This is a genomic window from Novosphingobium sp. BW1 (genome assembly GCF_008107685.1).
In the GTDB taxonomy this organism is placed as follows: Bacteria; Pseudomonadota; Alphaproteobacteria; order Sphingomonadales; family Sphingomonadaceae; genus Novosphingobium.
This window is the reverse complement of the sequence record NZ_VIRF01000043.1, coordinates 1-42,464: the sequence shown is the minus strand read 5'-3', so window position 1 is coordinate 42,464 and position 42,464 is coordinate 1. Positions and strand designations below refer to the sequence as shown.

Sequence of the window (42,464 nt, the reverse complement as noted above, 5' to 3'; positions counted from 1 at the left end):
CTTCACCGGCGTGCTGCGGCGCGAGGGTATCGCCATCAGCATGGACGGCCGCGGCGCCTGGCGCGACAATGTCGTGGTCGAGCGGCTGTGGCGCTCGGTGAAGTACGAGGAAGTCTACCTGCACGCCGACGCATGCGTCAGCGAAGCGCGCAGTTCGATCGGCCGATACCTGGGCTTCTACAACGCCCGGAGACCTCACTCGAGCCTCGGCGGACGTACGCCCGATCAAACCTACTTTGACAATCTGCCACAGGCCGTGGCAGCGTGAATTGGCCGCGACTTGCGGGGCGTCACTCCGGCCGGGCTACGCCCGACCTCCATGACGCCCCGCAGGCGCCAGCTTGAACAACCAAACCGCAGACGATCCACTTATCAAACGTCAAAGGCTGTTCAGACAAACCGAGCCACTTCTGAATACCCCATGGCCATCGACCTGACGACGCTGCCCTGGGCTCACGAGGACATCGAACTGTCCCGCCGCCTATTCGCACCGCAGGGTCTCCTTGGCGGCATCTGGAATACCGATCCGGCGGAGTTTTTTGACGGATAATCAATTTTTTCAAGGTCTGGAAAAGAGTTCCGAAGGCCATCGCCCTCAGGCTCAGCAAACTTTCGAGATCGTCGTTGCACGGCCAGCCTGGCCGGGTACGGGTGAACTCACCTTTCCATGAGGCTGTCGCGACGGGCTCTTTGCGACCTAGTCTAATGAGAATATGTGTGGCTTAAGAAGAAATTCAGCACCCTGCTCCTAACCGCGAAGGACCATGCGGCTCGCTACCATCACCAACTGGACCTATGGGGCTACAGTTCTCCTCACGATCGTGTCCGGAACCACGATGCTCCTCTCCTCCAGGGCGCAGGAGGACGAGCGTGTCGCCGTGGAGCGCCGCTTTGCCCTCGACCGCGCGACTGAGCGGCTCGCCGAAGACGTGTTTCGGCTGACCGATCACGCACGCCAGTACCTCAACACCGACGATGCCGCTTACCAGGTGCTCTACACCCGCGAGGCGGCAGATACCGACAAGCTGGAAGAACGGCTGCGCCGGATCGCCGAGGTCGGGGCCACCCCAGGAGAGCTCGCGGTCCTGCGCGAAGGCCTGCGCTGGGCAGATTCGCTGCGCGATGAACAGACAGAGGCGCTCGCCGCGCAGGCCGATGGCAACACGCCGCGCGCGCGCCAGATCCTGTTCGGGGCCGAATACCAACGTGAACTGGATCGCGCCATCACCATGGTCGAGCGCTTTCAGGAGCAGCTCGACCAACGCACCGAAATCAAGATCGCCGAGGCGACGCAAATCTCCCGCATCTGGCGCACGACCTCCGAGGTCATGCTGGCGATCACTGCCTTCCTGTTCCTGTGCGTCCTCTACTTCGTGTTCAAGCGACGAGTACTGCGCCCGGTCGTACGCCTCTCCGACGTCGTCAACCGCCTTGCGGCGCAGGATTACGGCGTGGAGCCACCTACGTGCGAGGATATCGATGAGATCGGCGACATGGCCCAGGCGATCCGCGTGTTCCGTGAGAACGGCATCGAACGCCAACGCCTCGAAGCCGTCCAGGAAACCGAACGTGCTTCGCGCGCGCTCCTCGCCCGCATGACCCAGCGCATGCAGGGCTGCGACTCGCTCGAGGCGCTGACCTACGTGGTCCGGCGCTTCGTTCCCGAAATCTTGCCCGGATTTGCGGGACGGCTTTATGTGCTCGATCCGGATAGCAATCGTCTGGAAGAAACCGGCAACTGGCTTGCCCCCCAGCACTCGGGCCACGCGTTCTCGACGCTGGACTGCTGGGCGCTTCGCCGTGGCTTGCCCCACCGCCCGGCGGGCGAGACCATCGACGTGCCCTGCTCGCACCTGGATCTGGATAGCGCCGACGAGCTTCCCGATACGCTCTGCCTGCCGCTAATTGCCCAGCGCCAGACGCTGGGATTGATCTACTTCGAATCGCGCAAGGCCCGCGGTGAGCAGCGCTTCCCGGAAAATTATCTCCACATGCTGAGCGAGAATATCGGCCTCGCACTGTCCAATCTGCGGCTGCGCGAGCGCCTCCAGGCCATGGCACTCACCGATTCGCTGACCGGGCTGTCCAACCGCCGCAATTTCGAAGAGCAGCTGCCCCTCGCGCTGGCCAAGGCCGAACGGGAAGCAAGCGCCCTTACCTTCCTGATGCTGGACATCGACCACTTCAAGCGCATCAACGATGGCTTTGGGCACGAGGCTGGCGATACGGTCCTGCGCGCCGTGGGCGCCACACTGCGCCAGGCCTTGCGCGAGGACACGCGGATCTTCCGATACGGCGGCGAAGAATTCCTTGTCATGCTGCCCGGCACCGACAGCGAGCAGGCGATGGAACGCGCCGAGGATCTGCGCGCGCGGATCGGCGCCCTCGAAATGATGCATCATGGAGAGCCGCTCGGCCCGGTCACCGTCTCGATCGGACTGGCGACCGCACCCGACCATTGCCCCACCGCCAAGCTTCTGCGCACCGCCGATGCGACGCTCTACCGGGCCAAGGACCTGGGCCGAAACCGCGTGGAGGCTGCCCTGCCCCGTAAGAACGGGCGCCGGGCGAGCTGATCCGCCCTGTCCGCATACGAAAACGCCTCTCCGACCATTCCGATCAAGGAGGCGTTTTCGCAGATCAGTCAGTCACGTGCGACCTAGTTGCTCGCGCCCGCCTCGCCCTCTTCCTCGACCACGACATCGGCGCCGCCACCGAGAGAGCGGTAGAGTTCAATCAGGTTGGTCGCTTCCAATAGCCGCGTATTCACGAGCTGCTGTTCAGCGGCATAGGCCGTGCGCTGGCTGTCGAGCGTCGTCAGGAACGAATCCACACCGCTGCGGAACCGTGCCTCGGCAAGGTTTGCCGAGACCTGCGCCGCCTTGGTCCGGCGCATCTGCGCCATGACCTGCGCGTTGATGCGGCCGCGCTGGGCAAGGGCATCGCTGACTTCGCGAAACGCGGTCTGGATCGCCTTCTCGTACGTGGCCACCGCAGCCTGCTTGGACGCCTTGGCGTACGCCAGGTTGCCCGACCGCGCGCCGCCATCAAACAGCGGCAAGCTGGCCGAAGGCGAGGCGTTGTAGGTGTAGCTGCCGTCCTTGAAGAGCCCGGACAGCGCGGTGCTGATCGTACCCAGGGTGCCCGTCAGCGAGATCGTCGGGAAGAAGGCCGCGCGCGCCGCGCCGATATTCGCATTCTCGGCAATCAGCTGATGCTCGGCCTGGAGTACGTCGGGACGCGCGAGAAGAACATCGGAGGACAGACCCACCGGAAGATCCTGGCGAACCATATCCTCGGTACCCAGCGTCGAAGGCAGTAGCTCGCGCGGAACGGTCGTCCCCACCAGCAGGTTGAGTGCGTTCTGGTCCTGCGCCAGCGCGGTCTCGAGCACGGCGATATCGTTGACCGCGCCCTCGTAGCTGGTTTCGGCCTGACGCACCTGCAGTTCGCTGCCGGTGCCGATCTCGAACTGCGCGCGGGTAAGGTCCAGCGTCTTCTCGAAGGCGTCCTTGGTCCGGCGGGCAAGCGCCAGCTGGTCGGCGTCGCTCGCCATCGTCAGCCAGGCGTTGGCGATTTCCGCGATCAGGCTGATGCGCGTGGAGCGCTGCGCTTCCTCGCTCGCGAAGTACTGTTCCTGCGCCGCGCGTGACTGGTTGCGCACGCGCCCGAACAGATCGAGTTCGAACGCCGAGATGCCAAGCGTACCCTGGTAGATCTCGATGTCCCCGGCATTCTGGGTCTGACCCGTCATCGCCGCGATGTTGTTGGTGTAGGTGCCCGTGCCGCCCGCGCTCAGCGTGGGGAAGAGCGCCGCGCGCTGGGTGGTGAACTGGGCGCGGGCCTGGAGGACATTGGCGGCTGCAATGCGCAGGTCCCGGTTCTCCTCCAGTCCCAGCGCAATGACCTGACGCAGACGTTCTTCAAGGAAGAAGTCCTGCCAGCCCGTACGCGACATGTCGGGGGCATCGCTGGCCGCAGGCGGGTACACCCCGCCCTGCGGCATCGCATGAGGAATGGCGCCGGTGGGCCGCTCATAGTCGGGTGCCATGTTGCACCCGGCCAGGAGCAGCGCGCCCGCCGCGATCGGTAGAATGCGTGTCTTCATTTCAGTTGCCCTCCGGGGCATGGCTGCCTGTGGCAGCGCCCTGGTTCGCTTCGTTGCCTTCATCCCGCGAGGCTTCGTTGTCGCGGCCATGTCCGAAGAGATGGCTGACGACCACGAAGAACATCGGCACGAAGAAGATCGCGAGGACCGTTGCGGTGAACATGCCGCCCACGACCGCGCGGCCGATGGCGTTCTGCCCGCCCGCCCCTGCGCCCGAGGAAATGGCGAGCGGGATCACGCCAATGCCAAAGGCCAGCGAGGTCATCAGGATCGGACGCAGACGCAGCCTGGCCGCCTCGACCGCCGCGCTGAAGGCATCCATGCCCGATTGCACGCGCTCCTCGGCGAACTCGATGATGAGGATCGCGTTCTTGGCCGAGACACCGATCGTGGTGATGATGCCCACCTGAAGGTAGATGTCGTTGTTGAGCCCGGTCAGCCAGGCAGCTCCCAGCGCGCCGAGCACGCCGAGCGGAACCACGAGGATCACCGCGATTGGCACCGACCAGCTTTCGTAGAGCGCGGCAAGGCACAGGAACACGACAGCCAGCGAGAGCGCGTAAAGTGCAGGCGCCTGGCCCGAACCCATGCGTTCCTCATACGAGAGACCGGTCCAGTCGAGGCTTGTGCCCGGAGGTAGCTGGGCGTGGAGTTCCTCCATCTTGGCCATGGCATCGCCTGTGCTGAGCCCTCCCGCTGGCGCGCCCTGAAGTTCCATCGCGGGCTGGCCGTTGTAGCGGGTAAGCATGGTCGGCGCGTTCTGCCAGGATACCTCCGAAAAAGTCGAGTAGGGGCTCATCTGCCCATCGGCACCGCGCACGTAGAAAGAATCGAGATCGTCAGGCGAATCGCGATATTCCTCCTGCGCTTGCAGGTAGACGCGCTTGGTGCGCCCACGGTCGAGGAAGTCGTTGACGTAAGCCCCGCCCCAGGCCGTCGAGATTTCCGAGTTGATGGCCCCCAGATCAAGACCCAGTGCGCTGGCCTTGTCCTGGTCGACCTCGACCTTGAGCTGTGGCGCATCGTCCAGGCTCACCGGCATGATCTGCATGATCGTCGGATCCGCCATGGCCGCGCCCATCAGCTGATTGCGCGCCGCCAGCAGCTTGTCGTGACCAATGCCATCGGTGTCGGTCAGCCAGACATCGAAACCGGCCGCATTGCCCAGTTCCGAAACAGCCGGCGGGATCAACGCGAAGATGGTCGCATCACGATACTTCGAAAGCGCGCCCATCGCACGGCCTACGATGGCCTGGGCCCCGTTCTCGCTGCCCGAACGCTCTTCCCAGTCCTTGAGACGCACGAAGGCGATCGCCGCGTTCTGGCCGCGTCCCATGAACGAGAATCCCGAGATCGTGAACACCGCCTGGACGTTGTCCTTCTCGTCCTCAAGGAAGTGGCGACGCACTTCCTTGAGCGCCTCTTCGGTGCGCGGAATGGTCGAGCCCGGGGGTGCCATGACCTGGGTCAGGACGATACCCTGGTCCTCGTCAGGCAGGAAGCCGCCGGGCAGACGCGCGAAGATCAGAGCCACGCCGCCTACGAGCAGCAGATAGACCAGACCCGAACGCTTCCAACTTCGTGCCGTGCGCTTGACGCCCTTTTCATAGCGGTCCGTACCGCGTTCGAAGGTTTCGTTGAACCAGCGGAAGAAGCGCGCAAGCAGGCCATTGCCTTCCAGTTTGGACGGATCGTGGGGTTTCAGGATCGTGGCGCACAGCGCCGGAGTGAGGATCAGCGCAACCAGCACTGAGAGCACCATCGAGGAGACGATGGTGAGCGAGAACTGGCGGAAGATCACGCCGGTGGAACCGCTCTGGAAGGCCATCGGCAGGAACACTGCCGAGAGCACCATGGCGATACCGATCAACGCGCCGCTGATCTCGTCCATCGACTTTCGTGCCGCGTCCTTGGGAGAGAGGTGCTCGGTCTGGATGAGACGCTCGACGTTCTCTACCACGACGATGGCGTCATCGACGAGGAGGCCGATTGCCAGCACCATGCCGAACAAGGTGAGCTGGTTGATGGTGTAGCCCATCCCCGCCATGATCCCGAAGGTGCCCAGGAGGACAACCGGAACCGCGATGGTCGGAATCAGGGTCGCGCGCCAGTTCTGCAGGAACAGGAACATGACGAGGAAGACCAGCACGACCGCCTCGACGAGCGTGTGGATGACCTGCTCGACCGAGAGGCGCACGAACGGCGTGGTGTCGTAGGGATAAACGACCTTCACGTCAGGCGGGAAGCCTTCGGAGATGCGGGACACTTCGTCCTTGACCGCCTCGACCGTGTCGAGCGCGTTCGCACCCGAGGCCAGGCGCACACCGAAGCCCGAGGCAGGCTTGCCGTTGTACTGGACATCGAAACCGTAGGTGTCCGAGCCCAGTTCGGTGCGTGCGACATCGCTCAGACGCACGACACCGCCGCCCGAGTTGGTCGCGAGACGGATGTTGTCAAATTCATCGGGCGAGGTCAGGCGCGACTGCACCGAGACGGTGGCGTTGAGCTGCTGCTCCTTGGAGGACGGCAGCTGACCGATCTGGCCTGCCGAAACCTGCGCGTTCTGAGCCTCGATAGCCGCGCGCACGTCACCCATGGTGAGATTGTAGCTGCGCAGCTTGAGCGGATCGACCCAGACACGCATCGCGTACTGGGTACCGAAGACCATGAGCTCACCCACGCCGTTGATGCGGCTGACCGGGTCCTGGACCTGACTGACGACATAGTCCGAGAGGTCGTTGGCGCTGTGGCTGCCGTCTTCGGAATAAAGACCGACAACGACCAAGAAGCTCGCCGCCGACTTGGCGACAGTCACACCCTGGCGCTGCACCGGCTCGGGAAGAAGCGACTGCGCGGCCTGCAGCTTGTTCTGCACCTGGACCTGCGCGATGTCGGGATCGGTGCCCTGCTCGAAAGTCAGCGTGATCGTCACCGCACCCGACGAGGACGACTGCGAGGAGAAGTAGCGCAGGTTATCGATGCCCTTGAGCTGCTGCTCGATGATCTGCGTGGTCGTCTGCTCCAGCGTGTCCGCATCCGCCCCCGGATAGGTTGCGTTGATGGTAACCGTGGGCGGCGCGATCTCGGGGAACTGCGAGACCGGAAGGCTCCGGATCGCGAGGATGCCGAACATCATCGCGACAATGGCGATGACCCATGCGAAGATGGGTCTGTCGATGAAATAGCGTGCCATGTGGGATCAACGCCCCTCGGACCGATTTTCAGCTTCGGTCGAGGGAGCCTCGACCTCCTTGCCTGAACGGCTGCCGACTTCGCCCGGCTTCATTGCCACGGGCTTGACGGTGCTTCCGGGACGCGCATTCTGCGAGCCTTCGACAACGATCTTCTCGCCCTCCTTGAGGCCGCCTGTGACCAGCCAGTTGGTACCCGCGGTGCGGTCGGTCTCGATCACACGCTGCGAAACCTTGCCGTCCTTGCCAACGATCAGGACCACCGGCTGCCCCTTCTCGTCGCGCTGCACCGCGCGCTGGGGGACCAGAAGGCCATCGGCCTTGGTGCCTTCCACGAAGCTCGCGCGCACGTACATGCCCGGGAGCAGAAGGCCCTGCTTGTTGGGGAATACCGCGCGGATGACCTGACTACCCGTGCTGGGATCCACGGTCACGTCGGTGAACTTGAGGCGCCCTTGGGCCGGATAGGTGCTGCCATCCTCAAGCCTGAGGTTAACCTCCGCGGCCGAGCCGTTGCCCGCCAGCTTCCCGGCCAGGATCTCCTGGCGCAGGCGCAGCACGTCAGCACTCGACTGCTGGATGTCGACGTAGATCGGGTCGAGGTGCTGGATCGTCGTCAGGGGCTCGGCCTGCGAGGCCGAAACAAGCGCGCCGGTGGTGTAGGTCGAACGCCCGATGCGCCCCGAGATCGGCGCGCGCACGGTGGTGCGGGCGAGATCGATCTGGGCGCTGCGCACCGCGGCTTCCTGGGCCTGGACGGTGGCCCGGGCCTGGGCGGCAGCGGCTTCGGCGTTCTCGGCCTCTTGCTTGGAAATCGCGTTGATCTTGACCAGCTCACCATAACGACGGGCCTGCGCCTCGGTCGCAGCAATCTGCGATCTGGCCTGGGCCAGCGCTGCGCGCGCGCTTGCCACCTGCGCCTCGTACGGCGCGGGGTCGATCTTGTAGAGCGCCTGGCCGGCGCGCACGTTGTCGCCTTCCTCGAAGAGACGGCGCAGGATGAGCCCGTTGACCTGCGGACGCACGTCCGAGGTCTCGTAGGCGCTGGTGCGCCCAGGGAGCTCTGCCTGGAGGTCGACCGTCTCGGTGCGCACGACCATCACGCCGACTTCCGGCGGCTGCGGCTCAGCCTGTTGCGACCCGCCGCCGCACGCCGAGACGAGCAGCCCGAGGATAGGTATCAACTTCTTCATGGTTCGCACCCGATAACGATGATATGCATTGTGTGAGTGATCGTTCACTCACTATTGCGGGGCCCACTACTGCAATGCAGCAAAAAGCACAAGCGACGCACGGGATAAAAATGATGGAAGACACCGCCAACCAACGGACAGCGCGCTGCGACGAGCGCCGCAGCAAGTTGATTGCAACGGCGCGCCGACTGTTCGCGAACCAGGGGTTTCACCTGACCGGCGTGTCGCAGATAGCACGCGAATCGGGCATTGCCGTGGGGCAGATCTATCGCGACTTCGCGAGCAAGGAAGCCGTCATTGCCGCCATCTGCGAGGAAAGCCTGCAGGTCTGGCTCGAGGAAGAGACGCTGAACCGGGCCATCGCCGAAGATGACAAGGTCACCATCACAGACTGGATCACGCATCTCCTCGAAGAGGAATGCGAGTTCGAGGAAAGGCGCATGCTGATGGAGATCATGGCCGAGGCGGGGCGCAGCGAGAGCATCGCCCAGATCAACGCCTGCATCCTCGGGCGCTTTCGCCCGCAGCTCAACCGCGCCCTCACCTCGATTGCACCGCATCTGGACGAGAGCGCACGTACTCTCATCATCAACCTGGTTCAGGTCCTGAGTTGGGGTATCGCCGCAGGCGAACAGCTCGACCCGGCAATGGATCGCGCGGCCTTGCGCACCTACGTGACGACGCTGGTATGGCGCGAAATCGGGATCGACTAGCCCTGCGCAGAAGCGTGTCCAGAGCGGTTTCTGATCGGATCAACTCGGGGCAATCGCTCCAGACTCTTGGTTTCTCGATCTTTTTTGATCAGATGTATCCATCTGATCGGTCAATGTCTGGGTCAGCCCGGCGGCCCGCAAGGACCTGCCCCGCCGAGAGGCAACGGGATCAGTTTACACGGCGACGGTGCTTGCCGCCGTAGCGCTTGCCACAATATTCATCGAGTTCGCGCATCTCGCGCGCGGCGGCACGAGCAATGGCCGCATCACAGGGAAGGTCCGCCGAACCGGACGCTTCTGCCCGAACCGCCTTTTCCGCCCGCGCATCCTCCATCCGCGATTCGACGCGTTCGCGCAGAACCTCGATATCGGCGCGTGAAAGAATGTTCTTTTCGCGCAGGTAACAGATCATCGTCTGCAAAAGGATCATGGCCTTGTCGCCGCTGTCGACTTCCGCGAAGTCCGTATCGACACAGGCCCCGCCTGAAGGCCCACCCTTTCCTTCGATCATTTCTGCACTCTCCGTCATGGTCGCGCACGTATTGTTCGTGCGTTTCATGCCGAGGTTACCGATTCTTCCGGAGATTTCCAGTGCATATCTATTCGCACAGTCACCTAACCACTCCGCCTCCTTCGTGAGGTTATTTTGCGGCGCCGCATCGGCGGCATTCCAGCCAACGCCGAGCCCTTGTAGAGCCGCACCAGCCGTCTCCTGACAGCCGTTCCGGAAGCGGGCCAGACGGTCGCGCTGCGCCTGGATATCAACGTAGGAGACCAGCGCATCGTTGACATCGTTGAGCGCCTCGACCACCGCCTTCCGGTAGACCAGCGCGACGTCGAGCCGTTTGCCAAGACCATTGGCGAAGCGCTCCTCGACCACCATCAAGGTCCGCTGCGCCGATTCCAGGCTGTCCTGCGCAATCGCCTCACGCGCCTGCACGCCGCGCAGCTCCATGTAGTGTCCGGCAAGTTCGCCGCCGATGGTTGCACTGGGGGGCTCGGGCCGTTCAGCCCACTACGGCGGTGCTTCGGCCACAGGACGGGTGTAGTCCGGAGCGACCGTGCAGGCCGAGAGCATGGCAAGCGAACCTACGGCCAGCACGAGCGCAGCGAAACGAGGCCGCATCACTCCACCGCCTCCTTGACACCGAGGTTGGCGGTCCGGGTCTCGCCCCCGATGATGTCGGCAAAGTGGATCTCAATGCGGGTCTCAACCGCCATACCCATGCGCAGGTGGCGGACTTCGGGCTGCCCAGCAAAGCGGATATCGACCGGCAGGCGCTGGACGATCCTGGTGAAGTTGCCAGTCGCGCTCTCCGGCTCCACGGCCGGGAACATGGCCGGGAACAGGGCGCAAGTCGCCGGGCGGGGGGAACTCTATCGACCACGCCATCAAGATCGATGTCGTTGGCATCGACGTGAATGCGCACGTCCGGCACGCCCCATTGCCGATTTGTTTCCGAACGGCGTGCAACAAGTTCCGCGTTCAAAAGTTGCCTCATGCAATCTCAATACGTAGACGATGGCCCTGATGAGCGATGATACCCCCCCCAATCCGAACGTCTCCGAGCTGACAGAACGCCCATCCGGGTTCCGCATGGCGGTCAATCCCCCCGTGTTCTTCACCTCTGCGGTCCTGATACTGGCCTTCGCGTTGGCGGCGGTCCTCGCCCCCAAGCGCGCGGAGCGGATCTTCACCCACGTCCAGGAATTTCTCGTCCAAAACTTTGGGTGGTTCTACATCCTGGCGGTGGCAGGCTTCCTCGTCTTCGTCATCTTCCTGATGCTCAGCCGCCACGGCAACATCAAGCTGGGGCCCGACGACAGCGAGCCGGAATACAGCTACCTGTCATGGTTCGCGATGCTCTTCAGCGCCGGCATGGGCATCGGCCTCGTCTTCTTCGGGGTCGCTGAACCGATCCAGCACTTCGCCTCGCCACCGAGCGGCGAGCCCGGCAGCATCGATGCGGCCCGGCGCGCCCTGGTGCTGACCTTCTTCCACTGGGGCGTGCATGCTTGGGCGGTCTACATTGTCGTCGGCCTGGCACTCGCTTACTTTTCGTTCCGTCGCGGGCTCCCCCTTACCATCCGTTCGGCGCTGTTCCCGCTGATCGGGCGCAAGATCAACGGGCCCATCGGCGATGCCATCGACATTTTCGCCGTGCTGGGCACCATGTTCGGTGTGGCGACCTCGCTCGGGCTCGGCGTGCTGCAGGTCAATGCCGGCTTCAACTACCTTTTCGGAATTCCCATCGACACGGCCGTGCAGCTGATCCTGATCGCAGGGATCACCGCGCTCGCCACGCTTTCGGTGGTCCTCGGCCTCGACAAGGGCGTGAAGCGGCTGTCCGAGTTGAACATCATCATGGCCGTGCTGCTTCTGGGCTTCGTGCTTTTTGCCGGTTCAACCGTGTTCCTGCTCCAGGCCTACGTCCAGAACATCGGCGCCTACCTTGGGGCACTCGTCTCGCGCACCTTCCGCATGTACGCCTACGAGCCCAACCCCTGGCTGGCGGACTGGACCCTGTTCTACTGGGGCTGGTGGATCGCCTGGTCGCCGTTCGTGGGTATGTTCATCGCGCGCATCTCGCGCGGGCGCACCATTCGCGAATTCGTGGGTGGCGTGCTGCTCGTCCCCGCGCTCTTCACGTTTCTGTGGATGACCGTCTTCGGCAACACTGCAATTTCACTCGACATGTCGGGCGTCGCCCCGATTGCCGAAACCGTGAAGAACAACATGCCCGTCGCTCTGTTCGAAACGCTGCAGGCCCTGCCGTTCGGCCTGATTACCTCGTTCATCGCGACCATCCTCATCGTCACCTTCTTCGTGACATCGGCGGACTCCGGCGCGCTCGTGATCGACATGATCACCTCGGGCGCGGCCGAGAACCCGCCCGTGTGGCAGCGCGTCTTCTGGGCGGTCTGCGCAGGCGGCATTGCTGCAGCTCTCCTGGTTGCGGGTGGCCTCGACGCGCTGCAGACCGCCGCGATCGCAAGCGCCCTGCCCTTCGCGATCATCATGGTCTTCATGTGCTATGGCCTGCTCAAGGCTCTGAACGGCGAACGGGAAGGCGAGACGAGCGACCTTTCGGCTTCGCTCACGCCCGCAGCGCCGCGCGCCGAAATCAACTGGCAGCAGCGCCTGGGCCACATTGCCGGTGTCTTCCACGAGGCCGAGATCGACGCCTTCCTCACCGACACCGTCGGGCCCGCGCTCGACGCCGTAGCGGACGAAATGCGCGACAACGGGCTCGTGCCCGAATTGGACGCCGACAAGGGCCACGTGCGCCTTGTCGTGGCGCATGGCGATCGCGGCGATTTCGTCTACCAGGTGCGCAGTCGCCCTTATCTCAAGCCCAGCTTCGTATGGGCCGAGACGCGCAAGTCGCACGATTCCGAACGCCGCCACTTCCGTGCGATGGCACAGGCCTCCGACGCCAGTGTCCCGCACGATGTCACCGGATTCAGCCGCGCACAGGTTATCGACGATCTCCTCACCCGTTACGGCCGTTTCCGGCACTTGCGCCGTATTTCGTGATCCCAGTCGTTGCGCGACCGGGTTGGTTCATCCGCCCCGGTAGTGCAGCGCCTTCACGAATTCGGAGAAGGCGAGCGCGGCCTTCATGAATGGAGAGATGGTGTTGAAGATGAGCTGGCCGCCCACGCGCACGTCGAGTGCCTGCCCCTGCTCCTCGAACACCCAGGCATAGCCCCCCCGTTGGAGGTGAAGCGGTAGTTGAGGCAGGGGTGATCGACCAGGTCACGTGGTGTCCTTGGCCTTGCATCTTTCGCGAAATAGGCAGGTGCGGCGACGAAGAGCATGCGCAGCGACCGCCTGAACCGCAGGTCCCTTGCAAGGTCGGGGGCGCCATCCCTAGGATAGGCCTCATGTACTTACATATTCATGGAAGTTTGGCTCTCATCGCCGCCACGCTCGCCGCGGCTCCTGCCTATGGTGCGCCCTCCGAGGCGGTGGAGAAGCCCTACCAACGCGACTATTCCGAAGCCGAGATCTGTGCGGTCTCGCAGCGCGCCGCCTTCACCGGCATTCTGGATCTTCGCGCAGCTGATGACGCCCTGCGCCGCCGCGTCGAATGCCGCGAAGGTCGCAAGGACGGCCTCGACCGCCAGTTCTATCCCACAGGCGTCCTGGCGGTGGAGCGCAGCTGGAGCGAGGGCGTGCTTGATGGCCTCTACCGCCACTGGTCGGACAAGGGCACCCTCCTCGAACGCTGGACCTATGGCCCGAGCGGGCTTGAGGGCGATTACTACGTCTTTCACGAAAACGGCCAACTTGCCTCCAAAGCGCATTGGCGAGAGGGCAAGCGCGACGGGCCCTACATCAACTACGCACGCGACGGGCGGCTTAAGGAATACGGCAACTACCGCAAGGGCCGCGCCGATGGCGACCAGGTGGAATACCGAGCCTCAGGCGCGGTCGGCCACAAGCACTACGCCATGGGGCGCCCCATAGGTCCGCAGCCACTGTGGAACAAGGACGGTACACTCCTGGCCCTTGCCGAATACGACGAGGCAGGCCGCTTCCTGCGCGGCGCGGCCTACAACATGGACGGCTCGATGCGGCGCGAAAGCCATCCCGTAGACATTCCCGAGCACGGCCGCGGTCTCGAGACCACCGAGTACAACGGCTGCGAAACGCGTACCGTCATCCAGAGCGGAACCGACGATCCCCGCCGCCTTGCCGAGATGGGTTATTCGCTAACGCCTGGTCTCTATCGTCTGGAGACGATCCGGCGCTGCGGCAAGCTGGTCGAACGGGTCGAGGCCTTCGATCACGAACTGCTCACTCCCGCCTTCCACGCAGAGCCGCCCGAGGACTGTCCTTAATCGACGTCCCCAAGCGTATGGGCAATGGCGGCCTTCGCCAACGGGGCCATGATCGCATAGCCCTCTGCTGTCGGGTGTACGCCGTCTGAAGAGAGCCCCTCGCCCATCGCCCCCTCGGGCGTCCCAAGCGCGCTCCAATAGTCGACGTAGGTGAACCCTTCGCGCGCGGCATAGCCCTTCAGCCAGACGTTGAGCGCGCGTACCTGCGGATCGGGGTGCTTGTCAGGCGCCCAGGGAAAGGCCTTCGCCGGGGGCACCGAGCCCAAGATCACCTTGATCCCATGCGCACGCGCAAGTTCGGCCATGGTCTCGATGTTGCCGGTGACCTGCTCCATCGTCGCGGCCCCGGTGTTCCCGGCGATGTCGTTGGTCGCGGCCAGGATATGGACCGCGCGGGGCTTTAGCTTGAGCACGTCTTCGCGGTAGCGCACCAGCATCTGCTGTGTCGTCTGGCCTGAAATACCCCGGTCCACCCGGCCGTTCGTCCAGAAATCCGGGTCAATGTTCTGCCAGTTGTCCGTGATTGAATCGCCCATGAATACGACCTCCACCGGGGTCTTCTTCGCCTTGAGCGCCTTGTTCGCCTCGGCGTAGCGGCACAGCTGGCCGAAGTCGCGCGTCAGCATATGGAGGTTCCAGACCTGCCAGCCTTCGCCATCGCTGGGCATGGGATGATGCGGGCACGGCTCCTCGACAATGCCGACCGGGTCCTGCGCATGGGGATCGCCGTCCACGCGCGTCTGCGCTTGGGCAGGCACCACAAGCGCTGCGCTCAGGGCAAGGACTCCGGCAATCGCGGTGGCGGCATGACGCATGGGCTTATTCGTCCTCTTTGTCGCGGGGCTCTCCCGCAGTCCTCTTGGTGAGGGCAGAGCTAGACCAGCACGGCGTACTTGAAAACGGCAAATGTTCCCAACCCCTTGGGCCTCTCAACCTTTTCCCCCTCCCCGGATGGCGATAGGCGAAGGACACGCAGGCCGTGTGCTCGACCACGCGCGCGGCGTTTCTTGCCGGGCGCGGTGGCCACTCGGTCAACACCCTGACGTGCCCGACACCAACTTCGGACCCGTCGCAGAACGCTACGACGCAGCGACCCGTGGCCGGCCGCGCCTTCCTGCACAGCCTGAACGACGCCCATAACCCGGGCCGACAGCGCCAGTTCTTCGGGCTGCGCGCTGGCCGGCGACATGAGCGTTCCGCACTATTCTCCAAGGCAACGAAAAGGCCCGGCCGCTACCAAGAGCGACCGGGCCTTTTTCATACTTGCAGATGGCTGGCTCAGTGGCCGCGGCGAACCGGGACGTAGCGCTCACCCTTGCGATCGGCCTCGATCTTGGCCTGGGTGTCGGGATAGAGGTCGTTCATCTTGCCCGGAAGATTGGGCTCGGCGTACCACTCGCTCGGGAAATCGGCGGCACGGTGACCATCCTTGAGGCGCAGGACAAGGCCCTTGCTGGCGCGCTGCGTGTAGGGAATGTCGTGCTTGCCGCGCTGGTTGGCGAGGTCGGCATAGAGCGCGGCGCGCAGTTCGTTCTTGCGGTCGAGCTGAGCGGGATCCTCGATCCGGTTGTGCAGTTCCTCGGGGTCCTCGCCCACGTTGTAGAGTTCCTCGGTGTCCCAGATTCCGTGGTACTGGATGTACTTCCACCCATCGCGCTTGATGGCGAAAGTGGTCGGCGTCTGCGGGAACTGCCAGTCCCAGTAGTACTCGTAGACGAAATCGCCCGCAGTCCAGTTCTCCGGCGCGATGCGCCCCTCGGCGAGCGAGAGGAAGCTCCTGCCTTCCATCTGCTCGGGCTCGGCCACGCCTGCCAGGTCCAGGAAGGTCGGGGCAAGGTCGAGATTGCGCACTAGGTTCGGCACGGTCTTGCCCTCAGGCACGATCTCGGGCGCCCAGACCACCATCGGCACGCGGACCGAAGGCTCGTAGGCATTGCGCTTGTCAATCAGGCCATGGTCACCGAACAGGAAGCCGTTGTCGGAATAGAACACGATCATCGTGCTGCGATCGAGCTTGTTCTTCCGCAGATACGTGAGGATGCGCCCCAAGCTGTCATCGACCGACCCCAATGTCTCGTAATAGCGGCGGATGTACTCGGGCAGCGGCTCGTCGGTGTGGTAGGGGAAGTCCGCGCCGTGCCAGCTGTTGCGCTGGTTGCGCACCCACAAGGGCTTGCCTTGGTTATTGCGTGGGGTATCCGCCCAGCTCTCGGGCAGATCGACGGCAAGGTTTGCGTATTCGCCCTTGTGGCTTTCCTCGGGCGTCGGGTCGGAGTGGACCGCCTTGTGGCTGAGGTAGAGGAAGAAGGGCTGCTTCGTGTCGCGCTCCTTCAGCCAGTCGAGCGCGTAGTCGGTGAGCTCGGTGGTGATGTACTTCTGACGGTTCACCTCCACGCCATCGACGTTGAGCTGCTGACGCTTGCCCGCCGCGATCTCCTCGGGGGAGAGGCGCTCGGTCGGGAAGTAGGTGCCCTGCCCCTGGAAGCTGACCCAGCGATCGAAGCCGGGGCGCGGGTCCGCATTGGCATCGCCCATGTGCCACTTGCCGAAGAAGCCGGTTTGGTAGCCCGCCTGCTGGAGGTAGCTTGGGAAGAAGGTGAGGCCCTTCTCGCTCGAATTGGTGTTGTCGATCACGCCGTGGTTGCGCGCTGTCTGGCCGGTCAGGATGGTCGCACGGCTCGGGCTGCACAGCGAAGAGGTCACCACCGCATTGGGGAAATAGGTCCCGTGGCTCGCGAGATAGTCGATGTTGGGCGTGGCAAGGCCCGGCGTCAGGAAGCCCATGGCATCGAAGCGCAGGTCATCGACGAGCACGAAGATCATGTTCATCGGCTTGCCATCGACGGTGCGCACCGGCTGTGCGCCCGCCTGGGCCGCAGGGGCCGCCAACTGCGCCTGCACCGGTGTTGTGGACAGCGGCAGGCTGGTAATTGCCGCCGTGCCTGCAAGGGCAAGGGCGAGCTTCTTCATGCGCGCGCCAAGCGGCGTCTTGCGCGAGGGGAGGTTCTTCATGCCACACTTTCCTTCCAGGCAGATGCCTTAAGGCCGGCCATGCCCACCAGCAGCAGGACGAGAGCCAGCGGCGAGGCCACTGCGCACACGAGCGAAATGGATTCGCCCACCCGCGCCGGGTCACCAAAGACGAGATCGGTCACCAGCGCCACGGCCGTAGGGCCGAGGGTGGAGCCGATCAGGTTGATCGAGAGCATGTAGACGACCGAAACCATCGCCCGCATGCGGTTGGGGGTCAGCCCCTGCAGCGCGGCAAGACCTCCGCCGAAGTTGAACCCGGCAAAGAAGTTCATCGCCCCGATCCCGGCGAGCGCCAGCGCGGCGGTCGGCATCAGCGGGAAGCCGATGGTGAGCGGGATCAGCGCGGTAAAGCCAATGACGGCCGCCTTGAGGTTGCCAAAGGGCGTGCGCTTTTCCAGCGCGCTCGCCACGAAACCGCCCGAGAGCGCGCCGCCGGTGCCGCAGAAGAACACGATCCAGCCATAGGACGCACCGATCTCGCTGATATTCATGCCGTAGGAGCGTTCAAGGAAGGCCGGGATCCAGGCGCCCGTGCCGTTGCCCACGAAGATCATCAGCGAAAAGCCGACGATGATCCCGAAGTAGGCACGTCCATGCATGCGCAGCTGGCTGAAGAAATGGCCCATGGGCGCGGCCGCAGGCTGTACATCGCGGGCGCTGCCGCGGCGCTGGGGCTCGCGTACGAGGAACATCGCGAGCGAGAGAAGCGCGCCCGGAATGCCCAGCAGCAGGAAAATGATGTGCCAGCCCTTCATCGTGCCGAGCATCGGGATAAGAACATCGGAACTGGGCGGGATGGCGCCTGCAATGAGCCCACCCAAAATCAGCGCGCCCGCGCCCCCGAAGTAGACGCCCATGTTGTAGACGCCCATGGCAAGGCCCAGCTTCTCCTTGGGAAAATAGTCCGCGAGGATCGAGTAAGCCGAAGGCGAAAGGCCGCCCTCGCCCACACCCACCGCGATACGTGCGGTAAACAGACCGGCAAAGCTGCGCACCATGCCGCACGCCGCCGTCGCCAGGCTCCAGATGAAGATCGAGGCCGCAATGATGTTGCGCCGGTTGGAACGGTCCGCCACCCAGGCCACCGGAATCCCGACGAGGACGTAGAACAGCGTGAACGAAAGCCCATAGAGCAGGCTCATCGCGGTATCGCTGACCCCGAAGTCCTCCTTGATCGGCTGCACGAGGAGCGCCAGCGCCTGGCGGTCGACAAAGGCCAGCGTATAGGCCAGCATGAGCAGGACCGCGGCGGTCCACGCTTCGCGTGCAGGTGGCCAGGGCGCCTCGGTGGCGGCCTCGGATGCGGGGGTGGCGGTCATCGGGATCCTCTCGCAAGGCGCATTATCGTTTGCGCCGTTTTCTTTAGCGTGCAGTTTGGCGACACAAAGCGATTGCACCTGTACGAACTGTCTTGCAAGACAGGACGGCATGACGCAATGTAGCGCTAAATTGCTAGTGAAAGCTCGGGCTCTTGTCAACCAGCCCGAGGATGGCCAGGGACGTCGATGATGGACAAGAAAGTGGGCACACGATCGCGCAGGCGTTCGGGCGGCGGAGTCACGATGGCCGCCGTCGCGCGCCATGCCGGTGTCTCCTCGATGACGGTGTCCAATGTTCTCAACAACAAGCCGAGTGTTCTTCCCGCAACGCGCGACGCCGTTCTGAAGGCCATCGCCGAACTCGACTACCGGCCCAACACAGCCGCGCGTGCGCTGGCCAGCGCCAGCAATTACCGCATCGGCCTGTTCCACCGCGACAGCGACAGCGCGCTTTTGAGCGCGATGCTGGTCGGCGCGCTCAATGCCTCGGCCCGGCTCGGCGCCCAGCTCAACATCAAGGTCTACGACCAGAAGGACCCGCTCGATTCGGTGCGCGAGTTCCTTAGCACCTCGCCCGATGGCCTGCTCCTGCCCCCGCCGCTATGCGAACGGGTGAGCGCTTCAGGCCTGCCCGAGGAATACGACGTGCCCATGGTCGCCCTCGCCTCGGGCCAGGAACTGGGCAACATGCACTGTGTGCGGATCGATGACGAACAGGCCGCCTACGAGACGACGGGCATCCTGCTGCGCGCAGGCCACCGCCACATCGGCTTCGTGCGCATTCCCAGCCTAGCCGGCGAAAGCCGCTTTGCCGGCTATGCCCGTGCGCTCACCGACCAGGGCGTCGCGCTCGATGAGGCGCTGGTCTGGAACGCGCGGCCGACCTTCGATGCGGGCCTGGACCTCGCCGAGCAGCTTCTGCCCGGCAAGCGTCCAATCACGGCCATGTTTGCTGGCAACGATGACATGGCCGCCGCTTTCGTGAACGTGGCGCTGCGCACAAACCTGCGCATTCCCGAAGATATCTCGGTGGTGGGCTTCGACGATACGCCCATCGCGGTAAAGATCTGGCCCGCGCTCACCACCGTGCGCCAGCCGCTGGGCGAGATCGCCGAAGTCGCCACACGGCATCTCCTCACCGAGATGCAGGCGCGCGACAAGGAGACGAAGGCAGTTCCTGGCGGAACCACCTTCGTCAACTACCAGATCATCGAGCGAAATTCGGTTGCGCCTCCTTTGTCCTGAAGCGCGTTGCGACCCGAAGCGCTCTGGTTTCAGTGGCGAAGCTGTTCTTCGCCACAGAAGGGATCGACAGGGCTCACACCCGTGAACGGCGCCTTGCCGAGAAGCCGTTCCACCAGCGCGGACTGCACCGAAGGCAACGCACTGTAGCCATTGATGTAGGTGCGCACGTCGGGCGCGTCGTAAAGGTAATAGGGCTGACCCAGTGAAATCATCAGCGTCGGGATTTCGCGCGAGAAGCGCTTCATCGCCTTGCGCGCGCTGCCATGGAGCGCGGTCCAGTCCAGATAGATGTGCGAGAGGCTGGCAGTTGCCTCCTGGCCGATGAGGTATACGACAAGGTCGGTGTCCTCAGGAGCCGGAGGGGTTTCGGCGTCGTACATTCGCAGATCGAAACCGGCCTTGCGCATGTCCTCGCAGAACACGTCGAGACTGCGTGGCAACGCGCCGGAAATGAAGTTCCAGCCTTCCTCGGCCAGCAGCACCACCCGCGTGTGGCGCGCAGGGTCGAGCGGCAGAAGATCCTGCGTGTCCTTGACCAGCGTAATGGCCCGCGCGTTGGCCTCGGCCGCCACGGCCTCGCTCCCGGGCGTGGAGAGACGCGTCGTTCCCTCCTCGAGCGGGGGGACCCATTCATCCAGAGTCATGCGGTGAAGGCCAAGCCGGGCCTTGAGCGTCAGAATCATGCGCACGGCATCTTCAAGACGCTGCTCGCTCAACGCACCGCGGCGAAGCCCGTCCATCATAAGACGATAGTCCCCGCCCGGATCGGGCGAGAACAGGAACATGTCGCACCCGTTCTCGATCACTGCAGGCACCGCCTCGGCGCGCTCCTGCCAGCCGGTAAGGCCGCCCATGGGCGTCGCATCGGACACAATCAGGCCCTTGAAACCCAGTTCGCCGCGCAGAAGTTCAAGGTTGAGACGTTTTGAAACCGACGCGGGTACGAAGCGCCCTGCCCCGGCATCGGCGGGAAAGGCCGCGGGCAGCGCGATGTGCGCGGACATGACCGACATGACGCCCTTGGCGAACATCGTGCGGTAGATCGCCCCGAAGGTCGCGTGCCACTCGTCCATGGAGAGGCCGTTGACGCTGGTAACGAGGTGTTGGTCGCGGTCGTCGATGCCATCGCCGGGCCAGTGCTTGGCGCAAGTCGCGATGCCGCCGCCCTGGAGCACCTCGGTCATAATCCCCGCTTCGCGCAGGATCGTCGCCATGTCCGAGCCATAGGAGCGTGTCCCCACGACCGGATTGCGGAAATTGCGGTTTATGTCGACCACCGGACTGAAGGTCCAGTTGAAACCCTGACGGCGTGCTTCGCGAAGGACAATCGCCGAGATGCGGCGCGAGAGGTCCTCGTCCGCACAGGCGGCAAGACCCATCTGGTTGGGAACGGCGGTGGCAAAAGCCTGGCTGACCGTGCCCCCTTCGATATCACCGCTGATGAGCGGGGGAATGCGCGATTCCCGAATGGCCGCGCGGGTCGCTTCCCAGGCCGCCTGAAGGTCATGCCCGGGGAAGCGGTGGATTCCGCCCACGCCCAGTGCGCAGTGGCGGGAAATTTCAGCGAGGTCATCACCGATCGAACTGAGTGCGAAGAGCTGACCGACCTTGCCCTCGACGCTGAGCGTGTCGAGCGTGGCCTCGACCCAGGCCCGATCCTCGGGCGTAAGCGCCAGGGGATCGACGGTCACAGGGTCATTCAGTTCGCATTCGGTCATCTAGGCCAGATCCATCTTGGTGGCGGATGTGCTGGCGGCGGCCCTGGGAGGAGGAGAGAGCGGGCCGCCGCCAGACGGTTTTCCTGAGGGAGGGTGGGCCCTCAGAAGCTGTAAGACGCGCGCACACCCCAATAGCGTGCGCCGTCGCGCAGAACCTGCTGGTAGGTGCGACCGCCGTTGAAGCTCGAGTCGAAGATGTTGGACACGTTGTTCTGGTCGAACAGGTTGCGCACGAAGACAGTCACCGAGTAGCTGTCATCCTTTGACTCCACACCGGCAGAGAGGTTCACCAGGCCAAAGCCCCCCTGCGCGGAGCGCGGGTTTTGGTCGATCTGGTAGGATACCTTGGTCTGGTAGCTACCATCGAGCATCACGAAGCCATCAACAGGTGCACTGTCACCGAAGGGCACGGTCTGGCGCAGCGAGCCGGTGAGACGGAAGTCCGGCGCGTTGGGCAGATCGCCACCCGAAAGGTCCTGCACCCCATCGACGCAGCCCTCGGCCGAGGTCTGGCCGCGATAGCACGGGCCGAGCGGGAAAGAGTCGATGCGCGCATCAAGCAGCGTCATGCCCAGATTCAGAGTGGTCAGCGAAGTCGGGCGGACCGTGCCTTCCAGCTCAATACCCTTGGTCGAAGTCGAACCAGCGTTGAGCAAATAGAACGCCACGTCACCGGGCAGCTGTGCCTGCGACTGGAAGTTCTTGTACTTGGTGTAGAACAGCGCTGCGTTGAGCGACCACACACCATCCAGGCTCTGCAGCTTGGCACCGACCTCGAAGGCATCGGACTGCTCGGCATCGACAGGTTCGTAGCTTTCCTGCGCACCGAAGATCAGGTTGAAGCCCTTGCCCTTGTAGCCGCGCGAATAGCTGGCGTAGGCGTTACCCAGGCTACCCAGCTGGTAGCGCAAGCCGACCTTGCCGACGAGCGCGGTGTCGCTGGTCTTGCCGTCGAAGTCGGCCGGGACGCCCGTCGCGCCGCCAAGCGCGCTGTCTCCGGCCACGAGCACGTCGCTGGGGTCACGGTACACGTCCCAGTCCAGCGTCTCGCGCAGGAGGCGCACCCCACCAAACATCTCGAGCGTGTCGGTGAGGTAGATATTGGTGCTCGCGAAGACGGCAAGGTTGGTGTTCTTGGTCGAACCCGTGAACTGCCCGCTGCGCGGGCCGGTCGGGAAGATCTGGCGGCGCTGAAAGCCGGTGTCGAGGTCGAGCAGGAAGGCATAGCCGCCGAACAGCACGTCGAAGCCGCCAAGATCACCCGAGACAACGCGCAGTTCCTGCGAATACTGCTTGAGATTGGTGGTGCCGGTGTTGACGTCCCACAAGTTCACGCCGGGCACGGGCTCGGAAAGCGAGGTGTAGTCAACGTCGGCGCGCGCGGTGAAGTCCCAGCCACGCGCGGCCGTGATCGAGACCAGCTGGAGATCATCGTTCAGGCGCGCCTGGATGCGGCCCGAGACGCCCCACTGCTCGCTGTCGTTGGTGGTGTCGGCGTTGAGGTTGACGTCGCGGTTCTTCGCCGAGGGGACGACGGGGGACACAGCGTCGGCATAGGCCTGACCATCGACCGCACGCAGGGTCGGGCTCGCATCGTTGGTGCCGTTGCGATAATCGCCGATCAGCGTGATCTTGAGGTCACTGTGCGGTTCGTAGACGAACTTGGCGCGCCCGCCGTAGTTGCGGTATCCACCCAGCTTGTCATCGCCAATGCCCGAGACATTATCGATGAAGCCGTCGTAATCCTTGTAGTAGCCGCTGACGCTGAGCGCGGCGTCCTTGGCGACGGGGCCCGAGATGATGCCGCGGGCCTGCCATTCACCGCCCTGCGCAAAGCTGCCATCGACCTTGCCCGAAAGATAGGAGGTCGGATCGGCCGTGGTCACCGAGACGAGACCCGCCGACGCGTTCTTGCCGAACAGGGTCGACTGGGGACCGCGCAGGACTTCGACGCGCTGCACGTCGATAAGGTCCTGAAAGCCCTGCCCTGCGCGCGCCATCACGACGTCGTCGACAACGATCGAGACGGCAGGCTCGGTCGCGACCGAGAAGACGGTGGTGCCGATGCCGCGAATGTTGAGCGAGCTGTCACCCGGATTGTCGCCCTGTGTGAAGGTGAGCGAGGGAGAGACCTGGACCAGCCCTTCGACCGCGCTGACGCCTGCAGCCTGCAGCTGCTCACCGCTGACGACCGACACCGCGATGGGAACTTCCTGAAGCGTTTCTTCACGCATGTTCGCGGTGACGATGATGGCATTGCCGGTGACGGTGTCTTCGGAGGCAGCTTCGGCCGCCATGTCCTGCGCGAAGGCCGGAGCGCCCAGCGCCAGTGCCATCACACCGGCCGCGATACCGCAGGCCAGCTCAGTCTTTCGGAAATTCATCAGATCCTCTCCACTAAACACATCAGGCTTCAATGCGACCCGCATCGGCCTGTTGTTTTTAGCGCTAAATCATCGAGCCGGATTCCGTCAAGACAATTTGGCAAGTCGCTGATTGTGCATCCGCTTTATCCGATCAGCGTGGCAGTTTGCCCCCCAAAATGCATCACAGAGGCGCACCTATAGCGAATCGCCGCCCGATTCGGCGGTTTTCGGGCGGGGTCACGCATCGGGTCGGATGCGATCCCTCCTCCAGACGCAAAGAGCCCCCGGCAGAGGCCGGAGGCTCCTCATTTCATGCACAAGCGCGCGCCTCGCTCAAAATGCGCAGTTCACCAGCGCACCGTGACACTGCCGCGCAGCGCGAGAGCCATCTCGCCATGGCGACGGTCGGCGGAAAGCTCGCCGCCCATGATGAAGCCGCTAGGGCCGCCATAGGCCCGCAGGCGCCCGTACCAGCCGCCGGTCGTGCCATCGGGATCGAGACGGAACGCCTCGCCCGGCTCGACTTCGCCGGTGCCGAAGCGCGCCGTGGTCGCGCCAAGGCCGCCGCTCAGCACTTCGCGCCAACCGCCTTCGGTCTCGATCCGCATCCAGCCTTCATCGCCCGCCGACATGCCGAGCACATCGACACCGACGGTCATCCCCGCATTGAGGCCGAGCTCGTCGCTGGTGCGATCCTCGACAAGAAGGCCCAGCGCATCGTCGCCGGTTTCGCCGTAACCGTCCTCCTTCAGGCGCACGTAGTCGAGCGTCACCTGCGGACGGAAGAAGAAGTGCTGGCTGCCGCCCTCGGCCGAGATGCCGCCAATGGCACTGACGAAACGACCATTCCAGCTGCCGTCGATGGTGCGCGAGACGGCCTCTTCCACGGTCGCGCCCGAGAAGGTGCGCTCGCTGTCGAAGTCGGCGTGACCGATCGAGGCACGGGCGAACCCGCCGATCGGGCCGAAGTGCCCGCGCCAGTGGACCGCCCCCTCGATCGACTGGGACTTGACCTCGCTCGCCGCGCCGTTCGTGTGCTGGTTCCAGAGGTAGGAGGCCGTCGCGCCGAAATAGCCGATGCCGGTGCGGTATTCCCCGGTGAGCGACCAGGCATAGCCGTTGAGGTCATAGGCCGCAGTCGCCCCGCGGTCCTTCTCACTGCCCCAGAAAGCCAGATTCACATTAGTCGAGAATCGGCTTTCATCGGCTGTGGGATGCGGCGGATCCTGGAGCTGGCGGGCCAGCGTGCGGACGCCCAGGCTGATACCCTCGAAGCCGCCGCCGGCATGGTCGGGGAGCATCTGTCCCACGGTGTCGCGGAAGGTGTCGCCATCGGTGATGGCAAGGAACACATCCTCGATCTCCTCATCCGCGGCCAGTGCGGCGAAGGCCGCGTCGTAGGCGCTCGCCTGCGAACGGTTGAGCCCCAGTTCCTCGCGCGTTCGGCGCGCGATGTCGACCACGATGGAGTTGGCGCCCGCCTCCTCATCAAGCTGCGCCTTGAACATGAAGGGCACCAGGTCGGTGACGGTCTCGATATTCTCACGCCCTTCGAGCGTGCCCGCCGTCAGCACCTCGTAGCTGCCCTCGGCAGTCGTGACATCGGCCAGCCGCAGAGCAAGGCGCGAGCCTTCGGCGAACCGCGCGGTACCCGCCACATTGTAGACGCTGCCCTGACCCGGCGCGGAATCGAGCGTGGCCACCAGAACACCGCCCTTACCCACCTCGAGCGAGCCAATGCTGGCCGGGCTGCGCAGATCCAGCGCACCGCCCGAGAGCGTGACCGCGGCCTGGCCCGCGTTAACGAGCGCGCCCATGAAATAAGCGTTCCCGGCAAGGTCCAGCCGGTCCGCACCGCCGCCGAAATCGAGCGTGCCGTCATAGCTGGCCGAGCCTTCCAGACTCACCCGATCCGCGCCCGAGCCGAACGTCACGTCGCCTGTCTGCACCGCATCGCCCGAGAGCGTAAGCGTGTTATCGCCTGCCCCGAACGCGACATTGCCGGTCAGCGTGCCATCGGCAATCGAAAGCATGTCAGAACCGCGGCCAAGGCGCACGTCACCGATGATCTTGGGGGCATCGTAGCCCGCGGCAACGGCCGTCTGGCGCACAGTCACATCCCCGCTTGCCGCAGAAAGGTCGATGGCGACGTTCGTGCCGTCCGAGCCGCTGGCGATGATCGCGCCGCTGTTGTCGAACGCGGTCAGCGTGCCGCTGTCGTCGCGCACGGCATAGGTCGCGCCGTCCTCGCCGCTCGTCGCCTGGATCGTACCGCTGTTGCGCAGCACCCCAAGAGTGGCACCCTGCGCCACGTGGATGGCGGCGACCTGCTGCCCGCCCGAGGCGCGGATGGTCCCGGCATTGCGCAGTTCAGGGACATCAGCGCCCGCGCCGATACGCACCGCTGTCGCATTGCCGCCATCGGACAACGCGGCAATGGTACCGTTGACACCGATCCCGTTGGCAATCACGACATCGCCGCCCTGCCCGCCGATAACAAGCGCGTTCGCATCGATACCTTCGTAAAGGCCTCGCCCCTCGATCACGCCATCGACCTGGAGTCCGTAACCACGCGCCGTGCTCTCTACCCCACCAATAGCGATATCCCTGTCCGCCGCTCCGATGACCATTGCCGGGGCCTCGCCGTAGGAGACAACCCGGGCGCTGCCTTCGTCGGCATCAGGCAGGCCATCGCCATCCTCGTCATCGACGTCGGTATCCCCGTCGGCCGGCGCAACGGCGAGTACGATGCCGCCTGCGACATCGCCGCCAATCACCAGCGCAGAACCGCCCTGGAGCAGGTCGTCCGCATCGAGGTCCGAGGGATCGGCGGGCACACTGGTATAGCGGTAGCCGGTGGCAGCAAGCGTGCCCTGCACAACCATAGCACCGCCCACATCACCGGAGAAGCGCGCGCCAATGGCATCCTCGCCCTGCGCGCCGATCGTCCCGGCGAGGCGCACGTCACCAGAAACATTCCCGGCCTCGATGCCCACACTGCGATTGCCCGTCACCACCGTTTCACCGTCATGGACCAGGTCCCCGGTCAGCGGACCGCCAAGGGCGATACCGGCCGAATCGTTGCCCTGCACGGAAATCTCGCCGCTGTTCGTGATCGTGCCCTCGTGCGCACCCATCGTGCGGATGCCGTACCGATTGGAGCCCAGCGCGAAAGGTCCGTCGAGATCGCCGTCGTTGTCCTCGTCTTCCGGAGCATAGGGCTCATCCACCGTGATTGTGCCGGAGTTGGTGATGTCGCCCTGCGTTCCGGCTTTGGCGAGAATGCCGGTCTGGCCGGTGCTAACCGCGATTTCGCCCGCGTTGGACACAGCGTGATTGCTGTCCATCGTCACCGCCGTGCCGCCTGTGAGAGTGACCGAGCCATCCTCGGTGATTGCGATGGCCCCGGGCGCGCCATCGACGATCGTCGAGGTGCGCATGGGCGATGTGCGGGCGTCGGTGACGTCCTCGGCCACCGCAGGCTGCGCGGCGGCGGCGAGGGCAAGAACGGCGGTAGAGGCTAGCAGGTATCGCGGCATTTCAGTCCCTTCAGGTCGTTTTGACCGATAGGACGGAGCCACGGGCGGACAGCCTTGAAAAAATCTCAGAACGCGGTGTCGAGCCCGATGCGCAGCGTGCGTGGGCGCAGCGGCGTGACCTGCTCGCGTCCGGTCCCGAACGGCGTGCCCAGGGCGAAACGGTTGCCGCGCACATCGGCGATATTGGTAATGCCAAGGGTCACGCCCAGACGCTCGGTGCCCACCCGCAGCAGCGCGCCGGTATCAAGGTAATCGCCCTGCAGCGCGCCGAGTTCGGGCCCGACACCAAGACGCGAACGCCCGACGTAGCTCGCCCAGCCCTGTGCCTTCAGCTGGATCTCGCCGCCAAGCTCGTGATTCCAGTTGAGCGCCACGCGCGCGGCCAGGTGCGCAATATTGGGCACCTGCATCGAACGCGTAGCAAGCAGCATGAGTGGAAGCGCCGGCTCGTCCACCTTGCTGCGGTTCCATGAAATGCCTGCCTCGGCCCGAAGCCCCCGGGCAAGCCGCAGGCCCCCGGACGCGCTTGCCGTCCAGATCCGTCCGTCCCCGATATTGGCCGTACTGGGAAGACCGCTTGCGTCGATGAAATCGGCCTGGATGTCCTGCCAGCGCGTGTAGGACAGCGACAGCGCAAAATCGAACGCGCTGCGCCCGCGCTGGCCGTGACGTGCGCCAACCTCGAAGGTCTGCGTATGGTCATCGCGAAAACGCCGCACGTACTCGCTCTCTATGGCCAGGCCGCCGGGACGGAAACCCTCCTGGTAGCGCAGGAAAAGCGAGGCCTCGGGCGCGAGTGCAAGGTTGAGCGCCGCCGAGGGCAGGACGACCGTGAAGGTGCGATGCGCGGCTATGTCCATCGCGGCATGGGCGAGCTGGATCTCGGGGCGGATGTCCTCTCCCCCACCGCCCAGCCGCGAACGGGTGATGCGCCCGCCCGCCGTGGCAACCAGCGACGCGGCCAAACGCAGGCTTGCCTCGCCATAGAACGTCCCCTCATCCACGACATTGCGCACGCCAGCCGGGATCGCGCGCAGTGCAAATGTCGTCAATGTCCGGTTGAGCCGCGTCTCGTTGTGCGTGAAGCTTACCCCTGCGACCCAACCCAAGCCGGCGCGCTCGGGCTGCCAGAGCCGGGTCTCGTGGGCCACCATGCGCGTGCGGTTGGCTTGCGTGAAGAGGCGTGGCGACCCGCCTTGCGGAGTCGCATCGAAGTTCTCCCGAAGGGTCTGGCGCACGAGGCCCGTTGTTGAGCGTAGGCGGATATCCCCCAGCCTTCCCGCGACAACGAGTTGCCCCATTGCGTAGTCCGCCTCGGCCCGCTCGGCCACGCGCGCGCCGTTCTCCAACCCGGCCCCGTGCCGGTCGGCGTACTGGCTGTCGGCGTTGTCGGTCCGCTGCCCAAGGGCCATCAGGCTCACCGACCAGTCCGGCGCAGGCTCCAGCCGCAAGGCTATGCGCCCGCCCAGGATATCGCTGCCATTGACGTTACGACCATCGATGCGCGGCTTGTTGATGTAGCCACCCGTGCGCTGCGCATCGAGCGAGGCGCGCAGACCCACCCGCCCCTCCATCAGCGGCAGGTTGAGCATGGCGCTGCCATCGACGCCCGGTTCGCCATGGCGCGTGAGCGAACCGCCCAGAACGGCAGAACCGGCTATGTCGTTCAGATCTGGCGCATTGGGGACCAGCCGGATGATGCCGCCTAGCGAGCCTGCGCCATACAGTGTGCCCTGCGGGCCCTCCAGCACCTCCACACGCGCCATGTCGGTGAGACGCAGATCCGGATCGGGCGCATTGTAGGTGAGGCGCATGTCGCCCAGGTACTGCCCCACGGTTGCCTGCGTGGGGCCGGTGAAACTGGAATCGGCGATACCGCGGATGAAGAGCTTGTTGCGCCCGCTGCCCAGGTGCGTGGAAGCTACCGTCGGAAGCTGGCGGGTGATCTTCTCGGTACCACCCTGGCCGCCCGCCTCCAGTTCCTCCGGCTCCAGGATCGCGACCTGTGCGGGGAGATCGCCAAGCGCCAGTTCGCGCTTGCTGGACAGAACGATGATCGGCGCGCCGGTGATTTCACGGGGGGATTCGCGCACCTGCGGCGCGGCGCGGGGCGTGCGCGCCTGATGGGAAACCGGCTCGATGCGCCAGGCCGCCGGGCCAGTCGCAACAACGCGTCCCCCGGCCGCACGCGCCAGCCGCCGCACGGCCTCCGCCGCAGGGATGCGCGCGTCGAGCGCAGGCACTGCGCGGTGCGCGAGCGTAGGGTCGACAATGACGACACTCACCCCCGTCTGGCGTGCAATTGCAATGGCCGCCTGCGAGGCGCTACCGGCCTGCGTGTGAACACGGATTTCCGCACCCCGCGCAGCGGCGGAAACAGGCCACGCGCTACCCAGCACCAGAGCAGCACCCAGAAAAAGGTTCAGGACCTGGCGCATGGCTCAGCGAGGACCCAGGCTCCATCCTGCGCCTTCGCGCGCAACACCAAGGCCGAGCAGAGTGCCGAGCGATTGCGGGTCCTTGCGTATTGGCTCGATCTGCAAGGCCCCCGAAACCGTGCGCCCGCGCGCCTCAGGGCGCACCGAAAACGCAATTCCGGTCGCGCGCGTCAGATCAGAGGCCACATCACCAAGCGGGGCATCGACGAACGTCAGGCGTCCAGCGCGCCATTCCCCGACCCGTTCCGGCGCAATTGCGGCGAGTTCGAAGCGATTCTCCCCGGCCGCCCGGCTCAGGATCTGCCCGGGCTTTACGCGTACCTTCTCATGCTCGGGATTGACCTCAACCTCGCCCTCGGACACCGCGACCCGCAAAGCCCCGTCCACGTGCCGCACGTCGAAGACGGTGCCGATGTCGCGCAGCCGCTCCTCGCCAACGGCGACTTCAAAGGGCGCATCGGGGTCGTGGCGTACAGAGAACAGGGCCTGTCCCTGCTCCAACCGGACAAAGCGTGCGTTGCCCTGCTCCATCGCAAGACGAGTATCTCCGCCCAGCGTCACGGTCGTCTCACCGCCCAGACGCAAGGTGCGTGTCTCCCCGGCTGCCGTCGCCACCTCGTAGGTCGCAGGGCCGTTTTCGTGCCAGAGGCCGATTCCCGCAACGAGCGCCACGCTGGCCGCGAGCGCGCCCGCCAGCCAGCGCCGACGCGGCACGCGGGCGTAGCTTTTCAGCGTATCGTCGACCCAGGCCCCGTTGCCCTCGGCCTCATCCGGCGAGGCAATGGCAGGCTCGGTATCGTTGGCAGGGGTGTCCCGTGCCAGGAGGTCGGCTCCGTCCTGCGCCGCCGCGCACGTCGCGTCGTAGGCCTCGCCATGCGCCGGAGACTGCTCCAGCCAGGAGGTGAAGGTCTCCCAGTCTTCAAAACCGGGGTCCTGTGTCCGCACCGCCCAGTCGAGGGCCTGCGCGCGGATCGTCTCGTCAATGGGCACCACACGTTCCTTTCATGACGCAGACGGAGACATCGGCGCGCAGCCTCATGGCTCGTCTCCTTCGCCGTGCCGTTTCCATTCCTCCAGCGCGCGGTAGGCCTTGCGCAGATCGCCCTCGACAGTGCTCAGACTGATGCCCACTTCGCGGGCGACGTCCTTCTGGGTGACACCGTCCACCCGGTGGAGCCGGAACACCCGGGCGACCCGCGCGCCCAGGCTATCGAGCATCGCCAGCACGCGCGCGGCTTCGCGTACGGCAAAGACCTCGCGCTCGGCCGAGGGCTGCGGTGAGGCTTCCCCGGTCAGCGTCTGCGCCGCGCTCCATTCGCGTTCGCGCGCCTGTGCCTTCTGCTGCGAGCGATAGCGGTCGATCATCAGCGAGTTCGCCACCGAATGCAGGTAGGCCAAGGGCGCCGCCACCGGACCGCTTTCGCGCGTGCTCACGCGCAGCCAGACCTCGTGCAGGATGTCCTCGGCCGCCTCGCCCGCACCGCGCGCGCGCAGGAAGCGCAGCAACGTCTCGCGGTGCGCAAGGAAGGCGGCCTCAAGGCCCGATGACGGCGTGATCTCAGACATCCCGGCTCATTAGTTCACATCGCCCGATTGCTAGACGCTATTCCTGACAAGGGAAAGCACCAAGGCCCTGCCCGCTCCAATCAAGTTCACCTGTCCTCACCCGGGCGAGCGCCCTCAGAAGGCTCGCCATTGCCGGGCGCGCGACGGTAGAGGTCGGAATAGGCGAAAGCGGGCGCGTTCATCATCAGTGGCCGGTCCACCGCCACGCGCAGGGCCTCCCCCCGTCGGTCCGTGTCATCCAGCGCACGTCGGATTTGCTGCCAATCTTTCGCGGGCGAAGGTAGTCGTGGTCCTGGTCGGCAAGCGCACCGCGCCACAGGCAAATCGGGGCCGAGCCCTTGCGATCGACATAACTCTCATGCGGCCCGCGTCCGCACCACTCGACCGTATCCATGGCCTCGGGCAGTGCAAACTTCACGCCGATGCGGAAAAAGCGGCGGCACGTCCTTTGCGACCGGCTCGAAATGGGCCGTCAGGTGTACGCTCCCGTCCCCGGCCATACGGTAGCGGTTGATGAAGTTAGCCTGCCTTCCGTCCGGCGTGAACGTGACGGCAACCTCTCGTGCGCCAGCCTTTGCCTGTTCGATGCGCAAGCCGGACACCGAACGGTCTCGCTCAGGATCTTCCATACGGCGAGCTGCTCTCCGGTGCGCGTACCGACATTGCTCTCTGGTCAGCGCGCGCCAGAAATAGGGCTGCCCCCCCTTCAGCGAGCACCTGCCTCGCCTTTCACGTCGAAGCCGGGGACAAGGCCGGTCTTGCGGCTGATCGCGAGCGAGCTGCCCGCGGCCGAGAGGATGACCTCTCCCCCTCGTCGCGATCAAGATTGACCCCGGCCACGACAATGCCGAAAAGAAGGAGCTGGCCGACCGCATCACGGCCCACTGGCCTGATCCGGAAGAGCGCCGACGGGACATCGCCCTCATCGCCGAAACTCTCCGACATGGCGCGCAGTCGGTCTCGGTCGGGGTCGAGGACGTGTCCCTTTCGAAATGGATGAACAGTGTCTATGCGGCGGAAATCCAGGCGAAGGAAAAGACCCTGTTCAAGCGCCCCGGCTGATGAACGCATCTCATCGTCCCGTCGCATTTTCCTCAAGGGTGCAGAGCGGGCGCGATGAGGGGAGCCACTGGTCACTCCAATACGATACTGGAGAAGACAACGAACAAGAACATCCTCGCCGTGGCCGGAGCCGTCGCCATGTCCGGCGCCGCTCCGGCGGCCGGATCGGTCGCCCCCAACTACATGCAGCGCGCCGGCCCGCCCTTGCCCGCTACACCGACAATGTCCTGTTCGGCGATGTCTGGAAGCGCGAAGAACTCTCGCCGCGTGATCCTAGCGTAGTGGCCCTGTCGGTACTCGTCTCGACCGGCAAGAGCGCGCAGATCCGCCCCCACCCGCCGCCGCCATACCACCGGCATCTGGGCGATGGCCCTCGAGGCGGGCGTTGCGGCAGGCCCCCTGCTCGCCGCAGCGCTCGAAGTCCTCGGCAGCTGAACCAGTGTATACCTCCTCGAAGGTGATTTTGCTTGCCCTTGCGGCTGCTGCGCACCGCGTCCTTCGCGAATCCCATACCGCAATGCCGCGCCCGCTCGACCTTGCCAGCACGGTCACCCTGCTCCCGCGCCACTGGGAGCCCGAGCCAGGCTGAGATCCCTACGCCCCCGGGACCTAGCCTTATTGGCGAAAACGCTATCAACGCTGCGGTCCCGTTTTGTGCGGGAAGAGCCTTGCAACAAGACATGATTGCGCTAACAGTAGCCCGACAAGAAAACATGGGAGAGGGTAGTGAAAAGCGCGATATCAGTGGGCATGGCCCTTGTTCTGGGCGGGACATCGCTGGCAGCCAGCGCCGCGCCCGACAACACCGTGCGCCATATCACCATCGACGCTGCGAAGACCGTGGGCCCCATGGACCGGTTCGCCACGCAATCGGTCGGCTCGGACTTTCCCGGAACGCTGATCCGCCCTGACAGCCAGGCCCAGCTCCAGACCGTCTCGGACGAACTGGGCTTTCGCTACATCCGCTTCCACGACATCTTCCACGATACGCTGGGCACGGTGAAGGAGGTTGACGGGCAAATCGTCTACGACTGGACCGGGATCGATCGGCTCTACGATGCGCTGCTGGCCAAGAACATCCGCCCCTTCATCGAACTGGGCTGGACGCCCGCGGTGATGCGCACGTCCGACCTCCAGCTATTCTACTGGAAGGGCAACACCTCGCATCCCCAGCCCGACAAGTGGCGCGATCTCGTCCACGCCTTCGTCACGCACCTGCGCGATCGCTACGGCGCGGCCGAAGTGCGCCGCTGGTATTTCGAGCTGTGGAACGAACCCAATCTCAAGGACTTCTGGGAGAACGCCGACCAGGAAGCCTACTTCGGCCTTTACGCCAACACCGCGCGCACCATCAAGGCCATCGACCCGGCCTTACGCGTTGGCGGACCCGCGACGGCGGGTGCGGACTGGGTGCCGGAATTCCTGTCCTATGCTCAGGCGAACGACCTTCCGGTCGATTTCGTCGCCACCCACAGCTACGGCGTGGACGGCGGCTTCCTCGACGAGGACGGCAAGCAGGACACCAAGCTTTCGGAAAAGCCCGACGCCATCATTTCCGATGTCCTCAACGTACGCACACAGATCGAGGCCTCGGACTACCCCGGCATCCCGCTCTTTTTCACCGAATGGAGCACGAGCTACACCCCGCGCGACTTCGTGCATGACAGCTATATCTCGGCCCCCTACATCCTGTCGCGCCTCAAGGCTACGCAAGGGGCGGTTCAGGGCATGAGCTACTGGGCCTATACCGACCTCTTCGAGGAACCGGGCCCGCCGCCCACCCCTTTCCACGGCGGCTTTGGCCTGATGAACAAGGACGGCATCCGCAAGCCCGCCTGGTTCACCTACAAGTACCTGAACGCCCTTCGCGGCGACGCGGTCGAGGTCGCGGACCAACAGAGCTTCGTCGCGCGCGACGGCCAGAATGTGGCCGCCGTGATCTGGGACTGGCAGCAGCCCGAACAGAAGGTCAGCAACAAGCCCTTCTTCACCCGCCTTGTGCCAACCGCGAACAGCCGCCCGGTCAAGGTCCATTTCGACCACCTGCGCCCGGGCACCTACCACCTTCAGGTCCACCGAACCGGCTATCGCCGCAACGACCCGCTCTCGCTCTATATCGACATGGGCATGCCCGAGGTCCTCGATGCCGACCAGATGGCGCAGATGCAGGCCGAAACTGCCGACCGACCCGAAAGCGACCGCGTCGTCAGCGTGGCGCAGGATGGCACGCTTGACCTTTCGCTTCCCATGCGCCGCAACGACGTGACCCTCGTAACGCTCGCACCCGCCAGCGACTGATCCACCGCGTGCGCCTGCCTCTTTCGAAGAACCTCTCGTGACCCTTTCACCTCGCAGCCTGTACAAGGGCCTCGCCGCGCCCGCCAACAAGGTGGCCCAGACCTGACCACTCAAAGCGCCTGCCCATCATCGATGCGGATGTCGACGTCAGTCATGCAGCGGCTCTCGGCCGAAAGCAGGTGGAGCAACGCCGCGTCGAGCACGTCCTCGTCCATCCGACGTCGACGCGGCATCGCCGCCACCTGCCGCTGGCCCGCCTCGGTCTCGAACCAGTCTCTGGCGAGTTCGGGGGCAAAGTAGCCTGACGAGACCACCTTCACATTTGCCGGCATCGCCATGAGCGATGCGGGGATGCTCACGCTCGATCCGCTGGACCGAGGTGAGCGCGGGGAGATCATCAACACGGCATTGGCCCTGCGGCTCGATGGTGCTAGCCGCATGGCTCCGCGCTGAAGCCTAAAAACCGCGTGAAGGCCGCGTCAGTTGACGCCGTGTTCGCGCTCTTCGCAATGCGGCAGGTAGACCACGGTCGCGCAGGTCTCGGTCATGCCGTATTGCTGCACAAACTCGCAGCCAAAGACCTCGGTCGCCTCGCGCAGGAGATCGAGTGCGATGGGACTGGCACCGTAAAGCATCGTGCGCAGCTGCGGGAAGGTCCGCTCGCGGATACCGGGACGGGTCAACAGTATCTGGATCGAGGTGGGCACCAGGTGTAAAGCTGGAGCGCGGCGCACAATGTGCTCGGATCGCTTCGGCTTCGGGAACGGCCAGACGCCATAGCAGCGGTGCCAGGACAGCGCCAATGCGCGCGCCCCCGAACAGGAGCTCGAAGAAACGATCACTGCCCTTGCCGATGAAAGCCACCCTGTCCCCCCCCGCCAGCTTGAGGCACTGCACCTCGCGCCGGGTGAGCCCGCATAGGTCGGTCTCGGGCGCGCCATGCACGAGGGGGTCGCAGGCCGCGACGAAGCGCGCGGCCTGCCGGTGAAGCTGGAGGGCATGCGCTTCGAACAGGGGGGCACACATCGCCGATTTCCCGTCGCTCGCCCAGAACACCGCGCCCAGCGTGCTGCGCAGAACTGATATCGGCACATGTCGCGACGAGTAGCAGCCCGAGGGAGCGCCCGGGATCGCGCGATTGAAACGCCAGTCCCACCAGTTCGCTATTACCCGCCATCCCCCTATCAAATCCGATAGCTTCCTCTTCGGAAGTACAGAATGTAATTATGCAAATAGACAAAATAGGGCCAAGCTCGACAAAGAGGAGGCAGGAGCGGGGAACGAGAGATGCGCAGAACAGCACTGGCCAGCAGCACGGCGTCGCTGGCGATCGGGGCCGCCTTCTTGCCCCTTCAGGCAGTCCAGGCTCAGGTCGAACTCGCCCTCCCCTACCCCTCGATGGCCGGAGGTTCGATCTTCGACCTTTAACGCGTCGAGGTACTCAAGGCCCCTAGGGCACACTCTACAGCCTCAACCTCACCAACCTGCTCTCGCTTGCCGCGCCTTCCTTCGGTCAGGGTAATGCCGACGTGCCGGGGCTGCTCGACTGGGTCCAAGCCACCGTCGACTGTGGCTTCATGGAGCCTATGCGAAATGGTGTCGCCGGCTCAGCGACGCGCAGCGTAACCGCTTCTACGCCGAGAGCGAGCCCAACGCAGAGCTGTCCGGGGCGACCGGAGCCCCGATGAGCCTCGCCGACACACACTTTCGCCTTGCCGGTTGGGAGCGCCGGGTAATCCACGCGCTGGGCGCCCGGTTTGAGCGAATTCCCTTGCGCAGCGCTCCTCCGGTACAGGCGTGCCTGCGCCTCGCGCCCTCCGGCGAACTTGCTGCACCGGCGCTGAACCGGGCGCAGCGGTTCGCGCCTAGCGCTCTTGCCCCTGACGGCGCACGTGCTCGGCGACGGCCCGGATGTGGTCACGGCTGAGGCCCGAGGCCATTTCCTGCATCTTGCCCGTGGTCATGGCCGTGACGATTCGCTCCAGCGGATAGGCCGCCAGCGTTTCGACCGAGGGCGCGCCCGAACTCGCCGCGCTGTGGCAGCTGGCGCAGCGCGCGCCATAGACGGCCTTGCCCACGCTTGCATCCGACCCCGCCTTGACCTCGCGCACCGGGGCATCGGCGAACCAAGGCGTCGCGGCCGTGCGCCTGCCGAAGGCCTGCAATCGGTCGGTCCCCACTATCACCATACCATCGACCACGGCCGGTTCGTTGTACTTGCCCGAGGTGTAAAGCGCGTTGCCGCTGTTCCAGAGAGGCGTGAGCGTCGCGGCATCGAAGGCGTGGAGCCGGGCACCGGGCGCATCGGGCTGGTAGATATCGACACTTCGCGGGACGTTGGTGTCAAGCACCCAGACCACGCCCCCCTTGCCCTCATGACTCGAGACGATAGGCGCGCCCGGGTTCTGCAAGGTCACCGTCATCTCGCGCGCATCGACGCGCAGGAACGGCGCCTTGCCAGCCTCCGCCACAACGCGGGCACGCACGAGGCTGGGCGGGACGTTGGTGCCAAAGTCCGCCCCCTCCTTCGCGCTGCCCGCAAAGTAGAGATAATGCGCCCCTCGTGCGCTGCGAAAGTGGGCAAGGGCGCTGCGGCTTTTGGCCGAATTGCCCATTCCGATGCTGTCCGAATAAGGCCCAAAGATGAGCGTGGGCCCGCGCGATCCGAATGCGGATTGATTTTCGGGAGCCAATAGCGAAGGATCGGCGGCCGGGTCCTCGCTGCACGCCGGACGACGCGTGTTGTTGCCGGGCATGTTGTCACGGTCAAGGAGGAAGGCGAGCCCCTGCTTCGCGGCACCCAGGCCCAGCAAGCGGTGCGAGGTTGCATGTCCGGGCTCCAGATCAAAAGCCACCGCCCCGCTGCTCGCGATGTCGATGTCCGAGGCCGCCGTCTGGCAGTAGTTGAACGGCGAGAAAGTTCCGGCAAGGTCCAGCCCCCTGTCCGCCGTGTCGCGAAACTGGAGGATGGACTGTCCCCAGGCGTGATCGACATCGGGATAGACCCCGGCGATGCCGCCCTTGTTGAGCGCGTTGAGCACGCTCGCCCCCGAGGCGATGTAGATGCGCCCTTGCGGATCGATGGCCGGACCCGAGGCCCCCCACATACCGCCCTGCTCCATCACCTCGCTCGGCATCGAGGAGAAGGCACTGGAGATCGCCGGCTGCGCGCGCGCCCCGCCTTCGCGCGCCGTGTCGACCGAGACGAGAAAGCCCTGCATGTCCGGCCCGAAAGCGACGTAGAGCTTGCTTCCGTCCGCGCTCAGCGCCAGCGCGCCGCGTTGGAAATAGATCTGCCCCTCCACGAAATGCGAGGTGCCATTGCGGTTCACATCGGCGGTCACCGTGCGCGCGCTGACTTCCAGCGGCCAGCCGGGCAGTTCCTTGCCGGTGCGCAGATCGAGCGCGTGGATGTCCCAGATCCAGTCGTCGCGGCAACTCGTCACATAGATGCGTCCGGCCTCTCTGTCGATGACAGGCGTGGCCAGATTGCCCATCTGGCCGTCCTGGCACGGACTGGGTGTAAGGCGGCGCTTCCACAGGATTGCTCCGGCCTCGGCACTCGCCTGCCCCCTGGCATGGATAGCATAGGCATAACCCGTACTCGTGACCGCGTAGGCGAGCGCGAGGCGCCCTCCGGCAAACGCGCCCTCGGTGAAATCCAGATCGCCGATGTAGAGTGGTGAAGCGAAAAGGCGCGCAGGCTTCGCGCCAAAGCCATCGAGTTGCGGCGACTGCCAGACCTGACCGAAGTCGGAGGCCATGACGCTCTGGGGATCGAGTGCAGGCTCGCGGTCGGTCCAGCCCTCGCGCCCAGGCGACACGTGATAGGTGAGCTTCTCGGCCGCGCCCGATGGCGCCTTCTGCGCGCCTGCATTCGCCATCGCGACACCGGCCAGAGCCAGAAGTCCCGCCCCCAGCATTGCTCTTCTTACCGTCCGTGCCATCTCGCTTCCCCTGTCTGCCCTGCGCCCTGTCCGCGCAGCCTAGGATAGATGGGCCGGACCGAAGCCCCACGCTTGCCACTTCTCGGCACGCGGATAGGCTCCGGGCAGCTGCTCGACCCGGCGCCCACCTGTCGGGAGCCTGCCCCTTCACTCCAAGTACCGCACGAGGAAATCCCCGCCATGGTCACGCGTCGAACACTTAATCGTCTCATCGGAGGCGCCTGTGCCCTGGCCACTACAGGAGGTTTCACCACACGCACCGTGGCCAGTTCCGCTTCTGACATCGCCTTCGCCCCGGCTCCGCCCGATATCTGGGACAGCCATGGTTCGGTGCGCCGCGCCGGTGGCCGGTTGCACTATGCAACGCTCGGCACGCCCGGTGACCAGCCCCCGGTCGTGCTCCTCCACAAACTGGGGGGCTGGGTCGCGGACTGGCGCGGCGTAGCGCCTGCACTGGCCAAGGACCGGCTGGTCATCGCCATCGACCTGCCCGGACACGGCGCCTCGACCTGGGACGGGGCGCCGCCCGAAGTCCAGAGCGTGCACGAAACCGCGATGCTGGTACGCGGGACGCTGGAGGAGCTGGGCCGCACGATGGGCTTTTCGAAAGTCCACCTTGCCGGATCCTCGCTCGGCGGCTGCGTGGCGATCGCTCTCGCTGCGCTGTGCCCGCAGCTGGTGGAGCGCCTTGCCCTTCCCTCCTGCGTTCTGGGCACCGCACGCACCTGGGACGAGGTCATGGCGAAAGAAGCCGGGCAGGCCGGGATGTTCACGCCCAAAGGCGATCCCCTCCCCAGCGCCGCCGCACTGTCCAGGGCGGTCTTCCACCTCGACAATGCGCCGCGTATCGCCGCCGAACAGAACACCAGCCGCCGCATTGCCGGACGCTGGATACGACCCCAGGAGCGCGGCGTCGCGCTTACGGATTTTCCCACCCTCATGCGCCAGGTCGAGGCCCCCACGTTGCTTCTCTATGGTGAACGCGACACCTTTTTCCTGATCTATCGCCAAGAGGCCGAAGCCCAGCTACGCGATGTGCGCTCGGTGATCCTGCCAGATGCCAGCGGCTTTCCCGTGCAGGACCAGCCTGCCGCCACTGGCGCCGCGCTGGCAGCCTTCCTTGCAGGCCAAGCGAACTGACGCGCGCGCCTCTCCTGCCTTTCCCGCACCACTCTGAGTGCGCTGCGCAGAGCCCTGGCATGGCAAGAGGCGAGCGCATTGCAACGACTTGCCCCGAAAGGTGCGCTGGCCGTCCGGTGTGTGCCCAATGCGCCCAAAGCCTTCACATTCCGGGACCACCCCAGGTTGGACTTGGGAGACCCCCCGATGAGCCATCCCCTCCCCGACGCTAAAGTGCCCCTGTGCAGCAGGGTGTGCGGCAAGGGCGCAATCGGGCGCCGGGAGGATGATGCGATGGATCAAGACGTGCAGCAAGAGGGCCGCCGCGCTTGTAGGTGCGCTCCTGACCTCTGCGCTGTGGCAAGCGACGACCCGGGTCAAGAAAGTCTTCGCGCCGCTGCCTACGGTCGGCCTGTTCGGCACCTGGCAGGTGGCGCCGCGCCTGGAGGCAAGCGGCCGGGTGGATTATCTCTCGCTCAAGATCAAGGACTACGATGGCAAGCTCGTCAACGTGCAGGCCGGGCTCAACTACCGCGTTTTCGAGCACCTCGCGCTGGGAGTGGCCTGCCGTTACGTGGACTACCGTCTGGGTATCGAGAAGTACGCCTGGAGCGGGCGCGTGCGTTACAAGATGAACGGCCCTGCGCTCGTCTTCTGAGGCGCGCCGGAGCGCTACTTCAAGGGCGTTCCATGAGCTTCAGGAGCGGCACGCAGATCAGGCCCGAGACGGTGGCAGCCAGCGCAATCGCGGCAGGTGTCTGGGCTGCGTGCGGGAGGCTGTGCGTCGCAATGGCGATAGCCGCGCCTTGGTGGCGCGAGGCGGCCGCCAGCGCCAGTGCCTTGCGGTTGCCCACCTCCTTCCCGCGCAGCATGTAGCCGGCAAGCACACCGGCAGCGACCGCCAGCGCGAGAACCAGCAGCGTGCCCTGCCCGACGACATGCGAAATCGCCGGGATAAGCCCTGCGGATAGTCCTACGACGCCCAGCAGCAGCAGCAGCAGAATGGTCCCTGCCCGGCTTGCCTTGACCCCGACCTTGACGACATGCGGGCCCAGCAGAGACCGCGCAATCAGGATCGAGGTAAAGGCCGCCATGACGAGAAGACCTGTCGCATAGCCCGGGCTTGCCCCCATCTTGAGCTGCTTGGCGGGCAGGATCGGCGGCAGCTGCGAGAAGGCGATGGCGGCCAGCGCGCCCAGCCCCTCGCGCCAGTGCTCCACCGTGTAGCCCAGGTCCGCGATGCGGACCCGCAGCGCCAGCGCGAAGACAATCAGCATGAGGCTGAAAGCCAGGGCCAGCTTGAGCACGATAAGGAAGCTCATCGTGTTCCTCTATTGCGCCCTTCGACCTTCGCGCCTCAAGGGATCAGCGCGGCGGATTGACCATGACGTACTGCACCGAAGAGCCCGCGTACGGGGGTTGGTAACAGGTGTTCCCGCATTGCGAGTAGCTGATGCCGTTTACGATCACCGTGCTGCAATTGGGCGGAATGCTGCGCACTATCGATCCGACCACGGCCGCCGTGACCGCAACGGTGGCTGCGGTGTGCACCGGGTGCCAATGATCGTCCCAGCTGTCCCAGTGGTCGTGATGGTGGCCACCGTGGTGGCTGTCGTTCTCGTAGTGATTGATGGTCACGAGCGAGCTGCCGCGCGCGGGGGGACGGTGCCCATGACCGGGCCGATTGTGGCTCGGCCTGTTATGGTTGGGGCGCCCGGCATTGGGCCGGTTGCCTCCCCCATGGCTCGGGCGTCCACGCGGCGGCACCATGAGACCGGCGTGTCCCGGCGCGCCGCTGGCTGCTACCGGAAGGGGCGAAGTCACATGCGCACCGCGCGTCACGGCATCGTCGCGGTTGGTGATGACCAGCTTGCAGGGAAGCGGCCGGGAACCCTGGTCGATCCAGACCTGCCAGTCGACCCGCTGCTGGCGAAACGCATAGTGCATGCACGTACGCGAGCCGATGGTCTCGGGACGAATGGCCATCGCCCTCAGGATGCGACTGCGCATCGTCTGGTCGGTCCCCCAGATAAACAGGTCCGCACGCGGCACTTCCAGACCGAACTCGGTACGCGCCTTGTCGATAGTCTGGCCGAGCGTCGGCGGGGCATCGAAAGTGGCGTAGTAGTTCAGCTTGGGCGCAAAGAGACTGAACCTCTTGCCGTCGTAGAACATCTCGCGGGTCTGGGTGTCTGCCGTACTGACAATTCGGAAGGCATCGGGCAGGGGTACCTTGACCTCGACATTGGCGCCGAACTGAATCTTCTGCCCGGCCTCGAGCACGAATTCGCTCGTTGCCTCGGAGGTCACGGTGAAGCTGGCAAGCTGCTGAAGCGAGGCGCTCATTTCATCGAGTGCGGCCATCGCGGCCGGATCGATGGGATTGTCGGGGATTTCGGCGTCGGCGTCCGCGTCCTCCTGCGCGCCAGCCATGTGCGAAGCACCGGCTGCCAGACAGGCCAGCGCAAGCGCTGCGTGTCGCAAGTTCGCTTTAAACACAGACGTACATCCTTCCTCATGCGGGGCGAACGCTCCGGACCGCTCCCGGATCGTGCGCGGTCCGCCCTTTTGAGGGATCGTATTTTCGGACCTCGACTATCTCCGTGCCCGCGCCCTCTCCCCATCGGGAAAACTCCTAGTGGATTGATCGGAACAGATGATTCCGTTTTCGGGATTCCCTTGAACGGGGGGACATGCGAAGATGGCGCATGCGAACGGGCATCCAGATTGAGGTTACAGGACCGGACACCAAGCGGCTCGA

Annotated in this window: 32 protein-coding genes; 11 read left to right on the top strand and 21 right to left on the bottom strand. The window is 64.9% G+C overall.

Annotated elements, in window-relative coordinates; translation table 11 throughout:
• From FMM79_RS03920 to FMM79_RS03915, 3 genes are all read left to right on the top strand, one after another.
• The coding region (locus FMM79_RS03920; RefSeq protein WP_148625073.1) for an integrase core domain-containing protein at positions 1–268 on the top strand (268 nt) is incomplete at its 5' end.
• A gap of 153 nt (positions 269–421) precedes the next feature.
• Positions 422–550 carry a hypothetical protein gene (locus FMM79_RS22060; RefSeq protein WP_256376772.1) on the top strand — a complete coding sequence of 43 codons (129 nt, stop codon included), beginning with the start codon at positions 422–424 and terminating at the stop codon, positions 548–550.
• Between the two features lie 214 nt (positions 551–764).
• Positions 765–2,576 (top strand): diguanylate cyclase, encoded by a 1,812-nt coding sequence (locus tag FMM79_RS03915; RefSeq protein WP_148626253.1) that lies wholly within the window; start codon positions 765–767, stop codon positions 2,574–2,576.
• An 83-nt stretch (positions 2,577–2,659) separates the two neighbouring features.
• Here the strand turns inward: FMM79_RS03915 and FMM79_RS03910 are convergent, their stop codons facing one another.
• Genes FMM79_RS03910 through FMM79_RS03900 form a run of 3 tightly spaced genes read right to left on the bottom strand, consistent with a single transcriptional unit; the run spans position 2,660 to position 8,492 of the window.
• Complete coding sequence (locus FMM79_RS03910) at positions 2,660–4,108, bottom strand: efflux transporter outer membrane subunit (protein WP_148626252.1); 1,449 nt, start codon at positions 4,106–4,108, stop codon at positions 2,660–2,662.
• Position 4,109: 1 nt separating this feature from the next.
• On the bottom strand, positions 4,110–7,301 hold the full coding sequence (locus FMM79_RS03905) for an efflux RND transporter permease subunit (RefSeq protein WP_148626251.1): 3,192 nt from the start codon (positions 7,299–7,301) through the stop codon (positions 4,110–4,112).
• A 6-nt stretch (positions 7,302–7,307) separates the two neighbouring features.
• A complete protein-coding gene (locus FMM79_RS03900; protein WP_148626250.1) occupies positions 7,308–8,492 on the bottom strand; it encodes an efflux RND transporter periplasmic adaptor subunit in 1,185 nt (394 codons plus the stop codon).
• Positions 8,493–8,602: 110 nt separating this feature from the next.
• Between FMM79_RS03900 and FMM79_RS03895 the strand changes: the two genes are divergently transcribed.
• On the top strand, positions 8,603–9,205 hold the full coding sequence (locus tag FMM79_RS03895) for a TetR/AcrR family transcriptional regulator (RefSeq protein ID WP_162528435.1): 603 nt from the start codon (positions 8,603–8,605) through the stop codon (positions 9,203–9,205).
• A 169-nt stretch (positions 9,206–9,374) separates the two neighbouring features.
• Here the strand turns inward: FMM79_RS03895 and FMM79_RS22195 are convergent, their stop codons facing one another.
• Positions 9,375–9,716 (bottom strand): hypothetical protein, encoded by a 342-nt coding sequence (locus tag FMM79_RS22195; protein ID WP_371710771.1) that lies wholly within the window; start codon positions 9,714–9,716, stop codon positions 9,375–9,377.
• A 614-nt stretch (positions 9,717–10,330) separates the two neighbouring features.
• Complete coding sequence (locus tag FMM79_RS03885) at positions 10,331–10,543, bottom strand: hypothetical protein (RefSeq protein ID WP_148626248.1); 213 nt, start codon at positions 10,541–10,543, stop codon at positions 10,331–10,333.
• Positions 10,544–10,802: 259 nt separating this feature from the next.
• On the opposite strand from FMM79_RS03885, the gene FMM79_RS03880 reads away from it, so the two are divergent.
• Complete coding sequence (locus FMM79_RS03880; protein ID WP_148626257.1) at positions 10,803–12,743, top strand: BCCT family transporter; 1,941 nt, start codon at positions 10,803–10,805, stop codon at positions 12,741–12,743.
• Between the two features lie 27 nt (positions 12,744–12,770).
• Here the strand turns inward: FMM79_RS03880 and FMM79_RS22055 are convergent, their stop codons facing one another.
• Positions 12,771–12,905, bottom strand: a complete 135-nt coding sequence (locus FMM79_RS22055) for a hypothetical protein (protein ID WP_256376771.1) — start codon at positions 12,903–12,905, stop codon at positions 12,771–12,773.
• Positions 12,906–13,093: 188 nt separating this feature from the next.
• Between FMM79_RS22055 and FMM79_RS03875 the strand changes: the two genes are divergently transcribed.
• Entirely contained in the window at positions 13,094–14,053 is a 960-nt protein-coding gene (locus FMM79_RS03875; protein ID WP_148626247.1) for a toxin-antitoxin system YwqK family antitoxin, read from the top strand.
• On the opposite strand, the gene FMM79_RS03870 is transcribed toward FMM79_RS03875, so the two are convergent.
• The 3 genes from FMM79_RS03870 to FMM79_RS03860 form a co-directional block, all read right to left on the bottom strand.
• Positions 14,050–14,868 carry a GDSL-type esterase/lipase family protein gene (locus tag FMM79_RS03870; protein ID WP_148626246.1) on the bottom strand — a complete coding sequence of 273 codons (819 nt, stop codon included), beginning with the start codon at positions 14,866–14,868 and terminating at the stop codon, positions 14,050–14,052. The genes FMM79_RS03875 and FMM79_RS03870 overlap by 4 nt on opposite strands.
• Positions 14,869–15,331: 463 nt before the next feature.
• Positions 15,332–17,065 (bottom strand): sulfatase, encoded by a 1,734-nt coding sequence (locus FMM79_RS03865; RefSeq protein ID WP_240338963.1) that lies wholly within the window; start codon positions 17,063–17,065, stop codon positions 15,332–15,334.
• Positions 17,062–18,405: an MFS transporter gene (locus FMM79_RS03860; protein WP_148626245.1), complete on the bottom strand. Its 1,344-nt coding sequence runs from the start codon at positions 18,403–18,405 to the stop codon at positions 17,062–17,064. Before FMM79_RS03860 ends, FMM79_RS03865 begins: the two co-directional genes overlap by 4 nt.
• Before the next feature lie 186 nt (positions 18,406–18,591).
• Here FMM79_RS03860 and FMM79_RS03855 point away from each other — a divergent pair, with 186 nt between their 5' ends.
• Positions 18,592–19,650 carry a LacI family DNA-binding transcriptional regulator gene (locus tag FMM79_RS03855; RefSeq protein ID WP_240338962.1) on the top strand — a complete coding sequence of 353 codons (1,059 nt, stop codon included), beginning with the start codon at positions 18,592–18,594 and terminating at the stop codon, positions 19,648–19,650.
• Between the two features lie 29 nt (positions 19,651–19,679).
• On the opposite strand, the gene FMM79_RS03850 is transcribed toward FMM79_RS03855, so the two are convergent.
• The 7 genes from FMM79_RS03850 to FMM79_RS03820 form a co-directional block, all read right to left on the bottom strand.
• On the bottom strand, positions 19,680–21,368 hold the full coding sequence (locus FMM79_RS03850) for a glycoside hydrolase family 3 protein (protein ID WP_148626244.1): 1,689 nt from the start codon (positions 21,366–21,368) through the stop codon (positions 19,680–19,682).
• A 101-nt stretch (positions 21,369–21,469) separates the two neighbouring features.
• Positions 21,470–23,752, bottom strand: a complete 2,283-nt coding sequence (locus FMM79_RS03845; RefSeq protein WP_162528434.1) for a TonB-dependent receptor — start codon at positions 23,750–23,752, stop codon at positions 21,470–21,472.
• Positions 23,753–24,081: 329 nt separating this feature from the next.
• A complete protein-coding gene (locus FMM79_RS03840; RefSeq protein ID WP_148626242.1) occupies positions 24,082–27,273 on the bottom strand; it encodes an autotransporter outer membrane beta-barrel domain-containing protein in 3,192 nt (1,063 codons plus the stop codon).
• A 65-nt stretch (positions 27,274–27,338) separates the two neighbouring features.
• Complete coding sequence (locus FMM79_RS03835; RefSeq protein WP_148626241.1) at positions 27,339–29,711, bottom strand: TonB-dependent receptor; 2,373 nt, start codon at positions 29,709–29,711, stop codon at positions 27,339–27,341.
• Between the two features lie 3 nt (positions 29,712–29,714).
• A complete protein-coding gene (locus FMM79_RS03830; RefSeq protein ID WP_148626240.1) occupies positions 29,715–30,701 on the bottom strand; it encodes a FecR domain-containing protein in 987 nt (328 codons plus the stop codon).
• A 45-nt stretch (positions 30,702–30,746) separates the two neighbouring features.
• Entirely contained in the window at positions 30,747–31,277 is a 531-nt protein-coding gene (locus tag FMM79_RS03825) for an RNA polymerase sigma factor (protein ID WP_148626239.1), read from the bottom strand.
• Positions 31,278–31,461: 184 nt separating this feature from the next.
• Positions 31,462–31,701 carry a hypothetical protein gene (locus FMM79_RS03820; protein ID WP_256376773.1) on the bottom strand — a complete coding sequence of 80 codons (240 nt, stop codon included), beginning with the start codon at positions 31,699–31,701 and terminating at the stop codon, positions 31,462–31,464.
• Positions 31,702–33,065: 1,364 nt separating this feature from the next.
• On the opposite strand from FMM79_RS03820, the gene FMM79_RS03815 reads away from it, so the two are divergent.
• Complete coding sequence (locus FMM79_RS03815; protein ID WP_371710761.1) at positions 33,066–34,637, top strand: beta-xylosidase; 1,572 nt, start codon at positions 33,066–33,068, stop codon at positions 34,635–34,637.
• 110 nt (positions 34,638–34,747) lie between these two features.
• On the opposite strand, the gene FMM79_RS03810 is transcribed toward FMM79_RS03815, so the two are convergent.
• Entirely contained in the window at positions 34,748–34,975 is a 228-nt protein-coding gene (locus FMM79_RS03810; RefSeq protein WP_148626237.1) for a hypothetical protein, read from the bottom strand.
• Positions 34,976–35,116: 141 nt separating this feature from the next.
• On the bottom strand, positions 35,117–35,578 hold the full coding sequence (locus FMM79_RS22050; RefSeq protein WP_256376770.1) for an AMP-binding protein: 462 nt from the start codon (positions 35,576–35,578) through the stop codon (positions 35,117–35,119).
• Positions 35,579–35,924: 346 nt separating this feature from the next.
• Here FMM79_RS22050 and FMM79_RS21160 point away from each other — a divergent pair, with 346 nt between their 5' ends.
• Complete coding sequence (locus FMM79_RS21160) at positions 35,925–36,065, top strand: hypothetical protein (RefSeq protein ID WP_153269310.1); 141 nt, start codon at positions 35,925–35,927, stop codon at positions 36,063–36,065.
• Between the two features lie 437 nt (positions 36,066–36,502).
• On the opposite strand, the gene FMM79_RS03795 is transcribed toward FMM79_RS21160, so the two are convergent.
• Entirely contained in the window at positions 36,503–38,584 is a 2,082-nt protein-coding gene (locus tag FMM79_RS03795; RefSeq protein ID WP_148626235.1) for a c-type cytochrome, read from the bottom strand.
• A gap of 261 nt (positions 38,585–38,845) precedes the next feature.
• Here FMM79_RS03795 and FMM79_RS03790 point away from each other — a divergent pair, with 261 nt between their 5' ends.
• Positions 38,846–39,724, top strand: coding sequence for an alpha/beta fold hydrolase (locus tag FMM79_RS03790; protein ID WP_205466461.1), 879 nt, complete (start codon positions 38,846–38,848; stop codon positions 39,722–39,724).
• A 265-nt stretch (positions 39,725–39,989) separates the two neighbouring features.
• Complete coding sequence (locus FMM79_RS03785) at positions 39,990–40,361, top strand: hypothetical protein (RefSeq protein ID WP_148626233.1); 372 nt, start codon at positions 39,990–39,992, stop codon at positions 40,359–40,361.
• Positions 40,362–40,380: 19 nt separating this feature from the next.
• Here FMM79_RS03785 and FMM79_RS03780 read toward each other — a convergent pair whose 3' ends face one another.
• Positions 40,381–41,025, bottom strand: a complete 645-nt coding sequence (locus tag FMM79_RS03780; protein WP_148626232.1) for a hypothetical protein — start codon at positions 41,023–41,025, stop codon at positions 40,381–40,383.
• A 43-nt stretch (positions 41,026–41,068) separates the two neighbouring features.
• Entirely contained in the window at positions 41,069–42,202 is a 1,134-nt protein-coding gene (locus tag FMM79_RS03775; RefSeq protein ID WP_162528432.1) for a DUF2092 domain-containing protein, read from the bottom strand.
• Between the last annotated feature and the right edge of the window lie 262 nt (positions 42,203–42,464).

What these genes read in the sequence shown, in the direction of transcription:
- FMM79_RS22060 (WP_256376772.1), top strand. Translation starts at nt 422, where the DNA reads ATGGCCATCGACCTGACGACGCTGCCCTGGGCTCACGAGGACATCGAA.
- FMM79_RS03915 (WP_148626253.1), top strand. Translation starts at nt 765, where the DNA reads ATGCGGCTCGCTACCATCACCAACTGGACCTATGGGGCTACAGTTCTC.
- FMM79_RS03910 (WP_148626252.1), bottom strand. Translation starts at nt 4,108, where the DNA reads ATGAAGACACGCATTCTACCGATCGCGGCGGGCGCGCTGCTCCTGGCC.
- FMM79_RS03905 (WP_148626251.1), bottom strand. Translation starts at nt 7,301, where the DNA reads ATGGCACGCTATTTCATCGACAGACCCATCTTCGCATGGGTCATCGCC.
- FMM79_RS03900 (WP_148626250.1), bottom strand. Translation starts at nt 8,492, where the DNA reads ATGAAGAAGTTGATACCTATCCTCGGGCTGCTCGTCTCGGCGTGCGGC.
- FMM79_RS03895 (WP_162528435.1), top strand. Translation starts at nt 8,603, where the DNA reads ATGATGGAAGACACCGCCAACCAACGGACAGCGCGCTGCGACGAGCGC.
- FMM79_RS22195 (WP_371710771.1), bottom strand. Translation starts at nt 9,716, where the DNA reads ATGATCGAAGGAAAGGGTGGGCCTTCAGGCGGGGCCTGTGTCGATACG.
- FMM79_RS03885 (WP_148626248.1), bottom strand. Translation starts at nt 10,543, where the DNA reads ATGTTCCCGGCCGTGGAGCCGGAGAGCGCGACTGGCAACTTCACCAGG.
- FMM79_RS03880 (WP_148626257.1), top strand. Translation starts at nt 10,803, where the DNA reads ATGGCGGTCAATCCCCCCGTGTTCTTCACCTCTGCGGTCCTGATACTG.
- FMM79_RS03875 (WP_148626247.1), top strand. Translation starts at nt 13,094, where the DNA reads ATGTACTTACATATTCATGGAAGTTTGGCTCTCATCGCCGCCACGCTC.
- FMM79_RS03870 (WP_148626246.1), bottom strand. Translation starts at nt 14,868, where the DNA reads ATGCGTCATGCCGCCACCGCGATTGCCGGAGTCCTTGCCCTGAGCGCA.
- FMM79_RS03865 (WP_240338963.1), bottom strand. Translation starts at nt 17,065, where the DNA reads ATGAAGAACCTCCCCTCGCGCAAGACGCCGCTTGGCGCGCGCATGAAG.
- FMM79_RS03860 (WP_148626245.1), bottom strand. Translation starts at nt 18,405, where the DNA reads ATGACCGCCACCCCCGCATCCGAGGCCGCCACCGAGGCGCCCTGGCCA.
- FMM79_RS03855 (WP_240338962.1), top strand. Translation starts at nt 18,592, where the DNA reads ATGATGGACAAGAAAGTGGGCACACGATCGCGCAGGCGTTCGGGCGGC.
- FMM79_RS03850 (WP_148626244.1), bottom strand. Translation starts at nt 21,368, where the DNA reads ATGACCGAATGCGAACTGAATGACCCTGTGACCGTCGATCCCCTGGCG.
- FMM79_RS03845 (WP_162528434.1), bottom strand. Translation starts at nt 23,752, where the DNA reads ATGAATTTCCGAAAGACTGAGCTGGCCTGCGGTATCGCGGCCGGTGTG.
- FMM79_RS03840 (WP_148626242.1), bottom strand. Translation starts at nt 27,273, where the DNA reads ATGCCGCGATACCTGCTAGCCTCTACCGCCGTTCTTGCCCTCGCCGCC.
- FMM79_RS03835 (WP_148626241.1), bottom strand. Translation starts at nt 29,711, where the DNA reads ATGCGCCAGGTCCTGAACCTTTTTCTGGGTGCTGCTCTGGTGCTGGGT.
- FMM79_RS03825 (WP_148626239.1), bottom strand. Translation starts at nt 31,277, where the DNA reads ATGTCTGAGATCACGCCGTCATCGGGCCTTGAGGCCGCCTTCCTTGCG.
- FMM79_RS03810 (WP_148626237.1), bottom strand. Translation starts at nt 34,975, where the DNA reads ATGGCGATGCCGGCAAATGTGAAGGTGGTCTCGTCAGGCTACTTTGCC.
- FMM79_RS22050 (WP_256376770.1), bottom strand. Translation starts at nt 35,578, where the DNA reads ATGGCGCGCCCGAGACCGACCTATGCGGGCTCACCCGGCGCGAGGTGC.
- FMM79_RS21160 (WP_153269310.1), top strand. Translation starts at nt 35,925, where the DNA reads ATGCGCAGAACAGCACTGGCCAGCAGCACGGCGTCGCTGGCGATCGGG.
- FMM79_RS03795 (WP_148626235.1), bottom strand. Translation starts at nt 38,584, where the DNA reads ATGGCACGGACGGTAAGAAGAGCAATGCTGGGGGCGGGACTTCTGGCT.
- FMM79_RS03785 (WP_148626233.1), top strand. Translation starts at nt 39,990, where the DNA reads ATGATGCGATGGATCAAGACGTGCAGCAAGAGGGCCGCCGCGCTTGTA.
- FMM79_RS03780 (WP_148626232.1), bottom strand. Translation starts at nt 41,025, where the DNA reads ATGAGCTTCCTTATCGTGCTCAAGCTGGCCCTGGCTTTCAGCCTCATG.